A 54,077-nucleotide genomic window follows, 5' to 3' on the forward strand; every position below is an offset into this window, starting at 1 on the left:
CGTCTTCACGAAGTCCTTCACGGTGATGAGGCCCGTGAGGCGGCCGTCGCCGTCCACGAGGGGCAGCTTCTCCACACGGTGCTTGGCCAGCAGTTCCGCGGCGTCGGCGTTGGCGATGCCCGCATGGCCCGTCACGAGCGGCATGGGCGTCATGTGGTCACTGACGCGGCGAGACGCGAAGTCGGAGGCGTTGACGAAGCGCAGGTCACGGTTGGTGATGATGCCGAGCAGGCGGCGGTCGTCGTCAACAACTGGCAGGCCGGACACGCGGTACTTGGCACACAGCGCGTCAAGCTCGGCAAGGGTGGCGTCCGGACCCACGGTGACGGGGTCCGTAATCATGCCTGATTCGGAGCGCTTGACGATCTCCACCTGGTGCGCCTGGTCCTGAATGGAGAGATTGCGATGCAGCACGCCGATGCCGCCGAGGCGGGCAAGTGCGATCGCCAAGCGGGACTCCGTGACGGTGTCCATCGCGGCGGAAAGAAGGGGGACGTGGATGCTCAGTTCGCGCGTGAGGCGAGTGGTCGTGTCAACCTCTGAGGGGATGACATCGCTCTCTCCAGGAAGGAGCAGAACGTCGTCGTAGGTGAGTCCGGTGTAGCCGAAAGGGTCGTTCGGGGCGGGCATCATTGCACGATTCTACAGTCCCGTCCAGTCCCGAAATGGCGCCGGAAATTGCCTCTTCCCAAGCGCTCGAGGACGCGGTAAGAATGGCTATAGGCGGTCCCCGACGTTGAGGATCAACCGAAGCACAAGGGCCCGCTGCGCGTTGTTACAGAACCCTGTGACCGGAGGCAAAGGCGCCACCGGTTGCCCTAAACCAATAGGGGACTTGATGGACTCGGTGGCCAAGTTGCCAGCACCAACTCAGGACCAGTGGGAGTGGCAGTACGAGGGATCCTGCAGAGAAGCGGACCCGGAACTGTTCTTCCACCCAGAAGGTGAAAGAGGGTCTGCAAGACGTCGACGAGCGGAAGCCGCGAAGAAGTTCTGCGCCCGCTGCCCCGTCATGGACCTCTGCCGCGAACGCTCCATCGATGCCCGCGAGCCGTTTGGCGTGTGGGGGGGCTTAAGCGAAGACGAGCGCCACGCGCTGCTCGCCGGTCGCCTCAAGAGGGCGAGTTAGGCCCGACGCCGGGGCGGCTTCACCTCGATCTCACCCGGTCTCGCCAAGGTAGACCTCGCGGATTCCGCGCTCGGCTCCTTGCGCGTCCGCCTCGATGAGCGCGCGTCGCACACGCTCGAGCCCCGCACGGGATGGAATCGCGAGCGCATCCGGCCGGTGACGGGCCGTCCACGCGATGCGCGCCGCGAGAGTGCCGGCGAGATGTACCAAGATCTCGTTTCCACACAACTCGTGCAAAGGGGCTACGAGCCGGACGGCGGCCGCAACGACTCCCTCCGCCGTCGTCGCACGCTCCCACTGAGCCGAAGCCTTCGACATGGCGGTAGCCACCGCGGCGGGCTCGCGATCGATGGCGAGGCGTGCCTCGAGGACGCGCAGCACGGCGAGGGCGCGGCGGACGTCGCTCGCACTCGCCGAATCCATCTGCGCGACGTGCGCCGTCCTTTGGTGTGTCAGGTCCACGAGCCCCGTGAGCGCGAGTTGCGTGAGGGCTTCGCGAACGGGTGTGCGCGAGATTCCGAGCCACCTCATGAGATCGGCCTCTCTGAGCGGCTCGCCAGGGACCAGCGTTCCCGCCAACACCTCGCGCTCGATCATCGCTGCCGCCTTGTCGCGCAAGGTAACCGGGTGGCGCGCCGGGGCCGCTGCCGGCGAACCACCGTAGGCGATGTCCGCGAGCAGGCCACGGGAGAACTCGTCCCACGCGTGCCCGGCGGCTTCCGCGTCGTCGCCAAGCGTCGCGTCGATCGCGGCTGCGAATCGCGCGCGCAATTCTCTGCTCACCGCGTCCACGTGGAGGGCAGCGTGCCGATCGACGAGCGGCGTCACGAAGGTCAACAGCCGCTGGTACTCGCGGTTGCCCACGCGCGCGACGAAGACCTCAAGCAGCTTTCGGTGATCGCGAGCCCGGACACCGTGCCGATACGCCCCGGCGCTGGCGAAGAGCGCACGCGAAGCCGCCTGGATGGCGGCACGATCGTCGTCCCCTAGCGTCCCCACGACCTCGACGATGACTTGGCGCATCACGGCGCCCTCGATCTCCAAGCAATTGCGATCGGCGACCGCGTCAACGGGCGCCACGCGGGTCGACCGGCGCGGCGTCACCTCGACAAGTCCAACGAGCGCCAGTTCGTTGAGTGCCTCCCGCAGCGGGCCGCGCGATGAGTCGGTAAGGCGCAAGAGGTCCGAATCTGACAGGCGAGCACCCGGAACGAGTTCCCCCGAGACCAAGAGCCGCTCAAGCCGCGCGCGAACCTCGTGCCGCGCCGGAGCGTCGCGGATGACGTTGGGCTCTGTGGGTATTGGCATGTCGCCATCCAATCGCTGAGTGTGGATCCCAATCTAGGACATTGGTCTCTGTTTGTGGGTGTGGCCGCTGAAATACATTAGAAGTAAGCGCGGCGATTGGCGTCGCACCTCTCAAAGGAAAGACCATGTTCACCCGAATCACCCGCCCGCTCGCAGTGGTAGTGGCGACCGCAACCCTCACCAGCGTCGGGCTTGCCGCCGCGAGTGCAGAGCCCGGACACCCCGGGAACCCGGGCGACCCAACCGTCGTCTTCCACGAAGACTTCGAAAAGGCACCGCACAGTGGCGATCGCACCATGCTCAACGACTACGACGACGGCCAGTACACGGCCGACTCCTATTGGCTCAGCAACGTGATGGCCAACGGCATGGTGCTCAGCTGGAACAACACCGCCAAGGCGAAGGACGGCACCGGCGCCAACAACGGCACCGAGGACGTTGCGTTCGCGACGCTCCGCCAGCTCGCCGAGGGCATCGGAAAGGTCAACGGCTCCGCGGACGCGAAGAACAACGAGGTCATCTCGGCCTACACGCAGAGCACTGGCGCCGCCGTGAGCGGCAACCGAGTGATGCTCCAGACCAAGAGCGAGTCGCTCAAGGTCAAGGACGCGAAGGGGCGCTTCCTCGCCTTCTCGATGTCCGCCGCCGCCACGAACTGCAAGAACGCGAGCAACCCCACGCGCGAAGACCCGCAGTACAAGCTGTACCTCGTGCAGGGCGGCAAGGAGACCTCGCTGTCCACCACGCCCATCAACCCGTGCACGGACTCGCGCGCGTCGAGCGTCGCCGTGTCCAAGGCCGGCGTCCGGGCGGCCACGACAGTCAAGGCGGGCGTGTTCGCGTCTGACAACTCGTTCCTCTACGACGGCGAGTCCTTCGGCTTTGTGCTGCGCAACGGCACGTCTGCCCACATGGGCGACGACGGCGCGTTCGACGACATCGCGGTGATCGACGTCACCCCGCAGCTGGACAAGAAGTTCAGCGTCTCCAAGGCCGAGGTTGGCGAGTCCGTTCGCCTCACTCTCACGGTCACCAACACCAGCGAGCTCGCGGAGAAGGACGGCTGGTCGTTCACCGACGCGCTGCCGGCCGGCATGGTTGTCGCGGACAAGCCCAATGTCGAGGTTGGCGGCACCGCGAAGGTGAACGCGACGGCTGGCTCGAACGAGATCGTCGTCACGGGCGGTCAGCTCGACAAGGGCGAGAAGTCATTCACCATCTCTGTGGATGTCACCGTGAGCGCGGCCGGCGAGTACTCGAATGGCGCGGCCAACATCGAGGCCCGACGGGGCATCGACGCCCCTGGTACCGCGACGGTTCGCTTCATCGAGCCCGAGAACCCGGTGGTCACCGGTGACCTCGTTGTCCGCTACGTGGACGAGGACGGCAACCCGGTTGCCGACGGCGACAGCGATTCGGGCGCGGTGGGCGACGCCTACTCGACCACGGCGAAGACCGTCGACGGCTACGTGCTCAAGGAGACCCCCGCCAACGCTTCCGGCAGCTTCGCCGAGGGCACCACGACTGTCACCTACGTCTACGCCAAGGTGATCCCTGTCCCCGTGACCGGCGACCTCACCGTCCGCTACATCGACGAGAACGGCAACGACATCGCCGACGGGTACACCGACTCCGGCAACGTCGGCGACGCGTACTCGACGGCCCCCAAGACCGTTGACGGCTACATCCTCACCGCCGTTCCGGCGAACGCCGCCGGCGAGTACGTCGAGGGCACCACCGAGGTCACCTACGTGTACAAGAAGGTCGTTCCGGCGCCGGTGCACCCCGTGCTGGTTGTTCGCTACGTCGACGAGCGGGGCGTGGAGGTCGCGGCCGGCTACACCGACAGCGACCAGAACGTCGGCGACGCGTACACGACGGCCCCCAAGACCGTCGACGGCTACGTCCTCAAGGTCGTGCCGGCAAACGCCAGCGGCACTCTCGCGGAGGGCACCACGACCGTCACCTACGTCTACGCCAAGGTGACCCCGGCTCACCAGTACGCGGACCTGACGGTGTGCTTCGTCGACACGAAGGGCAAGCCCCTCGCGCCGAGCACGTTCCGCACCGGCGAGATGAACGAGAACTACGTGACCACCGCCGCGAAGATCAAGGGCTACAAGCTCGTGGCGACGCCGGCGAATGCGAACGGCTCGATGCTCCCTGGCACCGAGGTGGTCTACGTCTACAGCCCTGAGGCGCCCGTCACGCCCACCAAGGGTCACACCCCAACCGGCACCCTGTCCTTCACCGGCTCGGACTCCGCTCGCCTGATCGCGATCGCCGCCGCGCTCGCGATGGGTGGGTTCGCGCTCATCGGCACCGCCCGCAGGCGCCGCGAGGACTAGGACAACGCCCGCACACGCAGAGAGGCCCCGGTCGCGATGACCGGGGCCTCAATGCTTGTGTATGGTGCTTAGCTCACCACGGCGAGCAGGTCGCGAGCGGAGAGGATCAGGTAGTCCTCACCGGCGTACTTGACCTCGGTGCCGCCGTACTTGCTGTAGATCACCTTGTCGCCAACCTGAACGTCCAGCGGGACGCGGTTGCCGTTGTCGTCGATGCGACCCGGGCCCACTGCCACGACCTCGCCCTCCTGGGGCTTCTCCTTGGCGGTGTCCGGGATCACGAGGCCAGAAGCCGTGGTGGTCTCTGCCTGAGCAGCCTTCACCACAACCTTGTCCTCAAGAGGCTTGATTGAGACCGACACTGCGGACCTCACCTTCCACTTGGTGCGTACAAGAACTTGGGGCGCCCGGCCATGCCGTCGCGGGGGTCATTTCCGGGGCGAACGCTCCTTGCGGAGCACGTCCAATCTAGCACTCTCACCCCGAGAGTGCTAACGCACCGTCGCCTTGCGCGCGGCTGCAGGGCCCGTGTTCGCCCCCCGTGAAACGATGGTCCCATGGACGCCATCGCCGCCCGCCTCGCCATGAGCGCCGAGTGTCGCGCCCTCGCCGACGCCATCGGCGAGTATGACGCGAAAGGTGCGTTGGCCGTCGGGCAGCGTTTGCGTGCGGAGGGTGCTCGCGCAGAACTGGTGGCCGCGGCGCTCACCCAGGCGCGATTGCGTTCCGCGGCGACGGCCAAGTTTGGCGAGTTCGCCGCTGGCATGGCGTTCAGTCAGGAGGGGCTTGAGCAGGCAACACGCCTCACCGTTGCCGCCTTGCATGCCCGACGCTACAAAGAGGCTGGTATTGAGCGTGTCGCGGATCTGACGTGCGGGCTTGGGGCGGATGCGATGGCCATGGCGGCACTCGGTCTTGGCGTGGTGGCGTTCGAGAAGGACGAGGCGACGGCCGTGCTCGCCGATCACAATCTGCGGCACTGGCCTGATGCGGTGGTGGTGCATGCGGAATCGCTCTCCGTAGTGCGAGACGTGGAGGTGGACGGCATCTTCGCGGACCCGGCACGGCGCTCCGGCGCCGGGCGTCGGCACTCCCCTAGTGACTACCTGCCGCCGCTGGACTCGGTGCTGGGACTGCGCGATCAGTTCCCGGCCTTGGGCCTCAAGTTGGGGCCAGGAGTTCCGCATGAGGCACTTCCATCTGATGCCGAATGCGAGTGGGTCTCTGTGGATGGCGACGTGGTGGAGGTGGGAGTGTGGTGCGGGCCGCTGGCGCGGCGCGTTGGGCATTCCGCCTTGGTGATCCGCCACGGCGTTGCCCATGAGTTGGCGGGCGATCTGCATCGCGGCGAGGTGCGGCCGCTTGGTGAGTTCGTCGCCGAGCCGGATGGCGCGGTGATCCGGGCGGGGCTCGTGGGTGCGCTCGCGGATGAGTTGGGCGCGGGCCTGCTGGATCAGACGATCGCATACCTCACGGCGGATGAGGCGGTGGAATCTCCGTTCGCGCGGTGCTTCCGCGTGGAGGAGGTGTTGCCGCTGGATGTGAAGAAGGTGGCAAGCGCGCTCCGGGCGCGGGGCGTTGGAACCGTGGAGGTCAAGAAGCGCGGCGTAGACGTGGTGCCCGAGGTGTTGCGCAAGCAGCTCAAGTTGCGGGGCGACGGTTCGGCGACGGTGATTCTGACGAGGGTCGCAGGGAAGCGAGTGGCGATGCTCGCGCAGCCGGTCTAGGAACGCGCACGCGTCACACCCCGCGCGCCACACGCCACCCGGCACACCCCACCCAGCACACGCCACCCGGCACACCCCACCTACGTCTGAACCACTTTTCCGGACTTTGCGGCCGTGCGCGTCGCGATTCAGGCGCTGAGTGGTTCAGACGTATGTTGCGGGCGCCGCTAGGCGCTCAGCACCAGCCCTAGCGCGAGAGCGATCATCACCACGGCGATGATCGCATCAAGCACACGCCAGGCGCGCTCGGTGGCGAGCACGGGCGCCAATGCCCGCGCGCCGAAGCCAAGTCCTGTGAACCACAGCACCGAGCCGGTCATGGCCCCAGCTGCGAACACCCACGGGAGCGCGTGAGTCGCAGCCACCGTCCCCACGAGGAACACCGTGTCGAGGTACACGTGCGGGTTGAGCCACGTGATCGCGAGGCACGCCATCGCAACCGGGAACGCCCTCGAGGCGCCGACTACCGGCGCAGCCCCGTCAGCCTTCAGCACACCAGGCCTCCACGCGCGCTTCGCCGCGAGCAGCCCGTAGACGAGCAAGAACGCCGCGCCCGCCCATCGCACCCCGGTCAGCACTCCAGGATGCGAGGTGACCACGGCCCCGACACCGGCAACTCCCGCCGCGATCAGCACAGCATCGGACACGGCACAGATCCCCACCACAAGCCACACGTACTCGCGGCGTATCCCTTGACGCAGCACAAAGAGGTTCTGCGCTCCGATCGCCACGATGAGCGAGAGCCCAAGGCCCAGGCCCGCGAGATACGACGTCATGCACACTCCTCAAACGGCACATCAACCTTCACCGGCCACGTCCCCTTCGCCGTCGCTGGCTGCGCCAACACCGCAGCCAGCGCGTCCATCTGCGCCGCACCTCTCCCCCAGATCGCCACATAGGTGCGCGCCGAGGACTTCTGCAGCCCCCACGGTCCATTGAGCGCCACCACCACGTCGGCCTTCGCGGTGCCGCGGTCAAACGGAACCAACGCAACAGTCGTGTCCGCCTTGGCGTAAGGCACCACCTCAACACCCTCAGCACGCAGCGCTTTCACCAGCCGCTTCCGCTGCGCTTTGGTGCCGCCGGACACCCCAACGGACCCCTTCACGAGCGCGGAACAGTCCTTCGCCGCCACCACCGCGGCGGCCGCTGAGTACTCGACCACGCCTAGCCCCACGCTGCCCGACGCTGTGGTCGCCTCGGTAGCAGAGGCCAGCAAGGAGACCCTCGCCACCGCCTCGTCCAGTCGCTCTCTGCTCAACTCACCGGAGTCCAGTGCAGCACGAATCCCCGCGACCGCTTTGGGCACCGAAGCCGGGAACAGCACCACATCCGCGCCCGCCGCCAGCGCCTTCGCCTCCACCACGCCAGCCGGGTACACATCGAGCACCCCATCCATGTTGAGCGCGTCAGTGAAAATCACGCCCTCAAAGCCCAGCGTGGAGCGCGCGTACTCGTACGCGCGCGGGTTCACCGTCGCGGGCTTCTTGCCCCACCCCTTCACCACCAGGTGCCCCATCATCATCCCGGCAACGCCAGCGGCAGCAGCGTCCGCAAAGGGCACGAGGTCTCGCTTCTCGAGCCCGCCAAGCGACCGCGCAACCCGCGCCACTCCAAGATGAGAGTCCTGTTTCACCGAGCCGTGGCCGGGGAAGTGCTTGACCACCGGCATCACCCCGCCGGCCTCCAGCCCCGAGGACGCCGCTAGCACCGCTCGCGACGCCCGCTGAGGGTCGGAAGACGCCGAGCGCGTGCGAATGGTCGGATCCGCTGGCCCAATCGTCACGTCGGCAACCGGCGCGAAGTCCACAGTGATGCCGAGTTCGCGTAGCGCCACAGCCCGCGACCGCCACGCGTCCGCCGTCAACTCCGCATCGTCCACCGCTCCCGCCGCCATGAACGCAGGCATAGCAGGCAGGATGCGGCGCAGCCGCGACACCTCGCCACCCTCCTCGTCCACGCCAACAAGTACGGGCACGCCCTGCCCAGCTCCCGCCTGCTGCACGGCAGAGGTCAACGCAACCACGCCGTCGGCCGTCTCAAGCGAGCCGGGCATGAGGATGACCCCACCCAGCTTGTACTTCTCAACCAAAGCGGCCGCGGCGTCAGGATCCGGCGCGGACACGGCCGCCATGATGACGCGCCCGATCGCCTCGTCCTCGGGGAGCGCCCGCGCGGCCGCGAGCGCCACATCCCAATCGCTCGCCGTGGGCGTTGGGCTAGGGCTGGGGCTGGGAATCGGCCTGCCCGACGGCGTGGTCACCGAAGCGCTCGGCGTCGCCGCGGCCGGCGGCTCGGAATTCAACTGGCCGGTCACGACGATGCCGACGCAGACCGCGAGCCCAACGATCCAGGCGGCGGCGATGAAGACTTTGGTGAGCGGCCTCATACCAAGACGGTGTTCAGCGGCATCGAGGAGTCCACCCCAATGCCAAGCGACGACGCCGGAGCCCCGTTCCGCACCAGCGCGGAACCGAGCGCGGCGATCATCGCGCCGTTGTCGGTGCAATAGCGAATGGGAGGGATGCGCACGTCGATGCCGGCTTCTGCACCTCGCGCGGCAGCGAGCTCCCGTAGCTGCGAGTTGGCGCTGAACCCGCCGCCGATCACCAACGTGTCGACCCCGTGCTCCTCGCACGCGCGCAGGGTCTTGGCGACGAGAACGTCGGCCACGGCATCCGCGAACGACGCGGCAACGTCGGCAACCGGCACTTCGTGCCCCGCCTCGCGGCAGTTCTCCACCCACCGCGCCACGGCGGTCTTGAGGCCGCTGAAAGAGAAGTCGTACGCGTGCTTGGCCTGATCCTTGGGGGCCGTGAGGGCGCGCGGGAACGCGATCGCGGTGGGATCGCCCTCACGCGCGAGCCGGTCAATGTGTGGCCCTCCGGGATAGGGCAGGCCCAGCAAGCGGCCCACCTTGTCGAAGGCCTCGCCCGCAGCATCGTCGAGGGTGTGGCCCAACTCCGTGACACCGCCGGCCGCGAGCGCCGTGCTCCCGCCCTCAAAGAGCAGCAGAGACGTGTGCCCCCCGCTCACCACGAGCGACATGGTGCGCCCGGGGAACTCGCCGTGCACCAGTTCGTCCACCACGGCGTGCCCAATCACGTGGTTCACGCCGTACAGCGGACGGTTGAGCGCCAAAGCGAGCGCCTTCGCCGCGGAGTTGCCCACGGTGAGGGAGCCAACCAGCCCAGGTCCAGCGGCCACTGCGATCGCGTCCACGTCACCCAAGCCAAAGCCAGCGCGCGCGAGTGCCTCCTCCAGCGTCGGGACGAATGCCTCAAGGTGAGCGCGAGACGCCACCTCGGGGACGATGCCGCCAAACCGCGCGTGCTCGTCCATCGAGGAGGCGGTGACGTCCGCGATGAGCTCGGTGCCGCGCACAAGCGCCACCCCGGTCTCGTCGCACGTGGACTCGATTCCCAGGACCAGCATCAGGCCACCCTATCCGTCATCTTGCGCCGCATCACGAGCGCGTCTTCGTTCTCCGGCTGGTAGTACCGCGGGCGGATGCGCACGTCCTCAAACCCGTATGACCGGTACAGCGCGAGCGCGGCGGTGTTGGCCACAGAGACCTCGAGCCACGCTTCGCGCGCGCCTTCGCGTCCCGCCTCCGCGAGGAAATCGTCCATCAGCGCGCGCCCCACGCCGCCACGCCGAGCCCCGAGCACCACCGCGATGTTCATGAGGCTGAACGCGTCGCCGTCGTAGCCGTACACGGCATAGCCCACGAGCTCGCCCTCCACCTCGGCACCCCGATACCGCTTGCCACCAAAGTCAAAATCGTCCCTGATGAGCGCCAGCGACCACGCCGCCGGGCCAAAGATCACCTTCTCTTGCTCGGCAACCCACGTCAGTTCCGCCTCCGTCAGGTCCCGCAACTGCGGTTGAGACAGCGCTGTCACGCGCCCGGCACTCCGTGCACGTCTGGCCTCCGCAGGTACAGCGGCTCGGTTGGCAGGTCCATGCCCGACGCTGCGGCAGCGTCCGCGGCAAGCACCAGGAATCTGGGGTTGGGATCGGCGGCGGTTCCGTCCGTGAAAACGTCCGGGTAGAGCGCGGCGCCGCGTCCAACGACGCGGTCGGCGACGGGGACGTCGCCGGGAACGGCCACGTCTGGGCCCGCGACGCGCACGCGGTCTTCGTACCGAGCCCAATAGACCTCGCGACGGCGGGCGTCGGTCACCACGGTGCACGTGCCAAACTCGGCGCCGAGCGCATCAAGGGAGCACACTCCCTGCACCGGCACGCCCCACGCGAAGCCAAGAGTGCGGGCCGTGACGAGCCCAACGCGCAGACCCGTGAACGTGGCAGGACCGGTGCCCACCACGATGCGAGCGGGAGTCTCCCCACCCGCGCCGGCGAGCACCTCCTGCACCATGCCAGCGAGAAGCTCGGCATGGCCGCGAGGCGCGAACTCGGTGCGTTCGGCAAGCACCTCACCGGATTCGGAGACGGCCGCCACCGAAATAGCCCCCGACGTGTCAATCGCGAGAATCACGCGGCACCTCCAAAGTCCACGCCCGCCCAGCGCTGCCCGTGACCCTCGAGCGTCACCACGCGGTCGCCACCGTCCGGCGCCTCGGGGTCGATGTCGCCTCCGCGGGTCCGGGAGATCGTCACGTGCAGGCGGTCCTCAGACAGCGCGGCCGCCGGGTCTCCCCACTCGACAACGGTCACCGCATCCTCAAGGGTCGCGTCCAGATCCAGGTCATCGAGCTCCGCGAGCGAACCAAGGCGGTAGGCATCCACGTGGACAAGTGCCGGCCCGCCAACGAGCGACGGATGGGTGCGCGCGATGATGAACGTGGGACTCGCGATGGGCCCCCGCACTCCCAGCGCCTCGCCGAGACCCTGGGTGAACGTGGTCTTGCCTGCGCCGAGGTCACCAGAGAGCAGCAACAGGTCACCGGGGCGCAGCACGGGAGCCACAACGTCGTGCGCCAAGGCGCGCATCGCGTCGGCGTCGGGCACCACCACGCTCACGAGGCCACCTTGGGCCGTAGCCCACCGAAGCGGCAGACCACCTCGTAATCGATGGTGCCAAGAGCGTCGGCCCATTCGCGGGCCGTTGGCCCGCCAGCCCCAATGAGCACCACCTCGTCGCCAACCACGCACTCGGTCACCGGCCCAAGGTCAACCACAAACTGGTCCATGCACACGCGCCCCGCAATGGGGTAGCGGCGGCCGCGAATCGACACCTCACACACGTTTCCCGCCGCGCGCATGATGCCGTCCGCGTATCCCGCGTCTACCAGGCCCAACGTGGTGGGTATGGGAGTGACGTACTCGTGGCCGTAGCTCACGCCTTGACCCGCCGGCACGTCCTTCACGAGCACCAACTCCGAGGCCACCGACATCGCGGGAGTGAGACCCCAGTTCTCGCCGGAAGGATCCGGCACGGGCGGCAACCCATAGATCGCGATGCCGGGCCGCACCAGGTCAAAGTGCAAGTCAGGGCGCGTGAGCGTCGCCGCCGAGTTCGCCAGGTGCCGCAACTGCACCTCCAGCCCGTGCTCCGCGAGCCGCACGATCGCGGACTTGAAGACCTGCGCTTGCGCATCGATCGTCGCGTGGCCCGGCTGATCCGCCCACGCAAAGTGAGACCAGATGCCAATCAGCTCCACGAGGCCCTCCGTCTGGGCCGCGGCGATGAGCGCCATCAGGCCATCGAGACGAGCGGGCTGCACGCCCTCGCGTCCAAGACCCGTGTCAACGCACAACTGCAGGCGCGCCACGTTTTCGGTCTCGCGAGCGGCCGCGAGGATCACACCGAGCACATCAGGCGAGCTCACCGAAAGATCCACGCCCGCCGCGAGCAACTGCTCCACGGGCAGTTCGGGGCCGTACAGCCACGTGAGAATGTGGCCGTCGTCTCCCTCGGCGCGCAGTTGCAGGGCCTCGTCCGGCTGGGCTACCCCAAGCCACGTGGCGCCTCCCGCGCGGGCAGCGCGCGCGGCGTCCACGAGCCCGTGGCCGTACGCGTCCGCCTTGACCACGGCCATGACCTCCGCGCCGCCTGCCCGCCTCACCAGCTCCTTGACGTTCGCGGTGATCGCGTCGTAGTCGACGCGAATCTGCAACCTGCTCATGCGCTCTCCCCTATGACCGTGCCTTCTGCAACCACCACGGCCGACGCTATGCCGGCATCGTGCGAGAGCGACAGGTGAAACGTCACTATCCCTAGTTCGGCGGCCCTCGCCGCTACCGTCCCCCGCACCACAAGCGTCGGCCTGCCCGACGGCTCGCTCACCACTTCCGCATCCTGCCAGTTAAGCCCGCCTGGGCTTCCGAGAGCCTTCGCGAGGGCCTCTTTCGCGGCCCAGCGTGCCGCGAGGCTCGCGATGCTGCGCTCCCGCTCGGCTGGCGTGAACACGCGCTCGAGGAACCCAGGCGAACGCTGGAGCGACTCCTCGAAGCGCGAGATAGCCACCACGTCGATGCCAAGGCCGAGGATGGCCACTACTCCACCGTCACGGACTTGGCGAGGTTGCGCGGCTGGTCAACGTCGTGACCCTTTGCCGTGGCGAGTTCTAGCGCAAACAGGTGCAAGGGCACCACCGCGAGCAGCGGCTGCATGAGCACGGGCGCCTTGGGCACGTAGAACACCTGCTCGGCGTAGTCCGCTGCGATGGTGTCGCCCTCCTCGGCGATGACGAACGTGCGAGCGCCGCGAGCGCGCACCTCCTGCACGTTGCTCACCACCTTGGAGTGCAGCGACTCCCTCCCGCGTGGGCTCGGCAGGACGATGACCACCGGCTGGCCCTCCTCGACGAGCGCGATGGGGCCATGCTTGAGCTCTCCGGCCGCGAAGCCTTCCGCGTGGATGTACGCGAGCTCCTTGAGCTTGAGGGCGCCCTCGAGCGCAATGGGGAAGCCCACGTGACGGCCAAGGAACAGCACGGTGCGCTCGTTCGCAAGGCTCTTCGCCACCTCGCGAACAGTGTCCGAGGAGTCGATGATCCACTGGATCTTCGCCGGAATGTCATCGAGTTGCGCGAGCAGCGCCGCGATTTCGTCGGGGAACTTGTTGCCGCGCAGTTCCGCGAGGTAGATGCCAAGCAGGTAGGCAGCGGTGATCTGGGCAACAAAGGCCTTGGTCGATGCCACCGCGATCTCCGGGCCCGCGCGCGTGTAGAGCACTGCGTTCGCCTCGCGGGCGATCGTGGAGCCTTGCGCGTTGACGATCGCGATGACGTTGGCGCCCTGTTGCTGGGCGTGGCGCACGGCCATGATCGTGTCCATCGTCTCGCCCGACTGGCTGATGGCCACCACCAGGGTGCGCACGTTCACCACGGGGTCGCGATAGCGGAACTCGTGGGCCAGCTCCACTTCCACGGGGATGCGCGTCCAGTGTTCGATCGCGTACTTGGCCACGAGCCCCGCGTACGCGGCGGTGCCACACGCGATGATGACGATCTTGTCCACGGAGTTGAGGATCGATTCGTCGATGAGGCCCGCGTCCAGCTGGAGCTTTCCCTTCGCGTCGATGCGGCCGCGCAGAGTGTCCGCCACCGCCGCCGGCTCCTCGAAGATCTCCTTCTCCATGAAGGTGGCGAAGCCACCCTTCTGGGCCGCCTCCGCGTCCCAGTCCACGTGATACGGCTCGCGCTCCACGACGTTGCCCGCGGCGTCGGTGACCACCACGGCGTCCGGGGTGATCTCCACAACCTCGTCCTGGCCAAGCTCGAGCGCTTCGCGCGTGTGCTCGATGAACGCGACGACGTCGCTCGCGAGGAAGTTCTCTCCCTCGCCAAGGCCAACCACCAGCGGAGAGTTGCGGCGCGCTCCCACCACCACGTGGGGCTCGCGCGCGTCGACCGCAAGGAGAGTGAAGGCGCCCTCAAGCTGACCGACGATGGCGCGCATAGCGTCGGCCAGGCTCTTGCCGTTCGCCACCTCGCGTGCCAGCAAGTGCCCCGCCACCTCGGTGTCGGTCTCCGAGGTGAACGCGACGCCTTCGCTCGCGAGGTCGCTACGGAGCGTGGCGAAGTTCTCGATGATGCCGTTGTGAATGATCGCGATGCGGCCACCGGCCGCGATGTGCGGGTGAGCATTCGCGTCTGTCGGCGCGCCGTGCGTCGCCCAGCGCGTGTGGCCGATCGCGGCGCTGCCATCCTGAAGCGGGTGCTCCGCGAGAGCTTTGGCGAGGTTGACGAGTTTTCCCGCGCGCTTGGCGACGTCGAGTTGGCTGTCATCGTCGGTGACTACGGCGATGCCCGCGGAGTCGTAGCCGCGGTACTCAAGACGCGCAAGGCCACCCATCACCACGCCCTGAGGGCGTCCGCTGGCATCGCCAGATCCGACGTATCCGACGATTCCACACATGGCGCCCAGTCTAGTTGGCGCTCTGGAAAGGCCCGCCGTGCGCCACAATGGTGGCGTGAGCGAGAGAGTAGAGACGCCGTTCATCACTCTCGACCGCAACGAGTGGGCGGCGCTCGCGGATTCCACTCCGCTTCCCCTCACCGAGGACGACATCGCGCGCGTGCGCGGCCTTGGCGATCCCATTGACCTGCACGAGGTGGACCGGATCTACCGGCCGCTATCGCGCCTGCTAGATCTGTACTCGGAGGCTACCGGCCGCCTGCACGACGCTACCTCGGCCTTTCTTGGCGAGCGCTCCTCTCGCACGCCTTTCGTGATCGGCATCGCCGGTTCCGTTGCGGTGGGCAAGTCCACCACCGCACGCGTGTTGCGGGAGCTCATGGCCCGCTGGCCGGGTTCGCCACGGGTGGAACTGATCACCACGGACGGGTTCCTGTTCCCCAACGCGGTGCTCGAGCAGCGCGGTCTTTTGCAGCGCAAGGGCTTCCCAGAGTCGTACGACAGGCGCGCGCTGCGGTCTTTTGTGTGGGCTGTGAAGTCTGGGGCGGCCGAGGTGAGCGCCCCCGTGTACTCGCACATCACCTACGACATCGTGCCCGGCGCCTCCGTGACGGTGCGGCGCCCAGACATCCTGATCGTCGAGGGCCTCAACGTACTCGCGCCTCCATATCGCCGCCAAGAGGGCGGGTTCAGCCATGCGATCAGCGACTACTTCGATATCTCGATCTACGTGGACGCCGAGGCCGACGACGCTCGCCGCTGGTACATCGACAGATTCTTGGAACTGCGGCGCACAGCGTTCACCAGGCCGGACTCCTACTTCCACACCTACGCCGCACTGAGCGATGATGAGGCGGTGGCCCGCGCGTCCTACATTTGGGACACGATCAACGCGCCCAACCTGGTGCGGAACATCGCGCCCACGCGCTCGCGCGCCACGATCATCCTGCGCAAGGGCGCGGATCATCACGTGGAGTCGGTGAGCCTGAGAAAGCTCTGAGCCGTCACCAGCGTGGGACGGTCGCCACCTACGAGGAGGCGCCGTGCTCGGCGGGCGGGTCTTCCGCGTCGGGAATCTTCACGCCGAAGCGCGCCAAGATGCGGTCCACGAGCCAACCCAGCACAATGCCGCCAGCCACGCCAACACCGATGGAGACGAGCAGGTTGTCGAACAGCCCGGCCGCGGTGATGCCGATGAGCATGCCGTAGGTGGCCCAGATCGCGACGGCGACGGCGTCGATCACCATGAACCGCACGCGATTGAACGCGAGCGCGCCCGCAGAGAGGTTCACGGCCACGCGGCCGAACGGGATGAAGCGCGCGGCGATGATGAACGCCGCGCCGCGGTGCTTGAGCGCGTGCTCCGCCCAGTCGAGCGTGCGCTGGCCCTTAGGCCCGCGGAACATGCGCATCGAGCGAATGTGGATCTTGGAGCCAACGAAGTACGCGAACTGGTCGCCGCACCACGCGCCCGCGGCCGCGCATATCCAGATGAGCGGCAGCAGCGGAGTGCCCGTCTGCGACCACAGCGTGGAGGTGGTGATCACGATGGTCTCGCTCGGCACCACGGGGAAGATGCCGTCGATGAGGGACATCGTGAACAGCCAGAAGTAGATCCACAGCGAGTCCGCGGCGGCGACGATGGCCTCCTCGGCCGTCGACGTGAAGTGAACTACCCAGTCCCACCAGCTCATGGCAGCGCGAGCCGCTCACGCACCACGCCCGCCAATGCGTCCGCATGGCGCTTGGCGTCCTCCGAGGTGCTTGCCTCCACCATCACGCGCACCAAGGGTTCGGTGCCCGACGGCCGGAGCAGCACGCGCCCTCTGTCACCGAGTTCTGCGCGCGCCTTGGCAACGGCGTCGCCGAGTTCGCGGTCCGTGTGGACTCGGGTGCGGTCGCAGTTGGGCACGTTGACGAGCACTTGCGGCAGCGACTTGATGCCACCCGCCAGCTCCGCGAGGGTGCCATTGGCGGCAACCTGGGCGGCGAGCACGAGGGAGGTCAGCACGCCATCGCCCGTGGTGGCGTAGTCGGTGAGGATGATGTGGCCGGACTGCTCACCACCGAGCGTGTAGCCGCCCTCACGCATCGCCTCGAGCACGTAGCGGTCGCCCACCGCGGACTCGATGATGGTGATGTCGGCTGCGCGCATCGCCTGGTGCAGCCCCAAGTTACTCATCACGGTGGCCACAAGCGTGCCGTGATACAGCGAACCGGACCGCTTCATCGCGAGCGCGAGCAGGCCCATGATCTGGTCGCCATTCACCACCGCGCCCGTGGCGTCCACGGCGAGGCAACGGTCCGCGTCGCCGTCGAAGGCCACGCCAAGGTCGGCGCCCAACTCCACCACCGCGGCCTGGAGTCCTTCGAGGTGGGTGGAGCCAACCCCGTCGTTGATGTTGAGGCCGTCCGGCTCCACGTTGATCGCGTGCACCTCCGCGCCCGCCGCTCGCAAGGCTGCGGGGCCCACCTCGCTCGCGGCGCCGTGACCGGCGTCAACCACGATGCTCACTCCGGCGAGCGGGGTGTCGACGCCCGCGAATGAGGCGACGGCAGAGACCACGTGGTCCACGTACTCCTGCGCAAGGTGCGCGGACTGGACGATCCTGCCTACTGCGCCGGCCGTCGGGCGTTCCCACGCCTCACCGAGGCGAGCCTCGATGGCCTCTTCCACAGCGTCGTCCAGCTTGTGGCCGCCGCGAGCGAAGAACTTGATGCCGTTGTCGGGGGCGGGATTGTGGGAGGCGGAGAGCACCACCCCAAGGTCCGCCTCCGTGGAGGCCGTGAGGTAGGCGATGCCGGGCGTGGGCAACACGCCGACGTTGAGCACGTCAACACCCGCAGAAGCGAGTCCGGCCGCGACAGCCGCACTCAGGAACTCGCCTGAGATGCGGGTGTCGCGGCCGATGACTGCTCGGGGACGGTGCCCAGAAAATTCGCCTCGCTCGGCAAGGACGTGCGCGGCGGCAACCGCGAGATCCACCGCAAGCTCTGCGGTGATGTCGCGATTCGCTACGCCACGGACTCCGTCCGTGCCGAACAAGCGCGCCATGCGCTCGAACTTAACGCTTCGAGTACTGCGGCGCGCGGCGGGCCTTCTTGAGACCGGCCTTCTTGCGCTCCACGGCGCGAGCGTCGCGGGTCAGGAAGCCAGCCTTCTTGAGGGCGGGACGGTTGTTGTCCTCGTCGATCACGTTGAGGGCACGGGCCACGCCGAGGCGCAGCGCGCCCGCCTGGCCGGAGGTGCCGCCGCCGTGGATGCGGGCGTGGACGTCAAACTTGCCCTCGATGTCCAGGAGCGCGAACGGGGAGTTCACGAGCTGCTGGTGCACCTTGTTGGGGAAGTACGACTCAAGGTCACGACCGTTGATGGTCCACTTGCCCGTGCCGGGGACGAGGCGAACGCGCGCCACGGCCTCCTTGCGGCGGCCAAGGCCGGCGCCGGGGTTGACAGCGGAGGCACCCTTGCCGCGGACCGGAGCGGTCTCGCTGGTGTACTCCGTGGGGGTCTCGTCGTCGATGTCGATGTCGACGGTCTCAGTCACGTCAGTCACTGTGTTCAGTCCTTAATTCCCGCGCTTACTGCGCGACCTGCGAGATCTCGAATGCCTGCGGCTGCTGCGCGGCGTGGGGGTGCTCAGAGCCTGCGTAGACCTTGAGGTGGGTCAGCTGCGTGGCGGCAAGCTTGTTCTTGGGGAGCATGCCCTTGACCGCGTTCTCGATGACGCGCGTGGGGTGCTTCTCGAGGAGTTCGCCAACCGGCATCTCCTTGAGGCCGCCCGGGTAGCCCGAGTGACGGTAGACCATCTTGTCCGTGAGCTTATTGCCCGTGAGGGCAACCTTCTCTGCGTTGATGACGATGACGAAGTCGCCACCGTCGACGTGGGGAGCAAACGTCGCCTTGTGCTTGCCGCGGAGCAGCGTAGCAACCTGAGAAGCAAGACGACCGAGGACCACGTCAGTAGCGTCGACGACGTACCAGTTCTTGGTGACGTCCGCCGGCTTGGGGGTAAACGTGCGCACTGTAAAGCCCTAACTATCCTGAAGTGTGAGCGGTGAAAAGACACCGCGAGGTTCGGTCGGCGAGTCCTGCGGCGGCGAGTGGGATGCACCAGTCCACGTGGAACGCACAACGAGGGTCAATCATACCGGCGAGCACGTATCCGGGTCAATCTGGGGGAGCGACGCGCTGCGGTGCGAGGATTGACCGGCTCTAGCCCGTTCCCTGAGCGGGTGAGTGCTGGATTCCTCGCGAAACCAGCACCTGTGCACTCACAGGACGCGGCGGGCCCTCGTCACCTCGGCTCGAGCGGACAGTTCCGTATCCGGCGGGTAGCCCACCTCCTCGAGCGTCAGGCCGTACGGTGGAGCCACCCAGATGGCCTGGGACCGCGAGCTCGAGGCGGCGACTTCCTGCAGCCACGCCACATCGCGCCGCCCATCCCCCACCACCAACAGCGCGCCAACAAGCGAGCGCACCATCGAGTGGCAGAACGCATCGGCGCGCACCGTCGCCTCGATCACACCGGAGTCCGCGCGCGCCCAACTGAACTCGTGGAGCGTGCGGATGGTGGTGGCACCCTCGCGCCCGCGACAGAAGGCCGCAAAGTCGCGTAGCCCTGTCACCATGCCCGACGCTGCATTCAGCAGTCCCACATCGAGGCTGCGGTCGTGGGCAAGCACGTAGCGGTGGTTCAGGGGGTCGGGGATCGTGTCCGTCACGCGGTAGATATAGCGGCGCTCTGTCGCCGCGAACCGGGCATCGAACCCGTCAGGCGCCTCGGTCACCGCGAAGATGCGGATGTCTTGCGGGAGCACGCCGTTGAGGCGCGTCAGCAGCCCGTCCGCGGGCGAGCGATCGGAGCGTCCGGGCATGCGTTCCCACGCACCAACAGGCAGGTCCACGTGCGCCTGCTGTCCCCTCGCGTGCACTCCGGCGTCGGTGCGGCCGGCCACCGTCACGCGCAGCGACGGCACGCGCGTGACTTGCTCAAGCGCGCCCTCCAACTCCCCCTGCACGGTGCGTAGCGCGGGCTGCGCGGCCCAGCCGGCGAAGTCGGTGCCGTCATACGCAAAAACGAGGCGGGCCCGCACAACCGATTCAGTCATGGGGCCCGCCTCGCTAGGTCCTGCGACTACGCGCAGGATGACGTACTTACTTGGCGTCCTCGTCGACGGAGTCGTCCGCACCCTCAGCGGGAGCGGCGGCGGACTCGGTGGTCTCGGCGACCTCCTCGGTCACGTCCTCGGCGCCCTCGGCGGGAGCGTCGGAGTGAGCGCCCGTCTTGGACTCCTCGGCGATGGTCTCCTCGACCTCTTCGGAGGCAACCGTCTCCTCGGCGACGTCCTCGGCGGGAGCCGCCTTAGCGTCGGCCTTCTTGTCCGCCTTCTTAGGAGCGGCAGCCTTCGCGGTGGCCTTCGAGGCCTCCTTGACGACAGCCTTCTTGGCGGGAGCGCCAAACTCGACGAGCTCGATCACGGCCAGAGGAGCGTTGTCACCCTTGCGGTTGCCCACCTTGGTGATGCGGGTGTAGCCGCCATCACGCTCGGCGAAGCCGGGAGCGATCTCGGTGAAGAGCTTGTGCACAACGCCCTTGTCGGGAATGGTGCCGAGCACGCGACGGCGCGAGGCAAGGTCGCCACGCTTGGCGATCGTCACGAGACGCTCGGCGTAGGGACGCAGACGCTTGGCCTTGGTCTCGGTGGTGGTGATGCGGCCGTGCTCGAAAAGGCTCTGCGCAAGGTTCGCCAGGATCTGACGCTCGTGGGCAGGGCCGCCGCCGAGGCGGGCACCCTTGGTGGGGGTAGGCATGTCGATAGTTCCTTAGGTGATGTGCGACTTAGTCGTCGGAGCCGGAGAAGTAAACACCAGCGGCGGAGCGGTCGTAGTCCACGACGCCGTCCTTGAGGGCGAAGCCAAGCTCTGCGAGCTTCTCCTTCACCTCGGTGATGGACTTCTGGCCAAAGTTGCGGATGTCCATGAGGTCAGCCTCGGAGCGAGCGGTGAGCTCGCCAACCGTGTGGATGCCCTCGCGCTTGAGGCAGTTGTACGAACGCTGCGTGAGGTTCAGCTCCTCGATGGGCTGGTTGTAGTCCTCTTCGAGCGCCTCGTCGGAGTCCGACGGGCCAATCTCGATGCCCTCAGCGAACTCGTTCAGGCCCTTGGCGAGCGAGAACAGCTCCACGAGCGTGGAACCCGCGGACGCCACGGCGTCACGGGGCGCGATGGAGTTCTTGGTCTCAACGTCGATGATGAGCTCGTCAAAGTCGGTGCGCTGCGCAACACGCGTCGCCTCAACCTTGTAGGTCACCTTGAGCACGGGCGAGTAGATGGAGTCGACGGGGATCTGGCCGATCTCCGCGTCGTAGCTCTTGTTGAGGGCGGCGGGCACGTAGCCACGGCCACGCTCCACGGTGAGCTCCACCTCGAACTTGGCCTTCGAGTTGAGCGTCGCGATGTGGAGGTCGGGGTTGTGCACCTCGACGCCAGCCGGCGGGGCGATGTCGGCACCGGTCACGGCACCAGCACCCGACTTGCGCAAGTACAGGGTCACGGGCTCGTCGTGCTCGGAGGAGACAACGAGGTTCTTGAGGTTCAGCAGAATCTCGGTGACGTCTTCCTTGACACCGTCGATCGTGGTGAACTCGTGAAGCACGCCCTCGAAGCGCACCGACGTGATGGCGGCGCCAGGAATCGAGGAGAGCAGCGTGCGGCGCAGCGAGTTACCAAGCGTGTAGCCAAAGCCGGGCTCGAGCGGCTTGAGGGAGAACTGCGAACGGTTGTCCGAGAGAACCTTTTCGGTCAGGGTGGGACGCTGTGCAATAAGCACGGTTATTTCCTTTCCGAGCACCCACTATTTGATGCTCGCACCTGCGGGGGATCCTTCCCGCGGGGTCTGTGAAGTTGTTGGCGGGGCCGGGAGGCCCGACGCTGTGGTCACCACAGCGTCGGACGTCCCGTAGCGACTAGTTGCGGCGACGCTTAGGAGGGCGGCAGCCGTTGTGGGCCTGAGGCGTGACGTCCTTGATGGACGTGACCTCGAGGCCAGCGGCAGTGAGCGAACGGATCGCGGTGTCGCGACCGGAGCCCGGGCCCTTCACGAACACGTCAACCTTGCTCATGCCGGCCTCCTGGGCGCGGCGAGCAGCGGCCTCGGCGGCCATCTGCGCGGCGTAGGGCGTCGACTTGCGCGAGCCCTTGAAGCCAACCTGGCCGGAGGACGACCACGACACCACGGCACCGGAGGGGTCCGTGATGGAGATGATCGTGTTGTTGAACGTGGACTTGATGTGCGCCTGACCGTGAGCGACGGTCTTCTTGATCTTCTTGCGCGGCTTGCGCGTGGGAGCGGCCATGGCTTACTTCTTCTTTCCGGCGACGGTCTTCTTGGGGCCCTTGCGAGTGCGGGCGTTGGTCTTGGTGCGCTGACCACGGACCGGCATGCCACGACGGTGGCGCAGACCCTGGTAGTTACCGATCTCGACCTTGCGGCGGATGTCCGCCTGCACCTCGCGACGCAGGTCACCCTCAACGGTGAAGTTCGCCTCGATGTAGTCACGGATCGCGACGAGCTGGTCGTCGGTCGCGTCCTTTACGCGCAGGTCCGGGCTGATGCCAGTGGCTGCCAGAATCTGCTGGGAACGGGTACGGCCAACGCCGTAAATGTAGGTGAGCGCGACTTCGATGCGCTTATCGCGCGGAATGTCGACGCCGACAATGCGTGCCATGTTCTTCCTGATCTCCATCAGTAGTCGGAGGTCTGACGCTCAGGCTTCCCGCTGATGTGGTGCGGGCCTCGGCCTCCGAGCCGAGGGCACAAACTGTGCCTGAACGAGGATCTATGTAGTTGTCTAGCCCTGACGCTGCTTGTGGCGCAGGTTCTCGCAGATGACCATTACGCGGCCATTCCGTCGAATCACCTTGCACTTGTCGCAGATGGGCTTGACGCTGGGCTTAACCTTCATGGTTCTTTTCTTACTTGTAGCGGTAGACGATGCGGCCGCGCGACAGGTCATAGGGGCTGAGCTCCACCACTACGCGGTCCTCTGGGAGGATCCTGATGTAGTGCTGGCGCATCTTTCCCGAGATGTGAGCGAGGACGAGGTGCCCGTTCGTCAGTTCCACACGGAATGACGCATTCGGCAACGCCTCGACCACAGTGCCCTCAACCTCGATGACGCCGTCTTTCTTGGCCATGACTCCACTAACGTTGATGATTGGGAATGCGGGCGCGCAAAAACACCCGACCTGCCACTATACGCCACTTCGCCGTTGGGCTCAAGCCCGGGTCACGGGCACCGGTCCTGGTTCCGGCCCCTAGGCGTAGATGCTGCGCAGGCGCTGTTCGGCGGCGTCAGCCACGCGCTGCACATGGTGGTCCGCGAGGTTCCGCACCACCGACGACGGCGTGCGCGGGTTCGAGATGAGCGCGAGCAGCACCTCTGGCCGGTGATCGTGCCCGAGCGAGATGAGCGCTCCTGCGGGGCAGTCTGTGCGGCTCGCAATCGCGGCCCTCACAGACGGCTCGCGATGCACCGCGAGCGACAGCAACTCGCTAGAGGTGACGTCTTGGGCGCCCGCCCTGTACAGCGCGTAGCGCACGTCGTGCGTTGTGACGTTCACCAGTGAACCCCTCCCGTTGGCCCTCAAATGTGGCCTGTGGTCCCAGCCTATCCCGCACGGCGCAGGAAATGCCGCTAGTCGCGCACTTTGAATCCGCGCACGGGGGCCGTGCGGGTTGGGGCCGGCGCATTGGGAGTTGAGTGCGGGGTAAAGATCTGTGGCACGGATGCTGGGGCCGGTTCACTGCCCGACGGCGCGGCCTGCACGGGTGCGAACGTCACCATGGGCGGGGGCTGGGTGGGGACGGGCTGGGTGGGGACGGGCTCACCCGTGGCGATGTCCACCACGTTGAGGGGAGCCAGCTGCGGAATCACCATGCCATCCGCGGTCATTTGGGTTGGCAAGGGCGCTACGTGTTCGGCGAGCTCTGGCGTGTGCGCGTCCTCTTCCTCGGGCGAGGTTACGAACGTTCCCCCCGCGTCGAGCCGCGCTGCAGCCGCAGCGCGCACCGCGGACTTCCGGTGAAATGCGAGCTCCTCCACGAGGTCTCGCGGCAGCGCCGGATTCTCAAGAAGTGCGGTGACCACGTCCCCGGAGCGGTCCGCGCTGAGGTAGGCCATGACCGTCCGTTGCGCCCTGGGGTTGCGCGCGACGGCCGCACGCACCTCTGCCGAGTAGTCGTGGGCAAGCGTGACCATGAGTCCCCACGGGCAGTCATCGCGGCCCGCGATGCCTACGCGAACAAGAGTGTTGCGGCTTGCACCAAGCTCGAGCACTCGCGCCTTGTCCAGTGCAGGCTGAATTGCCTCGGCCACCTCGGCGCTCGCGCCCGGTGCGTAGTTGAATCCTCGCGCCATCTTGGCCCCCTGCCCGCCGGGCCCCAGGGTGAGGCCCCGTTGCATGGCCGACGCTATGGGCGAGTGGTTTCAGTCACCGTCACCGCAGGTAACCGGCGTGTTAACTAAGGTCAGGATGTGAAGAACCCGACACCCAGCCGGGACTTACCAAGCCGGGACGGGGACCACGCCGAACGGGGCGAGGCCCTCAGCGCCGCCGTCGGACGCCGTAAGAACCCAGATGCCCGCCTCGTGAACTGCCACCGAGTGCTCCCAGTGAGCCGCACGGGATCCGTCGGCGGAGACTACCGTCCACTCGTCAGAGAGCGTGAGCGACTGGTCCGTTCCACGGATGAACATGGGCTCGATCGCGAGGCACATTCCCGGCTGCACCTTGGGCAAGCGGCCGCGCACGCGGTAGTTCAGGACGTCGGGCTCTTGGTGCATCTCGGTGCCGATGCCGTGGCCAACAAAGCCCTCCATGGGGTGCAGCCTCGCGGCAATGGCGACGTCCTCGATCGCGGCACCCACCTCATTGAGCCGCTTGGCGGTCGTGAGCGCAGCGATGCCCGCCCACATCGCGGTCCGCGTGGCGTCGCTCAGCGCGACATCGTCAGGGTCTGGGGTGTCGCCGATGACAAGCGTGATGGCGCTGTCGCCATGCCAGCCTTCGACGATGGCTCCGCAATCGATCGAGACCACGTCGCCGTCTTCGAGCACGCGGTTGCCGGGGATGCCGTGCACCACCTCGTCGTTGACGGACACACACGTGGTGGCGGGGAAGCCGTGGTAGCCAAGGAAGTTGGACGTGGCGCCCCGCTCCGCGATGACTGCGGCGGCGGCCGCGTCAACGTCAGCGGTGGTGGCGCCGACAACCGCCGCTGTGCGCGCCGCCGCAAGTGCTGCCTCGACCACAACGCCTGCGCGAGCCATGATGGCCATCTGCGCCGTGGTCTTGAACTGGATGCCCATCAGGGGTCAGGCCCTTAACTACGACAGCGCGGCGATGATGCGTGCGGTGACCTCGTCGATGTCACCAAGTCCATCAACCTGCACCAGCAGTCCGCGGCCCGCGTAGAACGCGGTGAGGGGGGCGGTTGACGTCGCGTACACGTCGAGACGCGTGCGAATGACCTCTTCGGTGTCGTCCGCGCGGCCCTCGATCTCGGCACGCTTGAGCAGCCGAGCGGTTACCTCGTCGAAGTCCGCCGTGAGCTCGATCGCGGCGTCGAGGCGAGTGTCGAGGTCGGCGAGCATCGCGTCCAGCTCAACCGCCTGCTCAGGGTTACGGGGGTAACCGTCGAGCAAAAACCCGGGCACAGCGTCGGGCTGTCCAAGGCGGTCACGCACGATGGCGTTCGTGAGCGAATCCGGAACCAACTGCCCAGCGTTCGTGAACTCTTGGGCTTGCTTGCCCAGCTCGGTTCCACCCTTGATGTTGGCGCGGAAGATGTCGCCCGTGGAGATCGCGGGGATCCCAAAGTGCTCCGAAAGGCGCGCGGCCTGCGTGCCCTTGCCGGCTCCGGGAGGGCCGAGGAGAATCGCCCGCATTACTTGAGGAACCCTTCGTAGTGACGCTGCTCAAGCTGGGACTGGATGCGCTTGACGGTGTCGAGACCAACACCAACGAGAATCAGGATCGACGTGCCACCGAACGGGATGTTGGTGGAGACGCCCATCATCACGAACGCCACCATCGGCACCAGCGCAACGATCGCGAGGTAGATGGAGCCCGCGGCCGTGATCCGCGACAGCACGTACTCGAGGAAGTCGGCGGTGGGCTTGCCAGGGCGAATGCCGGGGATGAAGCCACCGTACTTCTTCATGTCGTCCGCAACCTGGTCAGGATTGAACGTGATCGCCGTGTAGAAGTAGGCGAAGAAGATGATCAGCAGGATGTAGAGCAGCATGTGCCCCGGCGCCTTGGGATCGGCGATGTTGTTCTGCATCCACACCACCCAGTCCGCGGGGTCATTCCCGGAGAACTGCGCGATGACAACGGGAAGCGTCAACAGCGACGACGCAAAGATCACGGGGATAACACCCGCCATGTTGATCTTCAACGGGATGTACGTGGACGAGCCACCAAGAGTGCGACGGCCAACCACGCGCTTCGCGTACTGCACGGGGATACGGCGCTGGCTCTGCTCAACAAAGACAACCACCGCGATGACAACGAGCAGCAACAGCGCCAGCAGCAGCGTGTTCATGGGGCCATTGCTCGAACGCCAGATCGCCGAGATGTTCGACGGGAACGAGGCGGCGATCGAGGTGAAGATCAGCAGCGACATGCCGTTGCCAACGCCGCGCTCGGTAATGCGCTCGCCGAGCCACATCACGAACACGGTGCCCGCGGTCATCGTCAGCACCATCATGGTGATGGTCTGCCACGACTCGTCAGGAACGACGGGGTACGCGCACCCAGGGAAGAACTGGCCGTTGCGCGCGAGCGTCACGTAGGACGCGGACTGCAAGGCCGCGAAGCCCACGGTAATGTAGCGCGTGTACTGCGTGAGCTTTGCCTGGCCTTCTTGGCCCTCGCGGTACAGCGTCTCGAACCGCGGAATCAGCACGCGGAGCAACTGCACGATGATCGACGCGGTGATGTAGGGCATGATGCCGAGCGCGAAAATCGACAAGTGGAGCAACGCGCCACCTGCAAAGAGGTTGAGGATGTCAAACGCCGCGTTGGTGTTGGTGCTTGCCGCACACAACTGCACGTTCTCGTAGTTGACACCCGGCGTTGGGATCGCCACACCAAGGCGATACACGGCCAGGATGCCAAGCGTGAGCAGCAGCTTCTTGCGCAGGTCCGGCGTGCGGAACGCACTCACGAAACCACTGAACATGAATCCTCCAGTTGTGGGGCGCCTCTCACGAGGCACGGTGTGGGCCCGCTGCCAACATTGGAGCGGGCCCAGCGACCGATTTTAGCCCTCGTTGACCGCGCCGCCCGCGGCCTCGATCTTGGTCTTCGCGGACTGCGAAACCTTGTCCGCGTCCACAAGGGTCACCTTGACGGAGATGTCGCCGTCGCCCAGCACCTTGACGGGCTTGTTCTTGCGCACGGCACCCTTCTCGACGAGGTCAGCCTTGGTCACCTTGCCGCCCTTGGGGAACAGCTCGGCGAGCTGCGCCACATTGACAACCTGGTACGTGACCTTGAACGGGCTCTTGAAGCCACGCAGCTTGGGAATGCGCATGTGGATGGGCGTCTGTCCACCCTCGAAGCGCTCCGGCACCTGGTAACGGGCGCCGGTTCCCTTGGTACCGCGACCAGCGGTCTTACCCTTGGACGCCTCACCGCGACCCACGCGGGTCTTCTTGGTGTGCGCGCCAGCGGCAGGACGCAAGTGGTGCAGCTTGAGCGTCGCAACCTTGTCCTCACCCTCTGCGGGCTTGGACGCGGCCTTGGCGGCAGGCTTCTTGGCGGCAGCCGTCTTGGCGGGCGCCTTGGCGGCAGGCTTGCTGTCCGACGCTGCGGGAGCCTTAGCGGCAGCCTTCGGCGCCGCCTTCTCCGCGGTCGCCTTGTCTGCCGTCGCCTTAGCGGCGGGCTTCTTGGCGGCAGCCGTCTTCGCAGCGGGAGCCTTGGCGGCAGCGGCCTTCGCCGGAGCCTTCTTGGCAGCAGGCTTATCAGCCTTGGCGGCCGCAGGCTTGTCAGCCTTGGCAGCAGCAGGCTTCTTAGCCGGAGCCTTCTTGGCGGGGGTCTTCTCCTCAGCCATTAGTCAACCTCCTCCACGGCAACCAGGTGGTTGACCGCCTTGACCATCCCGCGAATCTCGGGACGGTCCTCCTTCACGACAATGTCGCCGATGCGCTTGAGACCGAGCGAACGCACGGTCTCGCGGTGCTGCGGCTTGACGCCGATGACCGAACGCTTCTGCGTGATCTTGAGGCGTGCCATTACTTCACCCCTGCAGCCTGAGCGCGCAGCATCGCCGCGGGGGCGACCTCTTCGACGCTCTTGCCGCGGCGCGCAGCCACGGCCTCAGGACGCTCGAGGCGCTTGAGCGCGTCGACCGTCGCGTGGACGATGTTGATGGCGTTGGACGAGCCGAGCGACTTGCTCAGCACGTCGTGGATGCCAGCGCACTCGAGCACCGCGCGCACCGGACCACCGGCGATAACACCGGTACCGGGGGACGCGGGGCGCAGGAACACGACACCGGCAGCGGCCTCACCCTGCACGGCGTGCGGGATGGTGCCCTGGATGCGCGGCACGCGGAAGAAGGAGCGCTTTGCCTCCTCGACACCCTTCGAGATGGCGGCAGGCACCTCCTTCGCCTTGCCGTAACCGATGCCGACGTTGCCCTCGCCATCGCCAACGACCACAAGGGCGGTGAAGCTGAAGCGGCGACCGCCCTTCACGACCTTGGAGACGCGGTTGATGGTGACGACGCGCTCGACGAACTTGTTCTCCGGCTCCTGGCCGCGACGGTTGTCGTTGCGGCGGCCGGTGTTGTTGTCAGCCATAGTGTTTCCCTAAACCTGTTCCGGCCGCCCCTACAGGGACAGGCCGCCCTCTCGTGCGCCGTCGGCCACTGCCGCAACGCGGCCGTGGTACTTGTTGCCACCGCGGTCGAACACGACAGCGTCGATGCCCGCAGCCTTGGCGCGCTCGGCGACCAGCTGGCCCACCTTCGACGCCTTGGCCGTCTTGTCGCCCTTGAGCGAGCGGACATCGGCCTCGAGGGTCGACGCCGACGCGAGGGTGGTGCCCTGCGTGTCGTCGACAATCTGCGCGACCATGTGACGCGACGAGCGAGTCACAACGAGACGGGGACGAGCCGGCGTACCGGAGATCTTCTTGCGCAGGCGGAAGTGGCGACGCTGACGCGACACCGCCTTGCCCTTGCCCTTGACAGTGATGCTCCTCATGGCTACTTACCTGTCTTTCCGGCCTTGCGGCGAACCTGCTCGCCCGCGTAGCGGACACCCTTGCCCTTGTACGGCTCGGGCTTGCGAATCTTGCGAATGTTGGCCGCAACCTCGCCCACCTGCTGCTTGCTGATGCCAGCAACGGAGAACTTGGTGGGGCTCTCCACAGCAAAGGTGATGCCGGCGGGCGGCGTGACGACCACGGGGTGCGAGAAGCCGAGGGCGAACTCGAGGTCCGAGCCCTTGAGCGCCACGCGGTAACCGGTGCCGACGATCTCGAGCTTCTTCTCGTAACCGTCGGTCACGCCCGTGACCATGTTCGCGACCAAGGTGCGGGTAAGACCGTGAAGGGACTTCGCGAGGCGCTCGTCGTTGGGACGCTTCACCTCGAGGCCGTCTTCCGACTTCTCGACCGTGATCGGGGCGGCCACCGTGTGCGTCAAGGTGCCCTTGGGGCCCTTGACCGTCAACTCGGAGCCGTCAATCGTGACATCCACGCCCGCGGGGACCGCGACGGGGATCTTTCCAATGCGCGACATATCTGTTCCTCCCGCTTACCAGACGAACGCGACGACCTCGCCGCCGACGCCCTTCTTCTCGGCCTCACGGTCCGTGAGCAGACCAGAGGAGGTGGACAGGATGGCAACGCCAAGACCGCCAAGAACCTTGGGGAGGTTCGTGGACTTTGCGTACACACGCAGGCCCGGCTTGGAGACACGGCGCACACCGGCAAGCGAACGCTCGCGGTTGGGGCCGTACTTGAGGGTGAGGGTGAGCGTCTTGCCCACCTCGGCGTCGGCCACGGAAGAGCCGGCGATGTAGCCCTCGGCCTCGAGGATCTTGGCGATGTTCGCCTTGAGCTTCGAGTGAGGCATCGACACGGTGTCGTGGTACGCCGAATTCGCGTTGCGCAGACGCGTGAGCATGTCTGCGATCGGGTCAGTCATTGTCATGAGTGTTGAACTCTTTCTCGCCACGGTTTCCTTGAACAGGACCTGCGGCGTAGTTGATTACCAGCTGCTCTTGGTGATTCCGGGCAGCTCGCCAGCGTGCGCCATCTCGCGGAAGCACACACGGCAGAGACCGAACTTGCGGTACACCGAGTGCGGACGACCGCACTTCTGGCACCGGGTGTAGCCGCGAACGGCAAACTTGGGCTTCTTGGCCGCCTTGTTCTTGAGGGCAGTCTTCGCCATGTCACTTCTCCTTGAACGGGAAGCCCAGCTGCTTCAGCAGCGAGCGACCCTCGTCGTCCGTGGACGCGGTCGTGACAATGGTGATGTCCATGCCGCGCACGCGGTCGATCTTGTCCTGGTTGATCTCGTGGAACATCGACTGCTCGTTGAGACCGAAGGTGTAGTTGCCGTGGCCGTCGAACTGGCCCGGGTTGAGACCGCGGAAGTCACGGATACGGGGAAGCGCGATCGACAGCAGTCGGTCGAGGAACTCCCACATCCGGTCGCCGCGCAGCGTCACGTGGGCGCCGATGGGCTGACCCTCACGCAGTTTGAACTGCGCGATGGACTTGCGGGCCTTGGTGACCTGCGGCTTCTGGCCCGTGATCGCGGTGAGGTCGGCGATGGCGCCCTCGATGAGCTTCGAGTCGCGCGCGGCCTCGCCCACACCCATGTTGACGACGATCTTGGTGAGACCGGCAACCTGGTTCACGTTGGCGTGGTTGAACTCCTCGATGAGCGCCGGGGCGATCTCTTCGCGGTACTTGGCCTTCAGGCGCGGCTGAGTGTTAGTCGCGGTAGCCATTAGACGTCCTTACCCGAGCGCTTGGCGACGCGGACGCGCTGAGTGCGCGTGCGGCCGTCACGCTCGACCTGCTCGGTGCGGTACCCAACACGGGTGCCCTTCTTGGTCTCGGGGTCAACCAGCATCACGTTCGAGACGTGAATGGGGGCCTCGATGTGGACGATGCCACCCGACTGCTGGTCCCGACGAGTACCGGGCTTGATGTGCTTGGTCACACGCTGAATACCCTCGACGATCACGCGGTCGGAGTCCTTGAGGACCTCGAGCACGCGACCCTGCTGACCGCGGTCCTTGCCCGCGATGACGACGACGAGGTCGCCCTTCTTGATCTTCGCCATGGGACTAGATCACCTCCGGTGCCAGCGAGATGATCTTCATGAACTTCTTGTCGCGCAGCTCGCGGCCAACAGGGCCGAAGATGCGGGTGCCACGGGGGTCACCATCAGTGTTCTTGAGGATCACCGCTGCGTTCTCGTCGAAGCGGATGTAGGAACCGTCGGGACGGCGGCGCTCCTTGGTGGTGCGCACGACGACTGCCTTAACGACATCGCCCTTCTTGACGTTGCCGCCAGGGATAGCGTCCTTGACGGTGGCAACGATCGTGTCGCCGATGCCGGCGTAGCGACGGTGCGAGCCGCCGAGCACACGGATGCAGAGGATCTCCTTGGCACCCGTGTTGTCGGCGACGCGAAGTCGCGACTCCTGCTGAATCATGTCTGTGTCTCCTGTCGTCTGGTTCTCGCTGATCGCTCAGCGAGCCTGGTCGAACTTTCTACTTGGCCTTTTCGACGATTTCGACCAGGCGCCACCGCTTGGAAGCGGACAGCGGGCGGGTCTCCATCACCACAACGAGGTCGCCGATACCGGCGGTGTTGGCCTCATCGTGGGCCTTGATCTTGCTGGTACGGCGCATGACCTTGCCGTAGAGCGGGTGCTTGACGCGGTCCTCGATCTCCACGGTGATGGTCTTGTCCATCTTGTCTGACGTCACGTACCCGCGACGCGTCTTGCGGTAAGCGCGGTGCTCGGTCGTGGCCGTCGTGTGCTTCTTGGTCGACATAGTGCTTCCTTACTCGGCCTTCGCGCTCGGTGCGGTCCTGATGCCGAGCTCGCGCTCGCGCAGGATCGTGTAGATGCGGGCGATGTCACGCTTCACGGCCTTGAGGCGGCCGTGGTTCTCAAGCTGACCCGTCGCGGACTGGAAGCGCAGGTTGAACAGCTCTTCCTTCGACTTCTTGAGCTCCTCGAGAAGGCGCTCGTCCTCCATGGCGTCGAGCTCGGAGGGAGCAAGGGCCTTAGTACCGATAGCCATCAGATGTCACCACCTTCACGGGTCACAAAACGGGTCTTCATAGGCAGCTTGTGCTGGGCGCGGCGCATGGCCTCGCGGGCCAGCTCCTCGGGCACGCCGGCGAGCTCGAACATCACTCGGCCTGGCTTGACGTTGGCGACCCACCACTCGGGCGAACCCTTACCGGAGCCCATGCGGACTTCGGCAGGCTTCTTGGTCAACGGGCGGTCGGGGTAGATCGTGATCCACACCTTTCCACCACGCTTGATGTGACGCGTCATGGCGATACGAGCCGCCTCGATCTGGCGGTTCGTCACATACGCAGGCTCAAGAGCCTGGATGCCGAAGTCGCCAAACGTCACCTGGGTACCACCGGTAGCAGCGCCGGAACGTCCGGGGTGGTGCTGCTTGCGGTGCTTGACTCGACGGGGAATAAGCATGGCTTAGCCTTCCTTCCCAGCGTCAGCTGCAACAGCCTCGGCCGCAGGGGCCTCGGCGCCAGCCTCAGCCTGAGGGGCGGAGTCGCGGCGCGGGCCGCGAGACGGACGGTCACCACGGTCGCCACGGCCGGTGCGCTGGGGGCGCGGAGCCTTGGCCTGCTCGGCCGCCCACTCCTTCTCGGTCATGTCGCCCTTGTAGATCCACACCTTGACGCCGATCTGGCCGAACGTGGTGCGGGCCTCAAAGAAGCCGTAGTCGATGTTGGCGCGGAGCGTGTGCAACGGCACACGACCCTCGCGGTAGAACTCGGAGCGCGACATTTCCGCGCCGCCAAGACGACCGGAGCACTGCACGCGGATGCCCTTGGCGCCGGCACGCAGCGCGGACTGGATGCCCTTGCGCATGGCACGACGGAACGACACACGCGAAGCGAGCTGCTCGGCGATGCCCTGGGCAACGAGCTGAGCGTCCACCTCGGCGTTCTTCACCTCGAGGATGTTGAGCTGAACCTGCTTGCCCGTGAGCTTCTCGAGGCTCGCGCGCAGCTTGTCCGCCTCAGCACCGCGGCGACCGATGACGATGCCGGGACGAGCGGTGTGGAGGTCCACACGCACGCGCTCGCGGGTGCGCTCGATTTCTACCTTGGACACGCCCGCACGCTCGAGACCCTTGGCCATGAGCTGACGGATCTTGACGTCCTCGTCCACGTAGTCGCGGTAGCGCTCGCCCTTCTTGGTCGAGTCGGCGAACCAGCGCGAACGGTGGTCGGTCGTGATGCCCAGGCGGTAGCCGTGGGGGTTGACCTTCTGACCCATTACTTGGCCCCTTCCTTGACGGCGACCGGGGTCGCGACAACGACAGTGATGTGGCTCGACCGCTTGAGGATGCGGTTGGCACGGCCCTGAGCGCGCGGCTGAATGCGCTTCATGGTCGGGCCCTCGTCCACGTAGATCTCCTTGATGACCAGGTCACGCTCGTCAAAGCGCTCGCCGGCGATGTCTGCCTTCACACGCGCGTTGGCGACGGCGGACTCGATGAGCTTGCGCACGTCAACGGCAACGGCCTGCGGCTGGAACTTCAGCGCCGTGGCTGCCTCGAGAGCGTTCTGACCACGGACAAGGTTCACGACGCGGCGAGCCTTCTGAGCGGTGACGCGAAGGTGTCGCGTCTGCGCCTTGGCTTCCATATCTGACTCCTACTTCTCTCGCCCGGGCGCCTAGCGGCGGCCCTTGCGGTCGTCCTTAACGTGGCCCTTGAACGTGCGCGTGGGAGCGAACTCGCCCAGCTTGTGCCCAACCATCGACTCGGTGACGAACACCGGGACGTGCTTGCGGCCGTCGTGCACGGCAAAGGTGTGACCAAGGAAGTCGGGGGTGATAACCGACCGACGGCTCCAGGTCTTGATGACATTCTTGGTACCGGCTTCGTTCTGGCCGTCCACCTTCTTCTGCAGGTGGTCGTCGACGAAGGGGCCCTTCTTCAGACTGCGTGGCATATCTCAGGCTCCCTATCGCTTGTTCTTGCCGGTCTTGCGGCGACGCACGATGAGCTTGTCGCTTTCCTTGTTGGGACGGCGGGTGCGGCCCTCGGGCTTGCCCCAGGGGCTCACCGGGTGACGACCACCAGAGGTCTTACCCTCACCACCACCGTGGGGGTGGTCCACCGGGTTCATGACGACACCACGGACGGTCGGGCGCTTGCCCTTCCAACGCATACGGCCGGCCTTACCCCAGTTGATGTTCGACTGCTCGGCGTTGCCCACCTCTCCGACGGTGGCGCGGCAGCGCGCGTCGACGTTGCGGATTTCGCCGGACGGCATACGCAGCTGCGCGTAGGCGCCGTCCTTGGCAACGAGCTGCACCGACGCACCAGCGGAACGCGCGATCTTGGCGCCGCCACCGGGCTTGAGCTCGATGGCGTGAATCACGGTACCGGTGGGGATGTTGCGCAGCGGCAGGTTGTTGCCGGGCTTGATGTCAGCACCGGCACCGGCCTCAACGCGGTCGCCCTGGCCGAGCTTGTCGGGGGCGATGATGTAGCGCTTCTCGCCATCTGCGTAGTGCAGAAGGGCGATGCGCGCCGTGCGGTTGGGGTCGTACTCGATGTGCGCAACGGTCGCGGGCACGCCGTCCTTGTCGTGACGACGGAAGTCGATCACGCGGTAGGCGCGCTTGTGACCGCCACCCTGGTGACGGGTGGTGATGCGGCCGGTGTTGTTGCGGCCACCCTTCTTGTGAAGGGGGCGGACGAGCGACTTCTCGGGCTCCGAACGGGTGACCTCGACGAAGTCGGCGACGGACGAGCCACGGCGGCCCGGCGTCGTCGGCTTGTACTTACGAATAGCCATGTCTGTTCCTTACCTAGCCAACCTGGCCGAAGATGTCGAGGGTCTCACCGGCACCAAGGGTGACGATGGCGCGCTTGACGTCCTTGCGCTTGCCCATACCGAAGCGGGTGCGACGCACCTTGCCCTTGCGGTTGATGGTGTTCACGGCCAAGACCTTGACACCGAAGATCTGCTCAACGGCGATCTTGATCTCGGTCTTGTTCGAGCGGGGGTCCACCTCAAAGGTGTACTTGCCCTCGTCCATGAGCGAGTAGCTCTTCTCCGACACGATGGGACGGATGAGAACGTCGCGGGGGTTCTTGTTGATCTGCGTCATCTCAGGCCTCCTCGACCTCAGACTCGGTCGCGACAGCCTTCGCCTGCTTGCCCGTTGCGGGGCCTGCGACGAACGCCTCGAGCGCGCCGGCCGTGAAGACGGTGTCGTCGTTCACGAGCACGTCGTAGGTGTTGAGCTGGTCAACGGCGAGCACGTGAACGTCGGCCGCGTTGCGCAGCGACTTCCATGCGGTCTCGTCGTTGCGCTGAAGCACCACGAGGGCGCTACGACCGGCCGTGAGGGCCTGGATCGCGGCGAGAGCGGACTTGGTGGACGGCACGTCACCGGCAACAACGTCCTTGAGGACGTGCACGCGGCCGGCGCGAGCGCGGTCAGAGAGCGCACCGCGCAGGGCGGCCGCCTTCATCTTCTTGGGCGTGCGCTGCGAGTAGTCACGCGGCTGGGGACCGTGAACGGTGCCACCACCGGCGAACTGGGGAGCGCGGGTTGAACCCTGGCGGGCGCGACCGGTGCCCTTCTGCTTGTACGGCTTGCGGCCACCGCCGGAGACGTCACCACGGGTCTTGGTGGCGTGCGTGCCCTGGCGGGCAGCCGCACGCTGTGCCACGACAACCTGGTGGATCAGCGGGACGTTGGCGTCGACGTCGAAGATCTCTGCAGGAAGAGCGGCAGTGCCGGTCTTCTTGCCCTTCGCGTCAATCACGTCGATCGTGAGGTCAGCCATGTCGATCACGCACCCTTCACGGCGGAGCGGATCAGCACGATGCCGCCCTTGGCGCCGGGAACGGCGCCCTTGATCAGCACGAGGCCCTTCTCAGCGTCAACCGAGTGGATCGTGAGGTTCTGGATGGTACGGCGCTCGTTACCCATGCGACCGGCCATCTTGAGGCCGCGGAACACGCGCGAAGGCGTGGACGCGCCGCCGATGGAGCCCGGCTTGCGGTGGTTACGGTGCGAACCGTGGGAGGCGCTGACGCCCTTGAAGCCGTGACGCTTCATCACACCAGCGGTGCCCTTGCCCTTGGTGGTGCCCGTGACGTCGACCTTCTGGCCGGCCTCGAACACGTCCGCAGCAATCTCCTGGCCGAGCGAGAACTCGGCGGCGTTGGAGGTGCGGATCTCTGCAACGTGGCGGCGCGGCGTCACACCGGCGGCCTCGAAGTGGCCCGCGAGCGGCTTGGTCACGCGACGCGGGTCGACAGCGCCGAACGCCAGCTGGACGGCCTCGTAGCCGTCGCGGTCCGCGTTCCGCACCTGGGTCACAACGTTGGTGTCTACCTGGACGGCGGTGACCGGAACAATCCGGCCTGCCTCGTCCCACACCTGCGTCATGCCCAGCTTCGTACCGAGCAGCGCCGTCACGGCGCGCTGGGCATTGGAAGTGGTAGTCATGATTGTTAAGTCCTTATGGGCCTAGAGCTTGATCTCGATGTTCACGTCCGCGGGCAGGTCGAGACGCATGAGCGAGTCAACAGCCTTGGGCGTGGGGTCCACGATGTCGATGAGGCGCTTGTGGGTGCGCATCTCGAAGTGCTCGCGGGAGTCCTTGTACTTGTGGGGAGAACGGATCACAACGAACACGTTCTTCTCGGTGGGCAGCGGGACGGGTCCCACCACGGACGCACCGGCGCGAGTGACCGTCTCAACGATCTTGCGGGCGGAGGAGTCGATGACCTCGTGGTCATAGCTCTTCAGCCGGATGCGGATCTTCTGTCCCGCCATGGCGTGTCTGCCTTTTCTCTCGTACAGCTATGGTCTTCACCCCGACCCCCGCGCTCGGGCGTGTCGCGCATCTTCGACGCGCGCACACCCCAGCCGGTTTTTCACGGCGATTCGTGGGTGAGTGATGGCTACCCCAAAAGGGCAACCTGAATATTGTGCCAGATTGGGCGTGCGCACGCAAACGGCACCGTGGGCGCTCAAGCCCACCACAGCGTCGGGCATGCCCGACGCTGGTGTCAGTTCACCGGTACGTCGCCCTTGGTGCTCTTGCGATCGTAGTAGGTGGGGCTGAAGAACAGGATGAGCCACATCGTTAGTGCGAGGATGCCCACCACCAGTCCCGCGTCTACGAGCGGCATCGGGTCAGACCCCAGGTAGAACAGGACGCCCTGTGTGGCGAAGAACGTGAGCACAACAATGCCCATCTGCTTGAGGAACTTCCCCCACGTCTCGCGGCTCATCGGGTCTCCCTCACCGAGCGTTCGCTCGAGGTTGAGTCCCAAAGGGCCACCGCACGCCCAGTCGTCGATAGTTGCGGAACTGCAGGATGTTGGTCCAGACAATCGCGAGGCCCGACGGTAGCAGCAGCCACGCGCCAAGGTCTGGTCGCACAAAGGCGAAGTAGAACACGGCGAGCGTAGCGATCCCCAACAGCGTTGTCACCGCTGCGTGCACCGGCGTCGCGAACAGCGGCTTGGTATTGAGGTCGAACGTGCTCACGAATCGTGGCGGCTGCTCGCTGCTCATGTTTACCCCCTTGTCCCCCGCCCATTCTCCCTGGGCCGATAAATCGGACGTTACCACAGCGTCGGGCAGACCCGACGGCCCGGGCGCCTCCAATTCCCGGTCCCCTGAGTGCCTGAGTGCTGGATCTGGCGACAATCCGACACTCACGCACTCAGGGAGCGAGCGGAGGCGCCCGGAAACGCAACGAGGGCCCCCAGCCGAAGCTGGGAGCCCTCGCGCGTCAGTAAGTAAGTACTTACTTGAGGATCTTGGTCACCGTGCCGGAGCCGACGGTGCGGCCACCCTCACGGATCGCGAAGCCCTGGCCCTCTTCCAGCGCGATGGGCTGGATGAGCTCAACCGTCATGTCGGTGGTGTCACCAGGCATAACCATGTCGGTGCCCTCGGGCAGCGAGATGACGCCGGTCACGTCCGTGGTACGGATGTAGAACTGCGGGCGGTAGTTCGTGTAGAAGGGGTTGTGGCGACCACCCTCGGACTTGTCGAGGATGTAGCAACGGCCCTCGAACGAGGTGTGGGGCGTGGTGGTGCCGGGCTGGACCACAACCTGGCCGCGCTCAACGTCCTCACGCTTGGTGCCACGAAGAAGCAGACCGCAGTTCTCGCCGGCCCAGGCCTCGTCCATGCTCTTGTGGAACATCTCGATACCGGTGACGGTGGTCTTCTGGGGCTCGCGGATACCGAGGATCTCGACCTCAGAGTTGATCTTGAGCTTGCCGCGCTCCACCTTGCCGGTGACGACGGTGCCACGACCGGTGATCGTGAAGACGTCCTCGATCGGCATGAGGAAGGGCTTGTCCATGTCACGCACGGGCTCGGGGACGTTCTCGTCCACCGCGTCCATGAGAGCCTGAACGGTGGCAACCCACTTCTCGTCGCCCTCGAGGGCCTTGAGAGCGGACACCTGCACGACGGGAGCGTTGTCACCGTCGAAGCCCTGCGAGGACAGAAGGTCACGGACCTCGACCTCGACGAGCTCGAGGATCTCCTCGTCGTCGACCATGTCGGACTTGTTGAGGGCCACGAGCAGGTAGGGCACACCCACCTGGCGGGCGAGCAGCACGTGCTCACGCGTCTGGGCCATGGGACCGTCGGTCGCGGCAACCACGAGGATTGCGCCGTCCATCTGGGCGGCACCGGTGATCATGTTCTTGATGTAGTCAGCGTGACCCGGAGCGTCGACGTGAGCGTAGTGACGCTTCTCGGTCTCGTACTCGATGTGCGCGATGTTGATGGTGATACCGCGCTCGCGCTCCTCAGGAGCCTTGTCGATGTCCTCGAAAGGCGTGAAGGGGTTGAGGTCCGGGTACTTGTCGTGAAGCACCTTGGAGATGGCGGCGGTCAGCGTCGTCTTACCGTGGTCGACGTGACCAATGGTGCCGATGTTCACGTGCGGCTTGGTCCGCTCGAACTTGGCCTTGCCCATGATGGGTTCCTCCTGGAATTTCTCTGTTCTGAGACTCGGGTAGTGGATCGGTGCCTGGTGGGGCGCTATCCCTACTGGTCGTTATTCTTACTTATTTTCAACCGGTGGGACTACTCGCCCCGGGTCTTTGCGATGATCTCCTCGGCAACGTTGCGAGGAACCTCGGCGTAGCTGTCGAACTGCATCGAGTACACCGCGCGGCCTTGCGTCTTGGAACGCAGGTCGCCGACGTAGCCGAACATCTCGGACAGCGGCACCAAAGAATCAATGACCTTCACGCCAGCGGCGTCCGTCATGGAACGGATCTGACCGCGACGCGAGTTGAGGTCGCCGATGACGTCGCCCATGTAGTCCTCAGGCGTACGGACCTCAACGGCCATAACGGGCTCGAGGAGCACGGGGTTCGCCTTGCGCGCGGCCTCCTTGAAGGCCATCGAGCCGGCAATCTTGAACGCCATTTCGGACGAGTCAACCTCGTGGTACGCACCGTCGACGAGGGTGGCCTTGATGCCCACCATCGGGTAACCGGCGAGCACACCGAGCTGCATCGCGTCCTGCATACCGGCGTCGACCGACGGGATGTACTCGCGAGGCACGCGACCACCGGTGACGGCGTTCACAAACTCGTACTGCACCTCGGCGTCTGCCTCGAGCGGCTCGAGCCCGATCTGCACCTTGGCGAACTGACCAGAACCACCGGTCTGCTTCTTGTGGGTGTAGTCGTGCTTCTCAACCTTGGAACGAATGGTCTCGCGGTACGCAACCTGGGGCTTACCGACGTTGGCGTCCACCTTGAACTCGCGCTTCATGCGGTCAACGATGATGTCGAGGTGGAGCTCACCCATACCGGAGATGACGGTCTGGCCGGACTCCTCGTCGAGGCGCACGCGGAACGTGGGGTCCTCTTCGGCGAGCTTCTGGATGGCCGTCGACATCTTCTCCTGGTCACCCTTGGTCTTGGGCTCCACGGCCACGTGAATCACGGGCTCGGGGAACGTCATCGACTCAAGCACAACCTGGTTGGCGGGGTCGGACAGGGTGTCGCCGGTGGTGGTGTCCTTAAGGCCGATGACCGCGTAAATGTGGCCAGCGGTCACGGACTCGACCGGGTTCTCCTTGTTGGCGTGCATCTGGAAGATCTTTCCGATGCGCTCCTTCTTGCCCTTAGTCGCGTTGACGACCTGGGCACCGGATTCCAGGTGACCGGAGTACACGCGGATGTACGTGAGGCGGCCGAAGAACGGGTGCGCAACAACCTTGAACGCGAGCGCGGAGAACGGCTCAGCGGCGTCGGCGTGACGCTCGATGATCTTCTCTTCGTCGTTGGGGTCGTGCGCCTCGATGGCGGGCACGTCCAGCGGCGAGGGGAGGTAGTCAACGACGGCGTCGAGCATGGGCTGCACTCCGCGGTTCTTGAACGCGGAGCCACACAGCACGGGGTAGATCTCCGAGGCGATGACCATCTTGCGGATACCCGCCTTGATCTCTGCGGTCGTGAGCTCCTCGCCACCGAGGTACTTCTCGAGCAGCTCGTCGCTGGACTCAGCAACGGCCTCGAGCAGTTCGGCCCGGTACTCCTCTGCCTTCGCCTGCATGTCGGCAGGGATGGCCTCGATCTCGTACTTGGCACCCATGGTCACGTCGCCCTTGGCGTCGCCGGGCCACACGAGGGCACGCATCTCGACAAGGTCGATCACGCCGAGGAAGTCGTTCTCAGCGCCGATGGGGAGCTGGATGACGAGCGGGCGAGCGCCAAGGCGGGACTTGATGGTGTCCACGGTGAAGTAGAAGTCGGCGCCCAGCTTGTCCATCTTGTTGACGAAGCAAATGCGGGGAACGTCGTACTTGTCGGCCTGACGCCACACGGTCTCGGACTGGGGCTCAACGCCCTCCTTGCCGTCGAACACGGCAACAGCGCCGTCGAGCACGCGGAGCGAACGCTCCACCTCAACGGTGAAGTCGACGTGGCCGGGCGTGTCGATGATGTTGATCTGGTTATTGGCCCAGAAGCACGTCACAGCAGCGGACGTGATCGTGATGCCACGCTCCTGCTCCTGCTCCATCCAGTCCGTCGTCGACGCACCATCGTGCGTCTCACCGATCTTGTAGTTGACACCCGTGTAGAACAGGATGCGCTCGGTCGTGGTGGTCTTGCCGGCGTCGATGTGCGCCATGATGCCGATGTTGCGGACCTTCTTGAGGTCCGTCAGCACGTCCTGTGCCACTGGGGGTTCTCCTAAAGTTGTTCGGATCCGTCGAACGAGGCTTGCGACTACCAGCGGTAGTGCGCGAACGCCTTGTTCGACTCGGCCATCTTGTGCATGTCCTCACGGCGCTTCACAGCGGCGCCAAGGCCGTTGGACGCGTCGAGGATCTCGTTCATGAGGCGCTCGGTCATCGTCTTCTCGCGACGCTTGCGCGAGAAGTCAACGAGCCAGCGAAGTGCGAGCGTGGTGGCGCGGATGGGGCGCACGTCAACCGGCACCTGGTAGGTGGCGCCACCAACACGGCGGCTCTTCACCTCAAGGGCGGGACGGATGTTGTCGAGCGCGCGCTTGAGCACGACGACGGGGTCCTGGCCGGACTTCTCGCGAACACCTTCAAGTGCGCCGTACACGATGGCCTCAGCCACGGAACGCTTGCCATCGAGCAGCACCTTGTTGATGAGCTGGGTCACGACGGGGGCGCCGTAAACCGGGTCGTTGATGATCGGACGCTTGGGCGCCGGTCCCTTGCGAGGCATTACTTCTTCTCCCTCTTCGCGCCGTAGCGGCTACGAGCCTGCTTGCGGTTCTTGACACCCTGGGTGTCGAGCGAGCCACGGACGATCTTGTAGCGCACACCGGGGAGGTCCTTCACACGACCGCCGCGGACGAGCACGATCGAGTGCTCCTGCAGGTTGTGACCCTCACCGGGGATGTAGGCCGTGACCTCAACACCGTGGGAAAGGCGCACACGCGCGACCTTGCGAAGCGCCGAGTTGGGCTTCTTAGGCGTGGTCGTGTACACACGCGTGCACACGCCACGACGCTGCGGGCTGCCCTGAAGGGCCGGGGTCTTGGTCTTGGACGCCTTGGGGTGGCGACCCTTCCTGACCAGCTGCTGAATCGTAGGCACTACTTCTCCGTGTTCGTATTTGTTGCAAAAACTTTGGTGGGGCACGACCCCCGCGCCCGGGCGTGTCGTACCTTGGTTGTGGCGCACCGGCGAGGGCGCGCGCAAGAGCCCGACGGCGCGGGCACGAGTATCTACGATACCCGCGACGCGCCTGAACGTCAAAGCAGAGTTTGCGTGCTAGCACGCCCGACGCTTGGCTCACCGGAGTTTTCCGGCCCACCCATTCTACGGCATCGGTGAGGGAGCAAGGGCGGTGAGCCGCTCCCTTTGGTCTTCATCAAGGCGGATGGGCCGCCACGTGGCGACATCGACGAGGACAAGAGTGGTGGTCGCCTTCACGGCGACGTCGCCTTCAAGGAGGATCTCGTAGCCGATCACGAAGCTCGCTCCCCCGATGCGTTCCACCGTGACAGCGATGTCAACGGCCTGCACATACGGGATGGCCTTGCGATAGGTGACATGAGCATCGGCCACCACCACCTGGACGGGCGTTCCCGCCGCGAGCGTGGGCAACACCGGAGCGCCTGGGTCCCAAAACGCCTGAACTCGCGCTTGCTCAAGCAACCCGAGCACCGCAACGTTGTTGACGTGTCCGTAGGCATCAAGGTCGCCCCACCGCACCGGAACCGAGACTGTACGTGCGGGCATAACCCAACCCTAGCGTCGGGCATGCGCTTAACTATGGGCATGACAACTCAGGGGGGACCCAATCCGAGTCCATCGTCGCGCCGCACCAAGCCATGGGTCGAGTGGCTCGTCGTCGCCGTGCTGATCCTTGCCGTTGGCGGCATCGCCTATTGGTATGCCATGGGGCGTGAGGCGCCGGAGCCGATCGTGACGCCGTCCCCAACACCAACCATCAGCGAAGAACCGGCAGCGTTCGCGGACGTAAATGGCCGCTGGTGTGACCCGGTTGAAGGCGAGAGCTCGATGGGGTGCGTCACTGTGGAGCTACCGGCGGCGACGTGGGACAACTTCCCCGACGAGCCCGACTACGTGTTCACGGATGACCTCGACTCCAGTGCGGACCCCGCCACCATCGACTACGACTTCGCCCCCAACTACGCAGAATGCTGGAGCGGAGTCGTGATGCCGGCGGGTGGTGACAGCGGCGCCGCGTTCGTCTACTGCCCAGTGGGGGCTCTGCCCGACGACGAGGATCTCGCAGTTGCCGACGCGAGCGTCGAGCGGCTGTGGGTCACCCAGGACACCACGGCTCTCCCGTTTGTGCGCGAGGAGTGAGTGCCGTGCAGCGTGGGAGTGAGTGGATAGCGCCATGACCGAGCCGCACGCACAGAACAACTCGCGATCGTGGATCGCGTGGCTGGTCATCATCGTTGTTGCGGTGGTCGCCGGACTGGGCGTGTGGTGGTGGACGGGCCGCGACGACGCCGCGCCAGCTGTGTCGCCAGCGCCCAGCGTCACTCCTTCTCCGTCGGCGACGCCTAGCGCCACGCCCTCACCATCGGTGACGCCGAGCGCGACTCCCACCGCGACCGTGGCGGCCCCCTCGATGAGCGACATCAATGGTCGCTGGTGCGCCTCGTCCGAACCAGACCAGTGCCTCACATTCGAACTCCCCTATGTCTCCGACGACGACGGTGCGGACCCACCCCGGGTCGTCTACCCGTGGGACGCAGATGTGTCGCAAGACCCTTCAACCTATGACTACGACGTGCCGCCGACTACCGGCGGATGCTGGCAGGCGACGATCGACTATTGGCCCGGCGAAAGTGGCGCACCGCTGATCTTCTGCCCGGCGGGCACCGATGGCGCGGGCGAGTTTGCAGACATGCCAGGGCCCACAGACGCAGACCGGCTGTGGATCTGGTTCGAGCGACCCGACGACCCGCCGTACCTGCGCGCGGACTGAACCACGCCGTCGGGCAGTGTGCCCGCCCGGGGCAAGCGAAAGGCCCGGTCCCCTGAAACCGGGGCCGGGCCTTTGCGCTGTTGCGAGACTAGTCGCGCGGGAAGTCGAACTCCTCGAGGCGCACGGCTTCGCCGGTGCCCTCGGAGAAGAACTGACCGTCCCACTCCTCGTACCCAAAGGTGGGGAAGAGGTTGGCCTTCGCCTCTTCGGTGGGCTCGATCGATGCCGCGCGGTAGTGGGCAAGGCCCGTACCAGCAGGGATGAGCTTTCCGATGATGACGTTCTCCTTGAGGCCAAGGAGCGAGTCAGAGCGGCCCGACATCGCGGCCTCGGTGAGGACGCGCGTGGTCTCCTGGAAGGAGGCCGCGGACAGCCACGACTCGGTCGCGAGCGACGCCTTGGTGATACCCATGAGCTCCGGACGGGCCGATGCGGGCTTGCCGCCGGCCGTAACCGTTGCGCGGTTGGCGTCCTCGAAGCGCGAACGCTCCGCGAGCTCACCGGGCAGCAGGTTGGTGTCACCAGAATCGAGCACGGTCACGCGACGCAACATCTGGCGCACGATGACCTCGATGTGCTTGTCGTGGATCTCCACACCCTGCGAGCGGTACACGTTCTGCACCTCGTCAACAAGGTGCTTCTGCGTGGCACGCGGGCCGAGGATGCGCAGCACGTTCTTGGGGTCGACGGCACCGGCGATGAGCTGCTGGCCCACCTCCACGTGCTCGCCGTCCTGAACGAGCAGACGCGCGCGCTTGGTGACGGGGTACTCGATGGGGTCGTCGCCGTTGTCAGGCGTGACCACGAGGCGACGGGTCGCCTCCGAGTCGTCAACCTTGAGCACACCGGTGACCTCGGAGATCGGGGCCTCACCCTTGGGGGTACGGGCCTCGAAGAGCTCCTGGACACGCGGCAGACCCTGCGTGATGTCATCGGCCGAAGCCACACCACCGGTGTGGAACGTACGCATCGTCAGCTGGGTGCCGGGCTCACCAATGGACTGCGCGGCGATGATGCCAACGGCCTCACCAATGTCCACAAGCTCGCGGGTTGCGAGCGAGCGGCCGTAGCACTTGGCACACGTTCCGACGGCCGACTCACAGGTGAGCACGGAGCGCACCTTGACCTCGGTCACACCTTCGGCGATGAGTGCATCGATCAGCACGTCACCGGCGTCAGAGCCGGCCTTCGCGATGACGTTGCCCTTGGCATCCGTGACGTCCGACGCGAGCGTGCGGGCGAACACAGAGGTTGCCACGCGCTCGTGCTCGGTGGTGGTACCAGCCTCGACGATCGGCATGGTCAGACCGCGCTCGGTGCCACAGTCCTCTTCACGCACGATAACGTCCTGCGACACGTCGACGAGGCGACGCGTGAGGTAGCCGGAGTCCGCGGTACGCAGCGCCGTGTCAGCGAGACCCTTGCGGGCACCGTGGGTGGCGATGAAGTACTCGAGGACGGACAGGCCCTCGCGGTAGTTGGACTTGATGGGACGAGGGATGATCTCACCCTTCGGGTTCGCCACAAGGCCGCGCATACCGGCGATCTGACGCACCTGCATCCAGTTACCACGAGCACCAGAGCCCACCATCGTGTGAACGGTGTTGTGCTCGGGGAAGGACTCACGCATGGCGCGATCCACCTCGTTGGTGGCCTGGGTCCAGATCTCGATGAGTTCCTGGCGGCGCTCGTCGTCCGTGATGAGACCCGTCTCGTACTGGTCCTGGACCTTGGCGGCCTGGGCCTCGTAACGCTCGAGGATCTCTTGCTTGTTGGACGGCGTCGCGACATCGCCGATGGCGATCGTCACGCCGGAACGCGTTGCCCAGTGGAAGCCGGCGGCCTTGAGAGCGTCGAGCGACGCGGCAACCTCAACCTTGGGGTAACGCTCCGCGAGGGTGTTGACGATGTCGCCAAGCACCTTCTTGTCCACGTTGCGGTTCACGTACGGGTACGTGACGGGAAGCAGTCCGTTGAAGATCGAGCGACCAAGGGTCGTCTCGAGCAGGAAGGGCTCGCCCTCGACGTGGTCGGCGGGGAGCTCGTGGTCCACAGGGGGCACGGTCTCGCCGTCAACGCGCAGCGTGATCTTGGAGCCAAGCGTGATCTGGCCAGCGTCGAACGCCATGATGGCCTCGGCCTCTGACGTGAATGCCAGTCCCTCACCCTTGTCGCCGTCCTTGCCAAGCGTCAGGTGGTACAGACCAATGATCATGTCCTGCGAAGGCATGGTCACCGGGCGGCCGTCCGACGGCTTGAGGATGTTGTTGCTGCTCAGCATGAGGATGCGGGCCTCAGCCTGCGCCTCCGCGGACAGCGGAAGGTGCACGGCCATCTGGTCGCCGTCGAAGTCGGCGTTGAAGGCGCCACACACGAGCGGGTGCAGGTGGATGGCCTTGCCCTCAACCAGCTGGGGCTCGAACGCCTGAATACCAAGGCGGTGCAGCGTAGGTGCGCGGTTCAGCAGCACGGGGTGCTCGGTGATGACCTCTTCGAGGACGTCCCACACCTCGGGGCGGCTGCGCTCGACCATACGCTTCGCGGACTTGATGTTCTGCGCGTGGTTGAGCTCCACGAGGCGCTTCATGACGAAGGGCTTGAAGAGCTCGAGCGCCATCTGCTTGGGCAGACCACACTGGTGCAGCTTCAGCTGCGGGCCAACCACGATGACCGAACGGCCAGAGTAGTCAACGCGCTTGCCGAGCAGGTTCTGACGGAAGCGACCCTGCTTGCCCTTGAGCATGTCAGAGATCGACTTCAGCGGACGGTTGCCGGGGCCCGTGACGGGGCGACCACGACGCCCGTTGTCGAACAGCGCGTCAACGGCCTCCTGCAGCATGCGCTTTTCGTTGTTCACGATGATCTCGGGGGCACCGAGGTCGAGCAGGCGCTTGAGGCGGTTGTTGCGGTTGATGACGCGGCGGTAGAGGTCGTTGAGGTCGCTCGTCGCGAAGCGGCCACCATCGAGCTGCACCATGGGGCGCAGGTCCGGCGGGATCACGGGAACGGCGTCAAGCACCATGCCGACGGGGCTGTTGGTGGTCGTCAGGAACGCGTTGACCACCTTGAGGCGCTTGAGGGCGCGGACCTTACGCTGACCACGGCCATTGGCGATGATGTCGCGAAGGCTCTCGGCCTCGGCCTCAAGGTCGAAGTCCTGGAGACGCTTCTGAATCGCCTCGGCACCCATCGAGCCCTTGAAGTAGGAGCCGTAGCGGCGCGACAGCTCGCGGTAGAGCAACTCGTCGCCCTCGAGGTCCTGGACCTTGAGGTTCGCAAACCGGTCGAACACGGCGTCGAGGCGATCGATCTCGCCGTCGGCACGCTTGCGGATGTTCGCCATCTCGCGCTCCGCGCCGTCCTTCACCTTGCGCTTGACGTCGGCCTTGGCACCCTCGGCCTCGAGCTCGGCGATGTCCTTCTCGAGCTTCTCGGCGCGGGTGTTGATGTCGTTGTCACGCGCATTGGCGATGCGCTTCTTCTCCACCTCGAGCTCGTTGCGGAGCTGCGGGAGGTCCTCGTGACGGCCGTCCTCGTCCACCTCGGTGACCATGTAGGCGGCGAAGTAGATGACCTTTTCAAGGTCCTTCGGCGCCAGGTCAAGGAGGTAGCCAAGGCGCGACGGCACGCCCTTGAAGTACCAAATGTGGGTGACGGGAGCAGCAAGCTCGATGTGTCCCATGCGCTCACGGCGCACCTTGGAGCGGGTCACCTCAACGCCGCAGCGCTCACAGATGATGCCGCGGTAGCGGACGCGCTTGTACTTGCCACAGCCGCACTCCCAGTCACGGGTGGGACCAAAGATCTTCTCGCAGAAAAGACCGTCCTTCTCCGGCTTGAGGGTGCGGTAGTTGATCGTCTCAGGCTTCTTCACTTCGCCGTGCGACCATTCGCGGATCTCCTCCGCGGTCGCGAGGCCGATGCGCAGTTCGCCGAACTCGTTGACGTCAAGCATTCTTAGGAATTCCTCTTCTTACGTTTCGTCTAGATCTCGTCGACGCTCGAGGCATCGGGGCGGCTGGACAGCGAAATGCCAAGCGACTCGGCCGCCTGGTAGGCGTCCTCCTCGGTCTCGCGCATGTCGATGACGTGGCCGTCAACGCCGAGCACCTCGACGTTCAGGCAGAGCGACTGCATTTCCTTCATGAGCACCCTGAACGACTCCGGCAGGCCGGGGTCGGGGATGTTCTGGCCCTTAACGATCGCCTCGTAGACCTTCACGCGGCCGGGGACGTCGTCGGACTTGATGGTGAGCAGCTCCTGCAGCGCGTAGGCAGCGCCGTACGCCTCAAGGGCCCACACCTCCATCTCACCGAAGCGCTGGCCACCGAACTGCGCCTTACCACCGAGCGGCTGCTGGGTGATCATCGAGTACGGGCCAGTGGAACGGGCGTGGATCTTGTCATCCACGAGGTGGTGCAGCTTCAAGATGTACTTGTAGCCAACGGAGACGGGCTCGGGGAACGGCTCGCCGGAGCGGCCGTCGAACAGGAGCGCCTTGCCGTCGTCGCCCACGAGGCGGTCGCCATCGCGGTTGGGGTTGACGTGGCCACGAAGACCCGCAAGCACGTCCTCGCCAAGACCGTCGAAGACGGGGGTGGCAACGGGGGTGCCGGGCTCGGACTTGACCGCGCCAGCGGGGAGCTTCTTGGTCCACTCGCCCTTAGCGTCGGTCGCATCCCAGCCGTTCTTGGCAACCCAACCCGTGTGGGTCTCGAGCACCTGGCCGACGTTCATACGGCCGGGGACACCGAGCGGGTTGAGGATGACGTCAACCGGCGTGCCGTCCGCGAGGAACGGCATGTCCTCCACGGGCAGGATCGTCGAGATGACGCCCTTGTTACCGTGGCGGCCGGCGAGCTTATCGCCCTCCTGGATCTTGCGGCGCTGAGCGATGTACACGCGCACCAACTGGTTCACGCCCGCGGGAAGGTCGTCGCCGTCCTCCTCCGTGAAGACGCGAACGCCGATGACAGTGCCGGACTCGCCGTGGGGCACCTTGAGCGAGGTGTCGCGAACCTCGCGCGCCTTCTCACCGAAGATCGCGCGGAGCAGGCGCTCCTCTGGGGTCAGCTCGGTCTCACCCTTAGGCGTGACCTTGCCCACGAGGATGTCACCGGCGCGAACCTCCGCACCGATGCGGACGATGCCGCGCTCGTCGAGGTCCGCGAGCACCTCTTCGGAGGCGTTCGGGATGTCGCGAGTGATCTCCTCAGGACCCAGCTTGGTGTCGCGGGCGTCAACCTCGTGCTCCTCGATGTGGATCGAGGAGAGGGTGTCGTCCTGCACGAGGCGCTGCGACAGGATGATCGCGTCCTCGTAGTTGTGACCTTCCCAGCACATGAACGCCACGAGCAGGTTCTTGCCGAGGGCAAGGTCACCGTTCTCGGTGGCGGGGCCGTCGGCGATGACCGAGTTGACCTCGACGCGGTCGCCCTCGTCCACCACAACGCGCTGGTTGTAGCTGGTGCCCTGGTTGGAGCGCTGGAACTTGGCAATGCGGTACGAGCCCGTGGTGCCGTCGTCGTTCGCTACCGTCACGAGGTCAGAGGAGACCTCGGTGACGACGCCAGCCTTGGTGGCGATGACAACGTCACCGGCGTCCACGGCGGCACGACGCTCCATGCCGGTGCCGACGAGCGGCGCCTCGGAGCGGACGAGCGGCACAGCCTGACGCTGCATGTTGGCACCCATGAGGGCGCGGTTAGCGTCGTCGTGCTCGAGGAACGGGATCAGGGCAGTCGCAACCGACACCATCTGGCGCGGAGAGACGTCCATGTAGTCCACGGCCTCAGCGGGCACGAACTCAACCTCACCACCACGCGAGCGCACGAGCACGCGGGCGTCGGTGAAGTTGCCCTTCGCGTCGAGGCCGGCGTTTGCCTGGGCGATGACGAAGTGGTCCTCGTCGTCAGCGGTCAGGTAGTCCACCTGGTCCGTGACCTTGCCCTTGACGACCTTGCGGTACGGGGTCTCGACGAAGCCGAGGGGGTTGATGCGACCGAACGACGCCAGCGAGCCGATGAGGCCAATGTTGGGGCCTTCAGGGGTCTCGATGGGGCACATGCGGCCGTAGTGGGAGGAGTGAACGTCACGGACCTCCATGCCCGCGCGGTCACGTGAGAGACCGCCGGGGCCGAGCGCCGACAGACGACGCTTGTGCGTCAGGCCGGCGAGCGGGTTGTTCTGGTCCATGAACTGCGACAGCTGCGAGGTTCCGAAGAACTCGCGGATCGCGGCCACGACGGGACGCGTGTTGATGAGCGTCTGCGGCGTGATGGCCTCGACGTCCTGCGTGGTCATGCGCTCGCGAACGACGCGCTCCATGCGGGACAGACCGGTGCGGATCTGGTTCTGGATCAGCTCGCCAACCGCACGGATGCGACGGTTGCCGAAGTGGTCAATGTCGTCGGTCTCGACGCGCACGTCGCCAGCAACGGCGGCGAGGCTCGTGTGACCGGCGTGCGCCGCGGCGATGTACTTGATCGTCGAGACGATGTCGTCAAGACCGAGCACAGAGTCGCCGAGCTCCTTGCCCACGCCAAGTTTCTTGTTGAGCTTGAAGCGGCCCACCTTGGCGAGGTCGTAGCGCTTGGAGTTGAAGTAGAAGTTGTCGAGCAGGTTCTGACCGGCCTCGACCGTGGGCGGCTCGCCCGGACGCAGCTTGCGGTAGAGGTCGACGAGCGCCTCTTCGTGGCCGTGCACGGTGTCCTTGGCGAGCGTCTCGAGGACCGCCGGGAAGTCCTTGAACTCCGCCGCGATCTCGTCGTCGCTCATGCCGAGCGCCTTGAGGAACAGGGTCACGGACTGCTTGCGCTTGCGGTCGACGCGCACGCCAACGGCGTCACGCTTGTCGATCTCGAACTCAAGCCATGCGCCGCGCGAGGGGATGATCTTCGCGGTGAAGATGTCCTTGTCGCTCGTCTTGTCTGGCGTGCGCTCGAAGTACACGCCGGGAGAACGGACCAGCTGCGACACGACGACGCGCTCGGTGCCGTTGATGATGAACGTGCCGCGGTCGGTCATGAGCGGGAAGTCGCCCATGAACACGGTCTGCGACTTGATCTCACCCGTGGTGTTGTTCATGAACTCAGCGGTCACGAAGAGCTGAGCTGCGTACGTGAAGTCCTTCTCCTTGCACTCGTCAGGCGTGTGACGAGGCTCCTCGAAGTATGGGTCCGCGAAGGACAGGGACATGGTCTGTCCAAAGTCCTCAATGGGGGAGATCTCCTCAAAGATCTCTGTGAGACCTGCGACCTCGGGAACGTCGTTGCGGCCGGCCTTCTTGGCGGCGGCGACGCGGGCCTTCCAGGCCTCGTTTCCCAGGAGCCAGTCAAAGCTCTCGGTCTGCAGACCGATCAGGTTGGGAACCTCGATCGGCTCAGAGATCTGAGCGAAGGAGACGCGGTGTGAAGCGGTGCGGTTGTCAGTGGCGGTAGCGGTGCGCGAGGCAGCCAAGGGGGGGTCCTTCCCTTTTGTTCGTGCAAGACACGAGTCGAATCCACGGCTCCACCGGATCCCGGGGCGTTACTGCCAGATAGCAGGCGCACGCAAGGTAGGCATATGAGGGCAGGGCATTAGACAGCGCAAATCGCTAGCCTACCCGAAGCGCGCGCCATTGTCCACCCCGGAACCCCATTGTCCAGTCGGCACACCGAGCGGCTCTCGCCTAGCGCTCAAGAATACTCCTCCTGCCCGACGCTGCGGCGAGGTTTGTGCATAACTGGCCCCAGCGTCGGGCCGGCTTTGGCAACCCGGGCGAGCCCTGCCCGCGCGGAAGCTGACGGACCAAACCGCCGCGCGCCCGTCGGAACCCCGCCAAACACAAAGGCCGGGCCGCCCCATTCGGAGCGACCCGGCCTCGTGAGACAGAGCTGAAGTTACTTGAGCTCGACCGTGGCGCCGGCGGCCTCGAGGACCTCCTTGGCCTTCTCGGCGTCTTCCTTCTTGGCACCCTCGAGGACCGTCTTGGGGGCCTCGTCGACGAGCGCCTTGGCCTCGCCAAGACCGAGGTTCGTGAGGGCACGGACCTCCTTGATGACCTGGATCTTCTTGTCGCCAACGGCGGTCAGGACCACGTCGAACGCGTCCTTCTCCTCGGCGGCGCCAGCGTCGTCGCCACCGCCAGCGGCGGGGGCGGCAACGGCAACGGCGGCCGGGGCGGCAGCGGTGACCTCGAAGGTCTCCTCGAAGGCCTTCACGAAGTCGGAGAGCTCGATGAGCGAGAGCTCCTTGAACTGGTCAATGAGCTCAGCAGTGGAGAGCTTAGCCATGATGCTTGTTTCCTTTTCTTTTGCCTGCGTTAACAGCAGATCGCTTGTGGGGATCGGCCGTTAGGCCGCGGTCTCCTGCTTTTCGCGCAGGGCGTCGACCGTGCGCACCGCCTTGGAGAGCGGTGCCTGGAACAGGTATGCAGCACCAAAGAGCGACGCCTTCATGGCGCCTGCAGCCTTGGCGAGCAGAACCTCGCGGGACTCGAGGTCGGCCAGCTTCTGGACCTCTTCGGGAGAGATCACCTTTCCTTCGAGAACGCCGCCCTTAATGACGAGCTTGTCGTTCCCCTTGGAGAAAGCCTTAAGACCCTTTGCAGCCTCCACCGGGTCACCGGTGATGAATGCAATGGCCGTGGGGCCGACGAGAAGGTCGTCAAGACCCTCAACACCGGCATCCTTGGCCGCGAGCGCCGTCAGAGTGTTCTTCGCAACCGAGTAGGTTGCGGCGCCGCGGAGGTCGCTACGCAGCTTTGCAAGCTGCGGAACCGACAGGCCGCGGTACTCGGTGATCACGACAGCGTTGGAGTTACGGAAGTTGTCCGCGAGCTCCTTGACTGCCGCCACCTTGTCTGGCGTCGCCATAGTTATCCTTCCTGGACGTTGACCACCGTTGGCTCCAGGAAAAACAAAAGGCCTCGCGCAGGCGAGGCCGTATCTGCCCGACGCCATGGCTGGGTCGAGCGTTTCGGTTCACCTACGCAGGACTTCCGTTTTCCACGGAACTTCGGCCATGCTGAGCGAACTCGGCAAGACGACCGGCGGTCTTGGGCGCATCTACTTTACCCGAGCGCGGGGCCGGGAGGCAAACCGCCTCAGTGTTCGCTTGCCGTTCACCGCGTCGCAAGGTCTTGGCAACCTCGCGTTCGTACCGTGTGCGAGTGACAGAGCCCTCGATTGTTGTGTGCTCGTTCTACACGGACGACGACTACTACCGCGCTGCCGCGCAGCGCCTCGCTACGGATCTGGACGCGCTGGGCGTGCACCACGTGATCGAGTTGCTTGAGCGCGCGCCCGGCGAGCAGTGGCCAGACATCTGCCGCAAGAAGATCCCCTTCGTCGAGCGCGTGTGCGCCCAGTTCCCGAACGCCCGGGTGTTCTGGATGGACGTGGACTGCACGTTGCAAGGCATGCCTGACTTTGTGCGGGACTTCACTGCCGACTTCATCGGCTTCCAGCGCGGCTTCGACACTCCCCTGTCCATCGGTTACCAGAAGCGCGCGCGGTTCTGGGAGCCGAGTTTCTTCGGCATCAACGCCACGGTGGCTGGGCGCGGGCTCATCGCCGAGGCCGCGCGCCTCGAGCGCACCCTCTCCGTACGCGCAACCGACGACTACTTTCTTGAGGAGGCGTGGCGCGGGGCGGCCGCAGGGTTGTCGTTCCAAGTGATCCCTTCGGTGCTTTCCTCACGCAGCGGCGCAGGCTACCCCGACGAGTTCTTCACCTTTGGTGCCAGCGGCAATGTGGCTCAATTCAAGGGCAGCGTGGTGCAGCACACCCCCGTCAAGCGTCCTCGTCGGAGCGTTCGCCGCGCCCTCAAGCACCGCACCGTACGGTTCGCCAAGGCCACGGAGGCGCGGTTGCCCGAGGCCATGAGCCGTCGGTTGCGTACCGCCGCGGACCGCGCTGGCGTCACGGATCGGCTCGTCACGAAGGCCGTGGCCGCGACACCCAAGCGGGAATCG

General features: G+C 65.8%; 66 protein-coding genes and 1 pseudogene (2 of these 67 cut by a window edge). 7 read left to right on the plus strand and 60 right to left on the minus strand.

Annotated elements, in window-relative coordinates:
• Positions 1 to 633, minus strand: the start of a protein-coding gene (gene guaB, locus QM618_RS11520) for an IMP dehydrogenase (protein WP_428099201.1). The gene continues 879 nt to the left of window position 1, outside the view; the window shows 633 of its 1,512 coding nt (coding positions 1-633); it begins with the start codon at positions 631 to 633; its stop codon lies off the left edge, out of view.
• 205 nt (positions 634 to 838) lie between these two features.
• Here guaB and QM618_RS11525 point away from each other — a divergent pair, with 205 nt between their 5' ends.
• On the plus strand, positions 839 to 1,129 hold the full coding sequence (locus QM618_RS11525; protein WP_428099204.1) for a WhiB family transcriptional regulator: 291 nt from the start codon (positions 839 to 841) through the stop codon (positions 1,127 to 1,129).
• 30 nt (positions 1,130 to 1,159) lie between these two features.
• Here the strand turns inward: QM618_RS11525 and QM618_RS11530 are convergent, their stop codons facing one another.
• Complete coding sequence (locus QM618_RS11530) at positions 1,160 to 2,437, minus strand: GntR family transcriptional regulator (protein WP_428099208.1); 1,278 nt, start codon at positions 2,435 to 2,437, stop codon at positions 1,160 to 1,162.
• 125 nt (positions 2,438 to 2,562) lie between these two features.
• Here QM618_RS11530 and QM618_RS11535 point away from each other — a divergent pair, with 125 nt between their 5' ends.
• Complete coding sequence (locus tag QM618_RS11535) at positions 2,563 to 4,785, plus strand: MucBP domain-containing protein (protein WP_428099211.1); 2,223 nt, start codon at positions 2,563 to 2,565, stop codon at positions 4,783 to 4,785.
• 68 nt (positions 4,786 to 4,853) lie between these two features.
• On the opposite strand, the gene groES is transcribed toward QM618_RS11535, so the two are convergent.
• Positions 4,854 to 5,147, minus strand: a complete 294-nt coding sequence (gene groES, locus QM618_RS11540) for a co-chaperone GroES (RefSeq protein ID WP_428099214.1) — start codon at positions 5,145 to 5,147, stop codon at positions 4,854 to 4,856.
• Between the two features lie 195 nt (positions 5,148 to 5,342).
• On the opposite strand from groES, the gene QM618_RS11545 reads away from it, so the two are divergent.
• The gene (locus QM618_RS11545) at positions 5,343 to 6,512 is read left to right on the plus strand and encodes a THUMP-like domain-containing protein (protein WP_428099218.1); all 1,170 of its coding nucleotides are present in this window, start codon (positions 5,343 to 5,345) and stop codon (positions 6,510 to 6,512) included.
• A gap of 167 nt (positions 6,513 to 6,679) precedes the next feature.
• Here the strand turns inward: QM618_RS11545 and QM618_RS11550 are convergent, their stop codons facing one another.
• The 9 genes from QM618_RS11550 to glmS are packed head-to-tail and all read right to left on the minus strand — an operon-like array spanning position 6,680 to position 14,840.
• Positions 6,680 to 7,288, minus strand: a complete 609-nt coding sequence (locus tag QM618_RS11550) for a LysE/ArgO family amino acid transporter (protein ID WP_428099222.1) — start codon at positions 7,286 to 7,288, stop codon at positions 6,680 to 6,682.
• Positions 7,285 to 8,901 (minus strand): glycoside hydrolase family 3 N-terminal domain-containing protein, encoded by a 1,617-nt coding sequence (locus QM618_RS11555; RefSeq protein ID WP_428099225.1) that lies wholly within the window; start codon positions 8,899 to 8,901, stop codon positions 7,285 to 7,287. Before QM618_RS11555 ends, QM618_RS11550 begins: the two co-directional genes overlap by 4 nt.
• Entirely contained in the window at positions 8,898 to 9,947 is a 1,050-nt protein-coding gene (gene tsaD, locus QM618_RS11560) for a tRNA (adenosine(37)-N6)-threonylcarbamoyltransferase complex transferase subunit TsaD (RefSeq protein WP_428099230.1), read from the minus strand. Before tsaD ends, QM618_RS11555 begins: the two co-directional genes overlap by 4 nt.
• Positions 9,947 to 10,417 carry a ribosomal protein S18-alanine N-acetyltransferase gene (rimI, locus tag QM618_RS11565; protein WP_428099235.1) on the minus strand — a complete coding sequence of 157 codons (471 nt, stop codon included), beginning with the start codon at positions 10,415 to 10,417 and terminating at the stop codon, positions 9,947 to 9,949. The genes tsaD and rimI overlap by 1 nt, the downstream gene beginning before the upstream one ends.
• Positions 10,414 to 11,013, minus strand: a complete 600-nt coding sequence (tsaB, locus tag QM618_RS11570) for a tRNA (adenosine(37)-N6)-threonylcarbamoyltransferase complex dimerization subunit type 1 TsaB (RefSeq protein ID WP_428099240.1) — start codon at positions 11,011 to 11,013, stop codon at positions 10,414 to 10,416. The genes rimI and tsaB overlap by 4 nt, the downstream gene beginning before the upstream one ends.
• A complete protein-coding gene (gene tsaE, locus QM618_RS11575; RefSeq protein WP_428099243.1) occupies positions 11,010 to 11,498 on the minus strand; it encodes a tRNA (adenosine(37)-N6)-threonylcarbamoyltransferase complex ATPase subunit type 1 TsaE in 489 nt (162 codons plus the stop codon). The genes tsaB and tsaE overlap by 4 nt, the downstream gene beginning before the upstream one ends.
• Positions 11,495 to 12,604, minus strand: coding sequence for an alanine racemase (gene alr / locus QM618_RS11580; RefSeq protein WP_428099247.1), 1,110 nt, complete (start codon positions 12,602 to 12,604; stop codon positions 11,495 to 11,497). The genes tsaE and alr overlap by 4 nt, the downstream gene beginning before the upstream one ends.
• Positions 12,601 to 12,975 carry a holo-ACP synthase gene (locus QM618_RS11585; protein ID WP_428099250.1) on the minus strand — a complete coding sequence of 125 codons (375 nt, stop codon included), beginning with the start codon at positions 12,973 to 12,975 and terminating at the stop codon, positions 12,601 to 12,603. Before QM618_RS11585 ends, alr begins: the two co-directional genes overlap by 4 nt.
• A complete protein-coding gene (glmS, locus tag QM618_RS11590) occupies positions 12,975 to 14,840 on the minus strand; it encodes a glutamine--fructose-6-phosphate transaminase (isomerizing) (protein ID WP_428099254.1) in 1,866 nt (621 codons plus the stop codon). Before glmS ends, QM618_RS11585 begins: the two co-directional genes overlap by 1 nt.
• Positions 14,841 to 14,895: 55 nt before the next feature.
• Between glmS and coaA the strand changes: the two genes are divergently transcribed.
• On the plus strand, positions 14,896 to 15,840 hold the full coding sequence (gene coaA / locus QM618_RS11595) for a type I pantothenate kinase (protein WP_428099258.1): 945 nt from the start codon (positions 14,896 to 14,898) through the stop codon (positions 15,838 to 15,840).
• A gap of 28 nt (positions 15,841 to 15,868) precedes the next feature.
• Here coaA and QM618_RS11600 read toward each other — a convergent pair whose 3' ends face one another.
• The 44 genes and pseudogenes from QM618_RS11600 to QM618_RS11815 all read right to left on the minus strand — a co-directional run bounded on the left by QM618_RS11600 (position 15,869) and on the right by QM618_RS11815 (position 42,897).
• Positions 15,869 to 16,534: a DedA family protein gene (locus QM618_RS11600; RefSeq protein WP_428099261.1), complete on the minus strand. Its 666-nt coding sequence runs from the start codon at positions 16,532 to 16,534 to the stop codon at positions 15,869 to 15,871.
• A complete protein-coding gene (gene glmM, locus QM618_RS11605) occupies positions 16,531 to 17,895 on the minus strand; it encodes a phosphoglucosamine mutase (RefSeq protein WP_428099265.1) in 1,365 nt (454 codons plus the stop codon). Before glmM ends, QM618_RS11600 begins: the two co-directional genes overlap by 4 nt.
• A 10-nt stretch (positions 17,896 to 17,905) precedes the next feature.
• Positions 17,906 to 18,388, minus strand: a complete 483-nt coding sequence (rpsI, locus tag QM618_RS11610) for a 30S ribosomal protein S9 (protein WP_428099268.1) — start codon at positions 18,386 to 18,388, stop codon at positions 17,906 to 17,908.
• 34 nt (positions 18,389 to 18,422) lie between these two features.
• Entirely contained in the window at positions 18,423 to 18,866 is a 444-nt protein-coding gene (rplM, locus tag QM618_RS11615) for a 50S ribosomal protein L13 (protein ID WP_428099271.1), read from the minus strand.
• A gap of 249 nt (positions 18,867 to 19,115) precedes the next feature.
• Positions 19,116 to 19,952: a tRNA pseudouridine(38-40) synthase TruA gene (gene truA / locus QM618_RS11620; protein ID WP_428099274.1), complete on the minus strand. Its 837-nt coding sequence runs from the start codon at positions 19,950 to 19,952 to the stop codon at positions 19,116 to 19,118.
• 46 nt (positions 19,953 to 19,998) lie between these two features.
• Complete coding sequence (gene rplQ / locus QM618_RS11625; RefSeq protein ID WP_428099279.1) at positions 19,999 to 20,655, minus strand: 50S ribosomal protein L17; 657 nt, start codon at positions 20,653 to 20,655, stop codon at positions 19,999 to 20,001.
• 28 nt (positions 20,656 to 20,683) lie between these two features.
• Positions 20,684 to 21,673, minus strand: coding sequence for a DNA-directed RNA polymerase subunit alpha (locus tag QM618_RS11630; RefSeq protein ID WP_428099282.1), 990 nt, complete (start codon positions 21,671 to 21,673; stop codon positions 20,684 to 20,686).
• A gap of 136 nt (positions 21,674 to 21,809) precedes the next feature.
• The gene (rpsK, locus tag QM618_RS11635) at positions 21,810 to 22,199 is read right to left on the minus strand and encodes a 30S ribosomal protein S11 (RefSeq protein WP_062463072.1); all 390 of its coding nucleotides are present in this window, start codon (positions 22,197 to 22,199) and stop codon (positions 21,810 to 21,812) included.
• A gap of 3 nt (positions 22,200 to 22,202) precedes the next feature.
• Complete coding sequence (rpsM, locus tag QM618_RS11640; RefSeq protein WP_428099287.1) at positions 22,203 to 22,571, minus strand: 30S ribosomal protein S13; 369 nt, start codon at positions 22,569 to 22,571, stop codon at positions 22,203 to 22,205.
• A 123-nt stretch (positions 22,572 to 22,694) separates the two neighbouring features.
• Positions 22,695 to 22,808 (minus strand): 50S ribosomal protein L36, encoded by a 114-nt coding sequence (gene rpmJ, locus QM618_RS11645; protein ID WP_062069916.1) that lies wholly within the window; start codon positions 22,806 to 22,808, stop codon positions 22,695 to 22,697.
• A gap of 10 nt (positions 22,809 to 22,818) precedes the next feature.
• Complete coding sequence (infA, locus tag QM618_RS11650; RefSeq protein WP_061960952.1) at positions 22,819 to 23,040, minus strand: translation initiation factor IF-1; 222 nt, start codon at positions 23,038 to 23,040, stop codon at positions 22,819 to 22,821.
• Between the two features lie 120 nt (positions 23,041 to 23,160).
• Positions 23,161 to 23,466 carry a hypothetical protein gene (locus QM618_RS11655; RefSeq protein WP_428099292.1) on the minus strand — a complete coding sequence of 102 codons (306 nt, stop codon included), beginning with the start codon at positions 23,464 to 23,466 and terminating at the stop codon, positions 23,161 to 23,163.
• 74 nt (positions 23,467 to 23,540) lie between these two features.
• Positions 23,541 to 24,308, minus strand: coding sequence for a hypothetical protein (locus tag QM618_RS11660; protein ID WP_428099295.1), 768 nt, complete (start codon positions 24,306 to 24,308; stop codon positions 23,541 to 23,543).
• A gap of 99 nt (positions 24,309 to 24,407) precedes the next feature.
• Entirely contained in the window at positions 24,408 to 25,214 is an 807-nt protein-coding gene (gene map / locus QM618_RS11665) for a type I methionyl aminopeptidase (protein ID WP_428099299.1), read from the minus strand.
• A gap of 18 nt (positions 25,215 to 25,232) precedes the next feature.
• Positions 25,233 to 25,793, minus strand: coding sequence for an adenylate kinase (locus QM618_RS11670; RefSeq protein WP_428099302.1), 561 nt, complete (start codon positions 25,791 to 25,793; stop codon positions 25,233 to 25,235).
• On the minus strand, positions 25,793 to 27,091 hold the full coding sequence (secY, locus tag QM618_RS11675; RefSeq protein WP_428099305.1) for a preprotein translocase subunit SecY: 1,299 nt from the start codon (positions 27,089 to 27,091) through the stop codon (positions 25,793 to 25,795). Before secY ends, QM618_RS11670 begins: the two co-directional genes overlap by 1 nt.
• Positions 27,092 to 27,172: 81 nt before the next feature.
• Entirely contained in the window at positions 27,173 to 27,964 is a 792-nt protein-coding gene (rplO, locus tag QM618_RS11680; RefSeq protein WP_428099308.1) for a 50S ribosomal protein L15, read from the minus strand.
• The gene (gene rpmD / locus QM618_RS11685) at positions 27,964 to 28,146 is read right to left on the minus strand and encodes a 50S ribosomal protein L30 (RefSeq protein ID WP_428099311.1); all 183 of its coding nucleotides are present in this window, start codon (positions 28,144 to 28,146) and stop codon (positions 27,964 to 27,966) included. The genes rplO and rpmD overlap by 1 nt, the downstream gene beginning before the upstream one ends.
• On the minus strand, positions 28,146 to 28,715 hold the full coding sequence (rpsE, locus tag QM618_RS11690) for a 30S ribosomal protein S5 (protein WP_428099314.1): 570 nt from the start codon (positions 28,713 to 28,715) through the stop codon (positions 28,146 to 28,148). The genes rpmD and rpsE overlap by 1 nt, the downstream gene beginning before the upstream one ends.
• 30 nt (positions 28,716 to 28,745) lie before the next feature.
• The gene (rplR, locus tag QM618_RS11695) at positions 28,746 to 29,120 is read right to left on the minus strand and encodes a 50S ribosomal protein L18 (protein WP_428099317.1); all 375 of its coding nucleotides are present in this window, start codon (positions 29,118 to 29,120) and stop codon (positions 28,746 to 28,748) included.
• 2 nt (positions 29,121 to 29,122) lie between these two features.
• Entirely contained in the window at positions 29,123 to 29,659 is a 537-nt protein-coding gene (rplF, locus tag QM618_RS11700; protein ID WP_428099320.1) for a 50S ribosomal protein L6, read from the minus strand.
• A gap of 15 nt (positions 29,660 to 29,674) precedes the next feature.
• Positions 29,675 to 30,073 carry a 30S ribosomal protein S8 gene (gene rpsH, locus QM618_RS11705; protein ID WP_428099323.1) on the minus strand — a complete coding sequence of 133 codons (399 nt, stop codon included), beginning with the start codon at positions 30,071 to 30,073 and terminating at the stop codon, positions 29,675 to 29,677.
• A 57-nt stretch (positions 30,074 to 30,130) separates the two neighbouring features.
• Positions 30,131 to 30,316 (minus strand): type Z 30S ribosomal protein S14, encoded by a 186-nt coding sequence (locus tag QM618_RS11710; RefSeq protein ID WP_428099326.1) that lies wholly within the window; start codon positions 30,314 to 30,316, stop codon positions 30,131 to 30,133.
• Position 30,317: 1 nt separating this feature from the next.
• Positions 30,318 to 30,881: a 50S ribosomal protein L5 gene (gene rplE / locus QM618_RS11715; RefSeq protein WP_428099330.1), complete on the minus strand. Its 564-nt coding sequence runs from the start codon at positions 30,879 to 30,881 to the stop codon at positions 30,318 to 30,320.
• Complete coding sequence (gene rplX / locus QM618_RS11720) at positions 30,881 to 31,219, minus strand: 50S ribosomal protein L24 (protein WP_428099334.1); 339 nt, start codon at positions 31,217 to 31,219, stop codon at positions 30,881 to 30,883. The genes rplE and rplX overlap by 1 nt, the downstream gene beginning before the upstream one ends.
• Positions 31,220 to 31,223: 4 nt before the next feature.
• Complete coding sequence (rplN, locus tag QM618_RS11725) at positions 31,224 to 31,595, minus strand: 50S ribosomal protein L14 (protein WP_428099337.1); 372 nt, start codon at positions 31,593 to 31,595, stop codon at positions 31,224 to 31,226.
• Between the two features lie 58 nt (positions 31,596 to 31,653).
• Entirely contained in the window at positions 31,654 to 31,941 is a 288-nt protein-coding gene (gene rpsQ / locus QM618_RS11730) for a 30S ribosomal protein S17 (RefSeq protein WP_428099340.1), read from the minus strand.
• 24 nt (positions 31,942 to 31,965) lie between these two features.
• Positions 31,966 to 32,193 (minus strand): annotated as a pseudogene (rpmC, locus tag QM618_RS11735) (50S ribosomal protein L29); the annotation flags it as partial.
• Entirely contained in the window at positions 32,193 to 32,612 is a 420-nt protein-coding gene (rplP, locus tag QM618_RS11740) for a 50S ribosomal protein L16 (RefSeq protein WP_428099344.1), read from the minus strand. The pseudogene rpmC and the gene rplP, both read right to left, overlap by 1 nt.
• A gap of 3 nt (positions 32,613 to 32,615) precedes the next feature.
• The gene (gene rpsC, locus QM618_RS11745) at positions 32,616 to 33,428 is read right to left on the minus strand and encodes a 30S ribosomal protein S3 (protein ID WP_428099347.1); all 813 of its coding nucleotides are present in this window, start codon (positions 33,426 to 33,428) and stop codon (positions 32,616 to 32,618) included.
• Positions 33,428 to 33,799: a 50S ribosomal protein L22 gene (gene rplV, locus QM618_RS11750; RefSeq protein ID WP_428099349.1), complete on the minus strand. Its 372-nt coding sequence runs from the start codon at positions 33,797 to 33,799 to the stop codon at positions 33,428 to 33,430. Before rplV ends, rpsC begins: the two co-directional genes overlap by 1 nt.
• A 30-nt stretch (positions 33,800 to 33,829) precedes the next feature.
• Positions 33,830 to 34,108: a 30S ribosomal protein S19 gene (gene rpsS / locus QM618_RS11755; RefSeq protein WP_428099353.1), complete on the minus strand. Its 279-nt coding sequence runs from the start codon at positions 34,106 to 34,108 to the stop codon at positions 33,830 to 33,832.
• Positions 34,109 to 34,120: 12 nt separating this feature from the next.
• On the minus strand, positions 34,121 to 34,960 hold the full coding sequence (gene rplB, locus QM618_RS11760) for a 50S ribosomal protein L2 (RefSeq protein WP_428099355.1): 840 nt from the start codon (positions 34,958 to 34,960) through the stop codon (positions 34,121 to 34,123).
• A 13-nt stretch (positions 34,961 to 34,973) separates the two neighbouring features.
• Positions 34,974 to 35,276, minus strand: a complete 303-nt coding sequence (gene rplW, locus QM618_RS11765) for a 50S ribosomal protein L23 (protein WP_428099359.1) — start codon at positions 35,274 to 35,276, stop codon at positions 34,974 to 34,976.
• Between the two features lies 1 nt (position 35,277).
• The gene (rplD, locus tag QM618_RS11770) at positions 35,278 to 35,961 is read right to left on the minus strand and encodes a 50S ribosomal protein L4 (RefSeq protein ID WP_428099767.1); all 684 of its coding nucleotides are present in this window, start codon (positions 35,959 to 35,961) and stop codon (positions 35,278 to 35,280) included.
• A 5-nt stretch (positions 35,962 to 35,966) separates the two neighbouring features.
• Positions 35,967 to 36,629: a 50S ribosomal protein L3 gene (rplC, locus tag QM618_RS11775; RefSeq protein WP_428099361.1), complete on the minus strand. Its 663-nt coding sequence runs from the start codon at positions 36,627 to 36,629 to the stop codon at positions 35,967 to 35,969.
• A 21-nt stretch (positions 36,630 to 36,650) separates the two neighbouring features.
• Positions 36,651 to 36,959 (minus strand): 30S ribosomal protein S10, encoded by a 309-nt coding sequence (gene rpsJ, locus QM618_RS11780; RefSeq protein ID WP_062074599.1) that lies wholly within the window; start codon positions 36,957 to 36,959, stop codon positions 36,651 to 36,653.
• A gap of 236 nt (positions 36,960 to 37,195) precedes the next feature.
• The gene (locus QM618_RS11785; RefSeq protein WP_428099365.1) at positions 37,196 to 37,420 is read right to left on the minus strand and encodes a hypothetical protein; all 225 of its coding nucleotides are present in this window, start codon (positions 37,418 to 37,420) and stop codon (positions 37,196 to 37,198) included.
• Positions 37,421 to 37,430: 10 nt separating this feature from the next.
• On the minus strand, positions 37,431 to 37,706 hold the full coding sequence (locus tag QM618_RS11790; protein ID WP_428099367.1) for a hypothetical protein: 276 nt from the start codon (positions 37,704 to 37,706) through the stop codon (positions 37,431 to 37,433).
• Between the two features lie 235 nt (positions 37,707 to 37,941).
• On the minus strand, positions 37,942 to 39,132 hold the full coding sequence (gene tuf / locus QM618_RS11795; protein ID WP_428099371.1) for an elongation factor Tu: 1,191 nt from the start codon (positions 39,130 to 39,132) through the stop codon (positions 37,942 to 37,944).
• A 110-nt stretch (positions 39,133 to 39,242) separates the two neighbouring features.
• Complete coding sequence (gene fusA, locus QM618_RS11800; RefSeq protein ID WP_428099375.1) at positions 39,243 to 41,357, minus strand: elongation factor G; 2,115 nt, start codon at positions 41,355 to 41,357, stop codon at positions 39,243 to 39,245.
• A 47-nt stretch (positions 41,358 to 41,404) separates the two neighbouring features.
• Positions 41,405 to 41,875, minus strand: coding sequence for a 30S ribosomal protein S7 (rpsG, locus tag QM618_RS11805; protein WP_428099378.1), 471 nt, complete (start codon positions 41,873 to 41,875; stop codon positions 41,405 to 41,407).
• Positions 41,875 to 42,249 carry a 30S ribosomal protein S12 gene (gene rpsL, locus QM618_RS11810; RefSeq protein ID WP_428099381.1) on the minus strand — a complete coding sequence of 125 codons (375 nt, stop codon included), beginning with the start codon at positions 42,247 to 42,249 and terminating at the stop codon, positions 41,875 to 41,877. Before rpsL ends, rpsG begins: the two co-directional genes overlap by 1 nt.
• Before the next feature lie 225 nt (positions 42,250 to 42,474).
• A complete protein-coding gene (locus QM618_RS11815; RefSeq protein ID WP_428099384.1) occupies positions 42,475 to 42,897 on the minus strand; it encodes an acyl-CoA thioesterase in 423 nt (140 codons plus the stop codon).
• Between the two features lie 39 nt (positions 42,898 to 42,936).
• On the opposite strand from QM618_RS11815, the gene QM618_RS11820 reads away from it, so the two are divergent.
• Positions 42,937 to 43,491, plus strand: a complete 555-nt coding sequence (locus QM618_RS11820; protein WP_428099387.1) for a hypothetical protein — start codon at positions 42,937 to 42,939, stop codon at positions 43,489 to 43,491.
• 34 nt (positions 43,492 to 43,525) lie between these two features.
• Entirely contained in the window at positions 43,526 to 44,122 is a 597-nt protein-coding gene (locus QM618_RS11825) for a hypothetical protein (RefSeq protein ID WP_428099389.1), read from the plus strand.
• A gap of 88 nt (positions 44,123 to 44,210) precedes the next feature.
• Here the strand turns inward: QM618_RS11825 and QM618_RS11830 are convergent, their stop codons facing one another.
• From QM618_RS11830 to rplJ, 4 genes are all read right to left on the minus strand, one after another.
• Positions 44,211 to 48,077 carry a DNA-directed RNA polymerase subunit beta' gene (locus QM618_RS11830; protein ID WP_428099392.1) on the minus strand — a complete coding sequence of 1,289 codons (3,867 nt, stop codon included), beginning with the start codon at positions 48,075 to 48,077 and terminating at the stop codon, positions 44,211 to 44,213.
• A 29-nt stretch (positions 48,078 to 48,106) separates the two neighbouring features.
• Positions 48,107 to 51,580, minus strand: a complete 3,474-nt coding sequence (gene rpoB / locus QM618_RS11835) for a DNA-directed RNA polymerase subunit beta (RefSeq protein ID WP_428099396.1) — start codon at positions 51,578 to 51,580, stop codon at positions 48,107 to 48,109.
• A gap of 422 nt (positions 51,581 to 52,002) precedes the next feature.
• Positions 52,003 to 52,395, minus strand: a complete 393-nt coding sequence (gene rplL / locus QM618_RS11840; RefSeq protein ID WP_428099399.1) for a 50S ribosomal protein L7/L12 — start codon at positions 52,393 to 52,395, stop codon at positions 52,003 to 52,005.
• 60 nt (positions 52,396 to 52,455) lie between these two features.
• Entirely contained in the window at positions 52,456 to 52,977 is a 522-nt protein-coding gene (gene rplJ, locus QM618_RS11845) for a 50S ribosomal protein L10 (protein ID WP_428099403.1), read from the minus strand.
• Positions 52,978 to 53,273: 296 nt separating this feature from the next.
• Between rplJ and QM618_RS11850 the strand changes: the two genes are divergently transcribed.
• Positions 53,274 to 54,077 carry the beginning of a polysaccharide pyruvyl transferase family protein gene (locus tag QM618_RS11850; RefSeq protein WP_428099406.1) on the plus strand. 972 nt of this gene lie beyond the right edge of the window, so 804 of the gene's 1,776 nt are visible here — the first part of the coding sequence; its start codon is at positions 53,274 to 53,276; its stop codon lies off the right edge, out of view.

It is taken from the genome of Demequina sp. (assembly GCF_049841215.1).
Taxonomy (GTDB): domain Bacteria; phylum Actinomycetota; class Actinomycetes; order Actinomycetales; family Demequinaceae; genus Demequina.

Bases quoted from the DNA above. Each gene is read 5' to 3' on its own strand.
- QM618_RS11710 (WP_428099326.1), bottom strand. From the start codon at position 30,316: ATGGCGAAGACTGCCCTCAAGAACAAGGCGGCCAAGAAGCCCAAGTTT.
- tsaD (WP_428099230.1), bottom strand. From the start codon at position 9,947: ATGCTGGTCCTGGGAATCGAGTCCACGTGCGACGAGACCGGGGTGGCG.
- alr (WP_428099247.1), bottom strand. From the start codon at position 12,604: ATGAGCAGGTTGCAGATTCGCGTCGACTACGACGCGATCACCGCGAAC.
- rplV (WP_428099349.1), bottom strand. From the start codon at position 33,799: ATGGAAGCCAAGGCGCAGACGCGACACCTTCGCGTCACCGCTCAGAAG.
- rplO (WP_428099308.1), bottom strand. From the start codon at position 27,964: ATGGCTGAGGAGAAGACCCCCGCCAAGAAGGCTCCGGCTAAGAAGCCT.
- rplN (WP_428099337.1), bottom strand. From the start codon at position 31,595: ATGATTCAGCAGGAGTCGCGACTTCGCGTCGCCGACAACACGGGTGCC.
- rpsG (WP_428099378.1), bottom strand. From the start codon at position 41,875: ATGCCTCGCAAGGGACCGGCGCCCAAGCGTCCGATCATCAACGACCCG.
- QM618_RS11525 (WP_428099204.1), top strand. From the start codon at position 839: ATGGACTCGGTGGCCAAGTTGCCAGCACCAACTCAGGACCAGTGGGAG.
- rpsS (WP_428099353.1), bottom strand. From the start codon at position 34,108: ATGCCACGCAGTCTGAAGAAGGGCCCCTTCGTCGACGACCACCTGCAG.
- QM618_RS11830 (WP_428099392.1), bottom strand. From the start codon at position 48,077: ATGCTTGACGTCAACGAGTTCGGCGAACTGCGCATCGGCCTCGCGACC.
- rplL (WP_428099399.1), bottom strand. From the start codon at position 52,395: ATGGCTAAGCTCTCCACTGCTGAGCTCATTGACCAGTTCAAGGAGCTC.
- rpsQ (WP_428099340.1), bottom strand. From the start codon at position 31,941: ATGTCGACCAAGAAGCACACGACGGCCACGACCGAGCACCGCGCTTAC.
- infA (WP_061960952.1), bottom strand. From the start codon at position 23,040: ATGGCCAAGAAAGACGGCGTCATCGAGGTTGAGGGCACTGTGGTCGAG.
- glmS (WP_428099254.1), bottom strand. From the start codon at position 14,840: ATGTGTGGAATCGTCGGATACGTCGGATCTGGCGATGCCAGCGGACGC.
- rplQ (WP_428099279.1), bottom strand. From the start codon at position 20,655: ATGCCTACCCCCACCAAGGGTGCCCGCCTCGGCGGCGGCCCTGCCCAC.
- rpsJ (WP_062074599.1), bottom strand. From the start codon at position 36,959: ATGGCGGGACAGAAGATCCGCATCCGGCTGAAGAGCTATGACCACGAG.
- rplW (WP_428099359.1), bottom strand. From the start codon at position 35,276: ATGACGCAGATCAACAAGAACCCCCGCGACGTTCTCATCCGTCCCATC.
- QM618_RS11555 (WP_428099225.1), bottom strand. From the start codon at position 8,901: ATGAGGCCGCTCACCAAAGTCTTCATCGCCGCCGCCTGGATCGTTGGG.
- rpsC (WP_428099347.1), bottom strand. From the start codon at position 33,428: ATGGGTCAGAAGGTCAACCCCCACGGCTACCGCCTGGGCATCACGACC.
- tuf (WP_428099371.1), bottom strand. From the start codon at position 39,132: ATGGGCAAGGCCAAGTTCGAGCGGACCAAGCCGCACGTGAACATCGGC.
- QM618_RS11785 (WP_428099365.1), bottom strand. From the start codon at position 37,420: ATGAGCCGCGAGACGTGGGGGAAGTTCCTCAAGCAGATGGGCATTGTT.
- glmM (WP_428099265.1), bottom strand. From the start codon at position 17,895: ATGGCGCGCTTGTTCGGCACGGACGGAGTCCGTGGCGTAGCGAATCGC.
- rplB (WP_428099355.1), bottom strand. From the start codon at position 34,960: ATGGCTATTCGTAAGTACAAGCCGACGACGCCGGGCCGCCGTGGCTCG.
- rpsH (WP_428099323.1), bottom strand. From the start codon at position 30,073: ATGACAATGACTGACCCGATCGCAGACATGCTCACGCGTCTGCGCAAC.
- QM618_RS11535 (WP_428099211.1), top strand. From the start codon at position 2,563: ATGTTCACCCGAATCACCCGCCCGCTCGCAGTGGTAGTGGCGACCGCA.
- rplF (WP_428099320.1), bottom strand. From the start codon at position 29,659: ATGTCGCGCATTGGAAAGATCCCCGTCGCGGTCCCCGCGGGCGTGGAT.
- QM618_RS11660 (WP_428099295.1), bottom strand. From the start codon at position 24,308: ATGCAACGGGGCCTCACCCTGGGGCCCGGCGGGCAGGGGGCCAAGATG.
- QM618_RS11545 (WP_428099218.1), top strand. From the start codon at position 5,343: ATGGACGCCATCGCCGCCCGCCTCGCCATGAGCGCCGAGTGTCGCGCC.
- QM618_RS11815 (WP_428099384.1), bottom strand. From the start codon at position 42,897: ATGCCCGCACGTACAGTCTCGGTTCCGGTGCGGTGGGGCGACCTTGAT.
- QM618_RS11820 (WP_428099387.1), top strand. From the start codon at position 42,937: ATGACAACTCAGGGGGGACCCAATCCGAGTCCATCGTCGCGCCGCACC.
- QM618_RS11530 (WP_428099208.1), bottom strand. From the start codon at position 2,437: ATGCCAATACCCACAGAGCCCAACGTCATCCGCGACGCTCCGGCGCGG.
- secY (WP_428099305.1), bottom strand. From the start codon at position 27,091: ATGTTCAGTGGTTTCGTGAGTGCGTTCCGCACGCCGGACCTGCGCAAG.
- QM618_RS11550 (WP_428099222.1), bottom strand. From the start codon at position 7,288: ATGACGTCGTATCTCGCGGGCCTGGGCCTTGGGCTCTCGCTCATCGTG.
- QM618_RS11600 (WP_428099261.1), bottom strand. From the start codon at position 16,534: ATGAGCTGGTGGGACTGGGTAGTTCACTTCACGTCGACGGCCGAGGAG.
- rpsK (WP_062463072.1), bottom strand. From the start codon at position 22,199: ATGGCCGCTCCCACGCGCAAGCCGCGCAAGAAGATCAAGAAGACCGTC.
- rpmD (WP_428099311.1), bottom strand. From the start codon at position 28,146: ATGGCACGCCTCAAGATCACGCAGAAGCGTTCGGTCATCGGCGTCAAG.
- rplD (WP_428099767.1), bottom strand. From the start codon at position 35,961: ATGGCTGACCTCACGATCGACGTGATTGACGCGAAGGGCAAGAAGACC.
- rplC (WP_428099361.1), bottom strand. From the start codon at position 36,629: ATGACTACCACTTCCAATGCCCAGCGCGCCGTGACGGCGCTGCTCGGT.
- map (WP_428099299.1), bottom strand. From the start codon at position 25,214: ATGGGCATCCAGTTCAAGACCACGGCGCAGATGGCCATCATGGCTCGC.
- truA (WP_428099274.1), bottom strand. From the start codon at position 19,952: ATGACTGAATCGGTTGTGCGGGCCCGCCTCGTTTTTGCGTATGACGGC.
- rplJ (WP_428099403.1), bottom strand. From the start codon at position 52,977: ATGGCGACGCCAGACAAGGTGGCGGCAGTCAAGGAGCTCGCGGACAAC.
- rplE (WP_428099330.1), bottom strand. From the start codon at position 30,881: ATGGCTACCGCGACTAACACTCAGCCGCGCCTGAAGGCCAAGTACCGC.
- rpmJ (WP_062069916.1), bottom strand. From the start codon at position 22,808: ATGAAGGTTAAGCCCAGCGTCAAGCCCATCTGCGACAAGTGCAAGGTG.
- QM618_RS11670 (WP_428099302.1), bottom strand. From the start codon at position 25,793: ATGCGGGCGATTCTCCTCGGCCCTCCCGGAGCCGGCAAGGGCACGCAG.
- rplX (WP_428099334.1), bottom strand. From the start codon at position 31,219: ATGGCGAAGATCAAGAAGGGCGACCTCGTCGTCGTCATCGCGGGCAAG.
- QM618_RS11790 (WP_428099367.1), bottom strand. From the start codon at position 37,706: ATGAGCAGCGAGCAGCCGCCACGATTCGTGAGCACGTTCGACCTCAAT.
- rplR (WP_428099317.1), bottom strand. From the start codon at position 29,120: ATGAGGAGCATCACTGTCAAGGGCAAGGGCAAGGCGGTGTCGCGTCAG.
- QM618_RS11825 (WP_428099389.1), top strand. From the start codon at position 43,526: ATGACCGAGCCGCACGCACAGAACAACTCGCGATCGTGGATCGCGTGG.
- rpsE (WP_428099314.1), bottom strand. From the start codon at position 28,715: ATGGCTGACAACAACACCGGCCGCCGCAACGACAACCGTCGCGGCCAG.
- rpsM (WP_428099287.1), bottom strand. From the start codon at position 22,571: ATGGCACGCATTGTCGGCGTCGACATTCCGCGCGATAAGCGCATCGAA.
- rplP (WP_428099344.1), bottom strand. From the start codon at position 32,612: ATGCTTATTCCCCGTCGAGTCAAGCACCGCAAGCAGCACCACCCCGGA.